The sequence below is a fragment of the Streptomyces sp. NPDC002536 genome, from assembly GCF_053594995.1.
Window position 1 is genome coordinate 1 of sequence record NZ_JBSFWU010000059.1, and the last position, 48,214, is coordinate 48,214.

At 68.8% G+C, this 48,214-nt stretch carries 42 protein-coding genes and 3 pseudogenes; 24 read left to right on the top strand and 21 right to left on the bottom strand.

All coding sequences use genetic code 11. From position 1 onward, the window contains the following. Nucleotides 1-190: 190 nt before the first annotated feature. Nucleotides 191-1,486, bottom strand: a complete 1,296-nt coding sequence (locus tag ACWD4B_RS21630) for an LGFP repeat-containing protein (RefSeq protein ID WP_451422254.1) — start codon at nucleotides 1,484-1,486, stop codon at nucleotides 191-193. A gap of 620 nt (nucleotides 1,487-2,106) precedes the next feature. On the opposite strand from ACWD4B_RS21630, the gene ACWD4B_RS21635 reads away from it, so the two are divergent. The 6 genes from ACWD4B_RS21635 to ACWD4B_RS21660 all read left to right on the top strand — a co-directional run bounded on the left by ACWD4B_RS21635 (nucleotide 2,107) and on the right by ACWD4B_RS21660 (nucleotide 8,400). Beyond that, complete coding sequence (locus tag ACWD4B_RS21635) at nucleotides 2,107-2,778, top strand: hypothetical protein (RefSeq protein ID WP_451422255.1); 672 nt, start codon at nucleotides 2,107-2,109, stop codon at nucleotides 2,776-2,778. A gap of 291 nt (nucleotides 2,779-3,069) precedes the next feature. Beyond that, nucleotides 3,070-5,457 (top strand): helix-turn-helix domain-containing protein, encoded by a 2,388-nt coding sequence (locus ACWD4B_RS21640; protein WP_451422256.1) that lies wholly within the window; start codon nucleotides 3,070-3,072, stop codon nucleotides 5,455-5,457. 159 nt (nucleotides 5,458-5,616) lie between these two features. Beyond that, nucleotides 5,617-5,754: a lasso RiPP family leader peptide-containing protein gene (locus tag ACWD4B_RS21645; RefSeq protein ID WP_451422257.1), complete on the top strand. Its 138-nt coding sequence runs from the start codon at nucleotides 5,617-5,619 to the stop codon at nucleotides 5,752-5,754. Then, the gene (locus tag ACWD4B_RS21650; RefSeq protein ID WP_451422258.1) at nucleotides 5,751-7,592 is read left to right on the top strand and encodes an asparagine synthase-related protein; all 1,842 of its coding nucleotides are present in this window, start codon (nucleotides 5,751-5,753) and stop codon (nucleotides 7,590-7,592) included. Before ACWD4B_RS21645 ends, ACWD4B_RS21650 begins: the two co-directional genes overlap by 4 nt. An 8-nt stretch (nucleotides 7,593-7,600) precedes the next feature. Continuing rightward, complete coding sequence (locus ACWD4B_RS21655; protein WP_451422259.1) at nucleotides 7,601-8,035, top strand: lasso peptide biosynthesis B2 protein; 435 nt, start codon at nucleotides 7,601-7,603, stop codon at nucleotides 8,033-8,035. 104 nt (nucleotides 8,036-8,139) lie between these two features. Further along, the gene (locus ACWD4B_RS21660; RefSeq protein ID WP_451422260.1) at nucleotides 8,140-8,400 is read left to right on the top strand and encodes a lasso peptide biosynthesis PqqD family chaperone; all 261 of its coding nucleotides are present in this window, start codon (nucleotides 8,140-8,142) and stop codon (nucleotides 8,398-8,400) included. A 261-nt stretch (nucleotides 8,401-8,661) separates the two neighbouring features. Here the strand turns inward: ACWD4B_RS21660 and ACWD4B_RS21665 are convergent, their stop codons facing one another. Next, complete coding sequence (locus tag ACWD4B_RS21665) at nucleotides 8,662-9,402, bottom strand: hypothetical protein (RefSeq protein WP_451422261.1); 741 nt, start codon at nucleotides 9,400-9,402, stop codon at nucleotides 8,662-8,664. A gap of 296 nt (nucleotides 9,403-9,698) precedes the next feature. Between ACWD4B_RS21665 and ACWD4B_RS21670 the strand changes: the two genes are divergently transcribed. Next, nucleotides 9,699-9,887 carry a hypothetical protein gene (locus tag ACWD4B_RS21670; protein ID WP_451422262.1) on the top strand — a complete coding sequence of 63 codons (189 nt, stop codon included), beginning with the start codon at nucleotides 9,699-9,701 and terminating at the stop codon, nucleotides 9,885-9,887. 211 nt (nucleotides 9,888-10,098) lie between these two features. Here ACWD4B_RS21670 and srmL read toward each other — a convergent pair whose 3' ends face one another. After that, entirely contained in the window at nucleotides 10,099-11,223 is a 1,125-nt protein-coding gene (gene srmL / locus ACWD4B_RS21675) for a PheS-related mystery ligase SrmL (RefSeq protein WP_451422263.1), read from the bottom strand. A 349-nt stretch (nucleotides 11,224-11,572) separates the two neighbouring features. Here srmL and ACWD4B_RS21680 point away from each other — a divergent pair, with 349 nt between their 5' ends. Beyond that, complete coding sequence (locus ACWD4B_RS21680; protein WP_451422264.1) at nucleotides 11,573-12,334, top strand: metallophosphoesterase family protein; 762 nt, start codon at nucleotides 11,573-11,575, stop codon at nucleotides 12,332-12,334. Nucleotides 12,335-12,828: 494 nt separating this feature from the next. Further along, on the top strand, nucleotides 12,829-13,716 hold the full coding sequence (locus tag ACWD4B_RS21685; protein WP_451422265.1) for a barstar family protein: 888 nt from the start codon (nucleotides 12,829-12,831) through the stop codon (nucleotides 13,714-13,716). Between the two features lie 162 nt (nucleotides 13,717-13,878). Here ACWD4B_RS21685 and ACWD4B_RS21690 read toward each other — a convergent pair whose 3' ends face one another. Together ACWD4B_RS21690 and ACWD4B_RS21695 are read right to left on the bottom strand one after the other, a co-directional pair. Beyond that, entirely contained in the window at nucleotides 13,879-14,943 is a 1,065-nt protein-coding gene (locus ACWD4B_RS21690; RefSeq protein ID WP_451422266.1) for a serine hydrolase domain-containing protein, read from the bottom strand. Between the two features lie 508 nt (nucleotides 14,944-15,451). Beyond that, on the bottom strand, nucleotides 15,452-15,943 hold the full coding sequence (locus tag ACWD4B_RS21695; protein WP_451422267.1) for an SRPBCC family protein: 492 nt from the start codon (nucleotides 15,941-15,943) through the stop codon (nucleotides 15,452-15,454). A gap of 76 nt (nucleotides 15,944-16,019) precedes the next feature. Here ACWD4B_RS21695 and ACWD4B_RS21700 point away from each other — a divergent pair, with 76 nt between their 5' ends. Beyond that, nucleotides 16,020-16,601 (top strand): TetR/AcrR family transcriptional regulator, encoded by a 582-nt coding sequence (locus ACWD4B_RS21700; RefSeq protein WP_451422268.1) that lies wholly within the window; start codon nucleotides 16,020-16,022, stop codon nucleotides 16,599-16,601. A 22-nt stretch (nucleotides 16,602-16,623) separates the two neighbouring features. Here the strand turns inward: ACWD4B_RS21700 and ACWD4B_RS21705 are convergent, their stop codons facing one another. From ACWD4B_RS21705 to ACWD4B_RS21725, 5 genes are all read right to left on the bottom strand, one after another. Further along, nucleotides 16,624-18,045, bottom strand: a complete 1,422-nt coding sequence (locus ACWD4B_RS21705) for an N-acetylmuramoyl-L-alanine amidase (protein ID WP_451422269.1) — start codon at nucleotides 18,043-18,045, stop codon at nucleotides 16,624-16,626. Between the two features lie 551 nt (nucleotides 18,046-18,596). Beyond that, nucleotides 18,597-19,055 carry a spore-associated protein A gene (locus tag ACWD4B_RS21710; RefSeq protein WP_451422270.1) on the bottom strand — a complete coding sequence of 153 codons (459 nt, stop codon included), beginning with the start codon at nucleotides 19,053-19,055 and terminating at the stop codon, nucleotides 18,597-18,599. A gap of 298 nt (nucleotides 19,056-19,353) precedes the next feature. After that, a complete protein-coding gene (locus ACWD4B_RS21715; RefSeq protein WP_451422271.1) occupies nucleotides 19,354-19,785 on the bottom strand; it encodes a hypothetical protein in 432 nt (143 codons plus the stop codon). Nucleotides 19,786-20,289: 504 nt separating this feature from the next. Continuing rightward, on the bottom strand, nucleotides 20,290-21,666 hold the full coding sequence (locus tag ACWD4B_RS21720) for a hypothetical protein (RefSeq protein WP_451422272.1): 1,377 nt from the start codon (nucleotides 21,664-21,666) through the stop codon (nucleotides 20,290-20,292). 257 nt (nucleotides 21,667-21,923) lie between these two features. Continuing rightward, nucleotides 21,924-23,363 (bottom strand): hypothetical protein, encoded by a 1,440-nt coding sequence (locus ACWD4B_RS21725; RefSeq protein WP_451422273.1) that lies wholly within the window; start codon nucleotides 23,361-23,363, stop codon nucleotides 21,924-21,926. 960 nt (nucleotides 23,364-24,323) lie between these two features. Here ACWD4B_RS21725 and ACWD4B_RS21730 point away from each other — a divergent pair. Then, complete coding sequence (locus ACWD4B_RS21730) at nucleotides 24,324-24,842, top strand: DUF1203 domain-containing protein (protein WP_451422274.1); 519 nt, start codon at nucleotides 24,324-24,326, stop codon at nucleotides 24,840-24,842. Nucleotides 24,843-24,938: 96 nt separating this feature from the next. Further along, nucleotides 24,939-25,226 (top strand): annotated as a pseudogene (locus ACWD4B_RS21735) (transposase); the annotation flags it as partial. Between the two features lie 55 nt (nucleotides 25,227-25,281). On the opposite strand, the gene ACWD4B_RS21740 reads toward ACWD4B_RS21735, so the two are convergent. Together ACWD4B_RS21740 and ACWD4B_RS21745 are read right to left on the bottom strand one after the other, a co-directional pair. Further along, entirely contained in the window at nucleotides 25,282-26,133 is an 852-nt protein-coding gene (locus tag ACWD4B_RS21740) for an NAD(P)H-binding protein (protein WP_451422275.1), read from the bottom strand. A gap of 276 nt (nucleotides 26,134-26,409) precedes the next feature. Then, nucleotides 26,410-27,291, bottom strand: a complete 882-nt coding sequence (locus ACWD4B_RS21745) for an SDR family oxidoreductase (protein ID WP_451422276.1) — start codon at nucleotides 27,289-27,291, stop codon at nucleotides 26,410-26,412. Nucleotides 27,292-27,376: 85 nt separating this feature from the next. Between ACWD4B_RS21745 and ACWD4B_RS21750 the strand changes: the two genes are divergently transcribed. Both ACWD4B_RS21750 and ACWD4B_RS21755 read left to right on the top strand, forming a co-directional pair. Beyond that, nucleotides 27,377-27,955: a TetR/AcrR family transcriptional regulator gene (locus ACWD4B_RS21750; RefSeq protein WP_451422277.1), complete on the top strand. Its 579-nt coding sequence runs from the start codon at nucleotides 27,377-27,379 to the stop codon at nucleotides 27,953-27,955. 12 nt (nucleotides 27,956-27,967) lie between these two features. Next, a pseudogene (locus tag ACWD4B_RS21755) lies at nucleotides 27,968-28,326 on the top strand (Tn3 family transposase); the annotation flags it as partial. Nucleotides 28,327-28,369: 43 nt separating this feature from the next. Here ACWD4B_RS21755 and ACWD4B_RS21760 read toward each other — a convergent pair. Beyond that, nucleotides 28,370-28,978: a helix-turn-helix domain-containing protein gene (locus ACWD4B_RS21760; RefSeq protein WP_451422278.1), complete on the bottom strand. Its 609-nt coding sequence runs from the start codon at nucleotides 28,976-28,978 to the stop codon at nucleotides 28,370-28,372. A gap of 143 nt (nucleotides 28,979-29,121) precedes the next feature. Here ACWD4B_RS21760 and ACWD4B_RS21765 point away from each other — a divergent pair, with 143 nt between their 5' ends. Beyond that, the gene (locus ACWD4B_RS21765; protein ID WP_451422279.1) at nucleotides 29,122-30,111 is read left to right on the top strand and encodes an alpha/beta fold hydrolase; all 990 of its coding nucleotides are present in this window, start codon (nucleotides 29,122-29,124) and stop codon (nucleotides 30,109-30,111) included. A 1-nt stretch (nucleotide 30,112) separates the two neighbouring features. On the opposite strand, the gene coaD is transcribed toward ACWD4B_RS21765, so the two are convergent. Next, complete coding sequence (coaD, locus tag ACWD4B_RS21770; protein WP_451422280.1) at nucleotides 30,113-30,628, bottom strand: pantetheine-phosphate adenylyltransferase; 516 nt, start codon at nucleotides 30,626-30,628, stop codon at nucleotides 30,113-30,115. A gap of 163 nt (nucleotides 30,629-30,791) precedes the next feature. Between coaD and ACWD4B_RS21775 the strand changes: the two genes are divergently transcribed. Together ACWD4B_RS21775 and ACWD4B_RS21780 are read left to right on the top strand one after the other, a co-directional pair. Continuing rightward, nucleotides 30,792-31,316: a hypothetical protein gene (locus ACWD4B_RS21775; RefSeq protein ID WP_451422281.1), complete on the top strand. Its 525-nt coding sequence runs from the start codon at nucleotides 30,792-30,794 to the stop codon at nucleotides 31,314-31,316. A gap of 731 nt (nucleotides 31,317-32,047) precedes the next feature. After that, entirely contained in the window at nucleotides 32,048-32,893 is an 846-nt protein-coding gene (locus tag ACWD4B_RS21780) for a hypothetical protein (protein WP_451422282.1), read from the top strand. A gap of 87 nt (nucleotides 32,894-32,980) precedes the next feature. On the opposite strand, the pseudogene ACWD4B_RS21785 reads toward ACWD4B_RS21780, so the two are convergent. Further along, nucleotides 32,981-33,917 (bottom strand): annotated as a pseudogene (locus ACWD4B_RS21785) (oxidoreductase). Nucleotides 33,918-34,021: 104 nt separating this feature from the next. Here ACWD4B_RS21785 and ACWD4B_RS21790 point away from each other — a divergent pair. Further along, complete coding sequence (locus ACWD4B_RS21790) at nucleotides 34,022-34,609, top strand: acyl-CoA-like ligand-binding transcription factor (RefSeq protein ID WP_451422294.1); 588 nt, start codon at nucleotides 34,022-34,024, stop codon at nucleotides 34,607-34,609. A gap of 170 nt (nucleotides 34,610-34,779) precedes the next feature. Then, nucleotides 34,780-35,205: a DUF3592 domain-containing protein gene (locus ACWD4B_RS21795; RefSeq protein WP_451422283.1), complete on the top strand. Its 426-nt coding sequence runs from the start codon at nucleotides 34,780-34,782 to the stop codon at nucleotides 35,203-35,205. A 166-nt stretch (nucleotides 35,206-35,371) separates the two neighbouring features. Here ACWD4B_RS21795 and ACWD4B_RS21800 read toward each other — a convergent pair whose 3' ends face one another. Beyond that, nucleotides 35,372-36,103 carry a dienelactone hydrolase family protein gene (locus tag ACWD4B_RS21800; RefSeq protein WP_451422284.1) on the bottom strand — a complete coding sequence of 244 codons (732 nt, stop codon included), beginning with the start codon at nucleotides 36,101-36,103 and terminating at the stop codon, nucleotides 35,372-35,374. Nucleotides 36,104-36,484: 381 nt separating this feature from the next. Here ACWD4B_RS21800 and ACWD4B_RS21805 point away from each other — a divergent pair, with 381 nt between their 5' ends. Further along, nucleotides 36,485-38,137 carry an FAD-binding protein gene (locus ACWD4B_RS21805; RefSeq protein ID WP_451422285.1) on the top strand — a complete coding sequence of 551 codons (1,653 nt, stop codon included), beginning with the start codon at nucleotides 36,485-36,487 and terminating at the stop codon, nucleotides 38,135-38,137. Between the two features lie 607 nt (nucleotides 38,138-38,744). Here the strand turns inward: ACWD4B_RS21805 and ACWD4B_RS21810 are convergent. Continuing rightward, nucleotides 38,745-39,131 (bottom strand): VOC family protein, encoded by a 387-nt coding sequence (locus tag ACWD4B_RS21810; protein ID WP_451422286.1) that lies wholly within the window; start codon nucleotides 39,129-39,131, stop codon nucleotides 38,745-38,747. A 149-nt stretch (nucleotides 39,132-39,280) separates the two neighbouring features. After that, entirely contained in the window at nucleotides 39,281-39,865 is a 585-nt protein-coding gene (locus tag ACWD4B_RS21815; RefSeq protein ID WP_451422287.1) for a DinB family protein, read from the bottom strand. A 248-nt stretch (nucleotides 39,866-40,113) separates the two neighbouring features. Between ACWD4B_RS21815 and ACWD4B_RS21820 the strand changes: the two genes are divergently transcribed. Next, the gene (locus ACWD4B_RS21820; protein WP_451422288.1) at nucleotides 40,114-41,202 is read left to right on the top strand and encodes a TolB family protein; all 1,089 of its coding nucleotides are present in this window, start codon (nucleotides 40,114-40,116) and stop codon (nucleotides 41,200-41,202) included. Between the two features lie 87 nt (nucleotides 41,203-41,289). Here the strand turns inward: ACWD4B_RS21820 and ACWD4B_RS21825 are convergent, their stop codons facing one another. After that, nucleotides 41,290-42,285 carry an alpha/beta hydrolase family protein gene (locus ACWD4B_RS21825; RefSeq protein WP_451422295.1) on the bottom strand — a complete coding sequence of 332 codons (996 nt, stop codon included), beginning with the start codon at nucleotides 42,283-42,285 and terminating at the stop codon, nucleotides 41,290-41,292. A 14-nt stretch (nucleotides 42,286-42,299) separates the two neighbouring features. Continuing rightward, nucleotides 42,300-43,211: a zinc-binding dehydrogenase gene (locus ACWD4B_RS21830; protein ID WP_451422289.1), complete on the bottom strand. Its 912-nt coding sequence runs from the start codon at nucleotides 43,209-43,211 to the stop codon at nucleotides 42,300-42,302. An 89-nt stretch (nucleotides 43,212-43,300) separates the two neighbouring features. Between ACWD4B_RS21830 and ACWD4B_RS21835 the strand changes: the two genes are divergently transcribed. From ACWD4B_RS21835 to gap, 3 genes are all read left to right on the top strand, one after another. Further along, complete coding sequence (locus ACWD4B_RS21835; RefSeq protein WP_451422290.1) at nucleotides 43,301-44,242, top strand: LysR family transcriptional regulator; 942 nt, start codon at nucleotides 43,301-43,303, stop codon at nucleotides 44,240-44,242. Between the two features lie 48 nt (nucleotides 44,243-44,290). Then, entirely contained in the window at nucleotides 44,291-45,247 is a 957-nt protein-coding gene (locus tag ACWD4B_RS21840) for a GlxA family transcriptional regulator (protein ID WP_451422291.1), read from the top strand. Between the two features lie 103 nt (nucleotides 45,248-45,350). Next, nucleotides 45,351-46,349 (top strand): type I glyceraldehyde-3-phosphate dehydrogenase, encoded by a 999-nt coding sequence (gene gap, locus ACWD4B_RS21845; RefSeq protein ID WP_451422292.1) that lies wholly within the window; start codon nucleotides 45,351-45,353, stop codon nucleotides 46,347-46,349. Nucleotides 46,350-46,436: 87 nt separating this feature from the next. Here gap and ACWD4B_RS21850 read toward each other — a convergent pair whose 3' ends face one another. Further along, nucleotides 46,437-47,984: an RICIN domain-containing protein gene (locus ACWD4B_RS21850; RefSeq protein ID WP_451422293.1), complete on the bottom strand. Its 1,548-nt coding sequence runs from the start codon at nucleotides 47,982-47,984 to the stop codon at nucleotides 46,437-46,439. Nucleotides 47,985-48,214: the final 230 nt, after the last annotated feature.

Consider the following 48,214-nt stretch of genomic DNA (forward strand, 5'->3'; position numbering starts at 1 on the left):
GTGTGCTCTTCCGCTCTGGGGGGACAAGTTGTCCCCCCAGCCGGAACTTCACGAGTACAGGGCCTCCAAAGCGACCAGTCCCTCGCCCAGCCACCTCCGCAGCGCCGGAATCGGCACCCACGTCGCCAGGGCGTACATCGTGCCGGTGGACTGAGCGGGAGGACCGGACGGACCGGCCCTCCCGCGTTGATCAGTTGCAGGTCATGTCGACGGGTGCGTGGTCCGGGTCGTTCCGGTGGCACAGGTGCTGCGGGGCCTTCAGGTCCGTGATGGAACCCTGCCACACGGTGCCCTGCCACAGAGCCTGCGGGGAACCGGAGTTCTCCAGCAGGCGCGGGTAGCGCAGAACCTCCCAGGACGGGTACTTGTCCTTGTTCGTGTCGACGTCGAAGCCGGTGAAGTTCTTGTTCTTGTCGTCGTAGCCGTGCGGGTAAATGTGGAACGTCGCGTTGATCCGGCCGAGATCCGCCCACTGCGAGCCCGGGACGTCCACGAACGCGTTGACCGCTGACACGTCCACCCGGATGCCGCCGTCACCGTAGGGCTCCACCCAGTACTCGTTCTGCGGGGTCCGGTCGTCCTGGACCACCTTGGCGTGCTCGGTGCGCACCAGAGGCTTGGCATTACGGCACGTCAGATCCCCGACACAGGACCGGTCGACGTAGATCCCGACCTGGCCCGTGGCGGTGTCCCAGGCGATGGCCACCTTGGAGCTGGCTTCGGGTTCGGTGCTCCACAGGCGGTGGTTGCCCAGGGAATGGTTGACCGGGTTGCCGTCGTCGCCGATGTAGCCGCGCACCACGACGATGCCCCGGTCGGGGCCTTTGGGCAGCAGCGTGGCGCTCTCCTTCAGATCACCCGGGGCCGGGCTGCCCTGGAAGAACTGGGCGTTCGCGCGGGGGATCAGCGGGTTCGCGGTCTCGTTCGGCGACCACCGGATGGGGCCGTGCTCGAACATCTGGGTGACGCCCTCCTGCTGGAGTTCGTCGGTAATGGGGTAGCCGTACACCCCGCCTTCCCAGCCCGCCTGTCCCCAACGCTGGCCGATGACGCCCCACACGGGGTGGACGCCGTTGGAGCGCGTGGGATGCCAGTAGAGCGAGCCGCCCTGGAACACCTGACGCTTCCCAGCCCCGTCAGGGAGGGACAGCTCGTCGCTGGCGGGGTAGCCGAGGGAGCCCTTCTCCCAGCCCATGGCAGCCCACTTGTCGCGGATGAGGCCCCAGATGACGTGGGCGTCGGTGGAGGGGCTCCAGTAGATCGAGCCGCCGTCGAAGACACTGAACCGGCCCACCCCGTCGGGAGCGGTCTGCTCGTCGGTCCGGGGGCAGCCGAGCGTGTCCCGGTACTCCCGGTACTTTTCCAGGATGCGGCCCTGGACCGTGTGGCCACAGATCTGTTCCGGGTCCTGCCCGGCGGCGGAGGCCGTCGCCGGGAAGAGGGCGGAGCCGGCGAGAAGGGCGGTGAGCAGGAGCGAGATTTTCACTCCCCGTCCGCGGGGCGTTGAATGTTCTCTGATGATGTTCACCCGAGCGATTTTCGTGCACATGCCAACGGTAGGGACAGCGTCCAAAGAGCCAAGGAATGGGCAGGTCCGCGACAGAAGTACACAGGTAAGCCCAGTCGCGAGAACTACTGAAACCCCCACTGGCACCCCAGAATTGGACCCCTCAGCCACAAAACCGCTGGTCAGGTGATCGTCTGCGCATGGCTGGCCAACTGGGAATCGACATGGCCAACTATCTGTCGCTGTCGCCCCGCAGTGAACCTTGAGCAGTCCGAGTGATGTCTGAGCACAGGCAACGCTGCAGGTCGGACCGGCAACGGCTTGCGTCCCGTCCGGACACTTCGACTTCGTGTCGATCGCGTCCACGGCTGACAAGCGAAGTCTCGGAGCGCAGCCGCAACGCCCTGACCTGTGCACTTAACCTTCGCTGAGACGAACTGCGATCCGTCAAAGTATCGGTGAGACGCGCTCAAGGTTCGCTGCAACGGGACAGCAGCACAGCGCCCTGCTCGCGCCAGGCCCGAGGCACAAGCGACGAGCCGCGGGCAATGCCGTATTCGGTGTGCTTTACGGCGGATCTTGACGTACGGTCCTTTCCCGTGAAGCACAGCATGAGGATCCACCGCGTACGGCTCGGCGCGGACGAGTACCGCGTCCTCCGCCCGGACCGACCCGCGCGCGGCGGCTACCTCCACGACCGCTGGTCGGCCGACATGTATGTCGACCGCGAGGCGTCGCAGCAGCTCGTCGCGGCGTGGGGCCTCGCGGCCCGCTCACCGCGGTCGCTGGTGTACGTGCCGATGCGGCAGAACCCGGTCCCCCAGGGCCTGTTGGAGGCTCCGGCCCACCCGGCAGCACCGTTGGACCTCGTCCTGGTGCACCACCGCCTGCAGTTCCCGACGTCCCGCTGGAAAGCCGTGCGAGCTCGGCTCGGTGCCGGGCAGCTGCACACGGCGAAACTCCCCGAAGCCGATTTCGGTGACGAGGCAGGACAGCTCCACCCCCTTCACGGGACGGACGCCTACCGCGACCACCTCCTCTTCGACCGGGCCGCCGACACACTCTTCGTCATCGGCAGCACCACGGCCTTTCGCGCGGCGGCGGCCACGGTCCACGGCCTCGTCGCCAACGGGACCGCTTCCCTGCGCGACGACGAAGACCGCCACTTCTGCGTCGAACTGAGCTCGGGCCCCTGGCACCAGCGCCGTACACGCGGGCCAGTGTCCGCGCGCCTGCACATCCAGTACTGTCCCGGACAAGCGGCGTCGTAGCCCGACACGGAATCGTTCTTCCGCTCGTCCACGCCCGCTCCATCGCGGCCCGCAGAGCGACCCGGGCCAGGTCGACGCCGGACACCTCGCCGCCGCTCGTTCCGGCGCCTGTGCAGACGCCGCCCCGAATGAAGTTCGGGTGCCCGCATTTACTGCGGTGCCTGTTCCCACCGCATTCCGGCCGACCCCCTATCCGGCCATCCGGCCATCCGGCTGTCCGGCTTGGTGGCCGCGCTAGAGTCCCTCGCCTCGCCAAACACATGTCCGAGGGGGAGGTCGTGGCCTGTGTCCATGGAGTTCAGCACGCTGTTGCGGCAGTTGCGGCGCAGTGCGGGATTGACTCAGGAGGCTTTGGCGGAGCGTGCGGGGGTGGGCGTGCGTACCGTGCGGGGGCTGGAGACGGGAGAGCGTGCCGACCCGAGGGTGACCACGGTGGGACTGCTTGCCGATGCGCTGGGGCTGGGGCCGGCGGAACGTGAGGAGTTGCTGGCGGCTGCCGTCCGCCGGACCGAGCCCGGGGACGGGGGCCGACCCGATGGCTCGGCCGACCGCGTCGAACCCGCTGCCGGGCAGCCGGGGTCGGCCGTGTACGAGTCCCTGGCCGGGGTTGCCGATCTGCTGGCGCAGGCGGTGGCTGCCCGTTGGCAGCGCGAGGAGGAGCAGCGGCAGGTCCACGACCCGTATCCGTTGCCGGTGCGCTGGCGGCCGGTTGCTGAGGAACTGATCGACCACTGGGCCAACATCCGTCGTCTGCCTGCCGGGGGCACGCACGGCCCGCTCGACCTGAGCGGCCGGCTGGACGAGATCGTGGGGGTGTACCGGCGGATCCCGTCCGGGCGGCTGGTGGTGCTGGGCCGGTCCGGCTCGGGGAAGACGGTCCTCACCGTGCGGTTCGTCCTCGACCGCCTCAAATCGAGGACCCGTACCGAGACCGTCCCGGTGATCTTCAGCATCGGTTCGTGGGACCCCTCCGTCATCACCTTCCGAGACTGGCTCGCCGCGCAACTGACGCGCGATCACCCGGGTCTGGCCGCCCCGGCCCCCGGCGGATCCACCCTGGCCGCCACGCTGGTGGAGTCCGGATGGATCCTCCCCGTCCTCGACGGATTCGACGAAATCGCCGACGGACTGCGCCGCCCCGCACTGGAAGCCCTCAACACCACCACCCTCCCCCTCCTCCTCACCAGCCGGCCCGCACAGTACGCGGCCGCCGTGGCGGAAACCGACGTCCTCACCTCCGCCGCCGCAGTGGAACTCACCGACCTCACCCTCAACGACCTGACCGACTACCTGCCCCGCACCACACGCAAAACCCGAAACACACACCCCACGGCAACCGCCTGGGACCCCGTCCTGACCGCACTACGCGAACAGCCGCACAACCGCGCCTGCGCCAACCTCACCACCGTCCTCACCACCCCGCTCATGGTCACACTCGCCCGCACCATCTACAGCGACACCCCCGACCACGACCCGGCCACACTCCTGGACACCCAACGGTTCAACAGCCCCGAGCAGTTGGAGGAGCATTTCCTCGACAAGTTCGTCACCGCTGCCTACCGTCCGCGGCCGGAGCACCTGCCCGGCAGCGAGCCGCGTGCGGACGTCGACCCGGAACGCGCCCGGTACTGGCTCGGCTACCTCGCCGTTCACCTGACCCGGCTCGGCACCCCCAACCTGGAGTGGTGGCGCCTCGGTTCGGGGCTTCGGCGCCGCACACGCACACTGGTGACCGCGCTGGTGGCCGCGACGGCGGTCTGCCTGACCATGGGGATTCTCATCGGCACGGCCGGCACCCTTGCCTTTGCCTCCTGGTATGTCGGTTCCTGGCACAACGTCGCGATCCAGTTCGTGAACGCAGCGGCCGCAGGGCTCTTCACCGGGCTCGCTCTGGGGACCACGTACTGGTTCATGTTCGCGGCCAAGGACATCGCCATGCCGCCCTCCGGCTCGCGCGTGAAGGTGTTCGGCGGGGCCCGGCGGGCCGGGCGAAGCGTCTCCTCCCGGCTCGTGATCGGGCTGGCGTGCGGGGTCTTCTACGGCTTCGGCTACGGCTTCGTCTGGGGAATGCTCAACTGCGTCCTCTTCCGTATCGGCTTCCAGGAATCCCTGAACGTCAGCCTCAAGGACGGCATCCTCTTCGGAGTCGTCTTCGCCCTGGGGACCGGCCCCGCCTTTGCCTTCCAGGCCTTCCTCGAATCCCCGCTCGACATCCGGTCGGCCGTCAATCCGGTGGGTCTGCTGCGCACGAACCGCCGGACGATCACCGCCCAGTTCCTCCTCTGGGTCCCCGCCTTCGGGCTCCTGGTCGGTACCGGGGCCTCGGTGATGATGCGCCCCATGTCGGCGATCCTCGGACCGATCAACTGGAACCTCTCGACCTCGGTCCAGGTCGGTGTCACCAGCGGTCTCGGCGGCGTCCTCAGCTATGGGTTCGCCTTCACCGCCTACGGCCAGTGGGTGGTCTTCTCCCGGATCTGGCTGCCGCTGACCGGCCGACTGCCCTGGCCCGTCGTCGCCTTCCTCGAAGACGCCTACCAGCGAGGCGTGCTCCGCCAGGCCGGAGCGGTCTACCAGTTCCGCCACGCCCGCCTCCAGGACCACCTCGCCCGCACCCATCGGGCACTCCGCGCCACGGCCCTGCCCTTGGACCCGCATGAACGGAGTCCCCACGGCTGAGGACAGCCACGACACCGCCGAAGCCCCGCTCGTCCTGGACGGCCGGCTTCCAGGGGCCAGCTCGAATATTGCCCCTCGCCGCCCTCGCTGCCACGCTGGGCCGAGGCGTGCGGGCGGAACCGCGCGGACGGCGAGAGGAGAGCCGTAATGGATATGGATATGGATACCGATAGGCCCGCGGACGGGATTCCCGAGGTCTATCTCCCCCCGGCCCTGCTCGACTTGGGCGATTTCGCGGACGTGACGCTGGGTCGCGGATACGTCGAGGAGGACTCGCGGGACAGCGAAGCCTGGTGACGGCCGGCGCAGCCCGATTCCCGGACGACGGCACGTGGTTCGCAGTCCTGCCCGACACGGATGCGGGCGGGACCGCGGCACGTCTGCTGCGCGACTGCGGGACCCTGGAAGAGATCCCTCATGCCTCCGGGCGCCCCTGGCTCCTGGGCCGGTGGGCGCCCGGCGAGATGAGCGTCGTGCACGCGGGTGCGGTACGGGTTGCGGCCGCCGGACCGACCGGGACCGCCCTCGGCAGCCTCGTCGCCCCGCTCACCGGGCTGCGTACCACCGACGATCTGGACCGGCTCGCGGCCCGCCTGCCCGGCGCCCACCACCTGCTCTGCTCGGCGGCGGGCCGGGTCCGGGCACAGGGCACCCTGGCGCACACCCGCCGGGTCTTCCACTGCCGCGTCGCCGGGTGCGCGGTCGCGGCCGACCGCGCCGACGTGCTGGCCGCGGCCTGCGGTGCCCCGGTCGACGAAGGCTCCCTGGCGTTGCGGCTGTTGTCCCCGTCCGTGCCCTACCCGCTCGGCGACCTTCCCCTGTGGCAGGGGGTGCACGCCGTCCCCGGCGACCATTGCCTGCTCCTCGACGCGCATGGCGGCGCGACGACCGTACGCCGCTGGCAACCACCGCCTGCGGAACTGCCGTTGGACAAGGCTGCCGACGCCGTACGCGACGCGCTGACCGCCGCGGTCGCCGCGCGCACCCACGACGGCGGCACCATCGGCGCCGACCTCTCCGGCGGCATGGACTCCACCAGCCTGTGCTTCCTCGCCGCCAGTGGCCCGGCCCGCCTGCTGACCTATCGTCACGGCTCCGTCGACCCGGCCCACGACGACGCAACCTGGGCCCGAATCGCCATCGACGCACTGCCGGCCACCGAGCATGTGGACGCCGGGACCGACGGGCTCCCGGCCGTGTTCGCGGGACTGACCACGCTGGAGGCCGACCCCGAGGAGCCGTTCCGCTGGGTGCGTTCCCACGCGCGCCTGGCCCACTTGGCACAGCGCATGGCAGCGGCGGGGGCGCGGCTGCACATGACGGGCGACGGCGGCGACGAGCTCTTCGGCTCCACCCCCTCCGCCCTGCACGCCCTGGCCCGGGTCCGCCCCGTGGCGGCCCTGCGTCAGCTGCGGGGGCACCGCGCATTGCGCCGCTGGCCCCTGGCGGCCTCCATACGGGCGCTGGCCGACACCTCGGACTATCCCCACTGGCTCGCCGCCCGCCGCGGACCGCTTTTCGATGCTCTGCCGCCGCTCACCGTCCCATCCGTGTGGTGGGGGCCGCCTCCGCGGCTGCCCCGGTGGGCGACACCGGAGGCCTCTGCCCTCGTCCGAGAACGGTTCACCCGCGCCGCCAGGGAACTGCCTGAGCCGCTCGGGCCGCTGCGCGTGCAGCACGAGCGCCTGCACTACGCACAGGTCTGCGGGCGGGCGGTCCGGCTGGCCGCCCGGCTCATGGCACCGTACGGGGTACGACTCACCGCCCCGTTCCTGGACGACCACGTCATCGAGGCGGCCTTGGCCGCCCATCTCGAACTCCACGCACCGCCGGACCGCTACAAGCCCGTCCTCGCCCGCGCGATGCGCGACATCGTCCCAGCCCCACTGCTCAGCCGTACGACCAAGGCGATGTTCGGCGCCGACACCTACGCGGGACTGGACCGCCACCGGGCCGAGCTGCTGACCCTGTGCACCGAGGACGCACTGCTGGCGCGGCGGGGGCTGATCGACGCGGGCGCGCTGCGCGCCACCCTGGTCGCGCCGCACCGCGATACCGGCACGATCTGGCCCCTCGACCCGACGCTGGCCACCGAGCGGTGGCTGCGCACCACGACCGCCGGAGCACCCCGATGAGCCAGTCCGTGACGCTTCATCGACCCGGCGGCGTGCCGTGGCGCCGCCGGTTCCGGGCAAGGCTGGCCGTCGCCGCCGCCCGTCCGCTCCTGCGACTCGCCCCCGGCCGGCTCCGCGGGCTGTGCGCCTTCCTGCGCCGGGGCGCCGCGCCCGCCGATTACGAGCAGGCGCTGGCCGCCCGGACCGCGGTCGTCGCCGTCAGCACCCGCTGCGCGGGCCAAGGCTGCCTCCAACGCTCCCTCGCCACCGCGCTCCTGTGCCGTCTCGAAGGCACCTGGCCCACGTGGTGCGCGGGCGTCCGGACACGTCCCTTCCGCGGGCACGCGTGGGTCGAGGCCGGCGGCCGTCCGGTCGACGAGCCCTACCCGCCGGGCTACTTCACCCCCACGGTCAGCGTTGCGCCTCTCGAACGCAAGCGGCAAGGAAGCCGAGGATCACAGTGACGCCCGCTGTGAGGCGAGGCGGCTGCTCCACGGGCCCATCGGCTCCATCGCACCCGGGTCCTGCCCGGCCTCGGCCCGTCCACCACGCGAACCAGGAGTGCGCGATGACCGTCAGCCTGCGTTCCAGGATCAGCACGACATCTGTCGACGACGGAATGATCCTGCTCGATGAACGCACCGGACATTACTGGCAGTTGAACGTGACCGGCACGCTGGTCCTGAACGCGCTGCTCGGGGGCGCCTCACCGGCCGAAGCGGCGCGGCATCTGCGGGAGCGATATCCGCAAGTGCCCATGGAGCAGGCACAAGCGGATGTGTCGACTCTGCTCGCATCACTGCGGAGCGCCCAGCTGTTGACCGGATGAACCCGGTGCTATCCCCGTCGTTCGGGGTGGGGATAGCCGGAACGGCCTGCAGGGCGAAGCTACAGTGGACGACGTTGCTGGCGGACGGCGTTGCTGTTCGATGTACTGCTGCACCATCCCCCACCGCGCCCTCGGCGTCCCTGCTCTCCCCCGCCAATTGTACGGCCGCGGATCCTTCCAACTCCCCTGCATCTATGTCCTGTTGGGATTGCGACGAAGAAGTCTCGTGACAAAGACGTTATGTCTGGGTCTCGCGAGTGTTCAGGCCTGATCATCGCCCTCGGCTTGTCGACGGCTCTCGATCGAGTGACCACCACCGACACATCCATCGAGGAATTCCGACAGCTGAGCCAGCGCGATGAGCAGGCGCTGCGTACGCTCGCGCTTGTCGCGATGAGCAGTTTCCATATGGAATTTGATCAGCCGATCGATCCAGACCCGCCAGCTGGGGTCCTGCAGTCGCCCGCAGAACTCCCTGTAGGTCAGCAGACGTTCCTCGTCACGCACCCACATTGACTCACCGATGCTGGGCTGGGTCACGTAGTAGACGCCATGGTCGATCAGAAAGCCCCGCTGAACGCGTAGCAACAGTGCCGCGAGCTGGGTGTCATCAGCAGCGGAGAGCCGCAGGTGAGGGAAGTCCTCGCGGACCTTCTTGAGCTGGGCGAACAGGCAGGCCGTGAGGTAGACCGAGGAGATCAGAGCGCAGCCCGTCCCATTGAACCAAGCCGCGTCCTTTTCCGACACCTCAGCCGGATCGTCGATGACCAACATCGCTTCAGCCGTCCCACCCGCCGAACCAGTGCGTTCCAGCGTGCCGGACAACCGGAAGTGGTTCTCCACCAAGTGCAGCCGGAGCGGATTCAGGTATTTCGCATTGAGGTCCTGACGCTGAATGCGCTCCTCCTTGCGACGCTGCTGACGATCACCCAGCAGCAGCGATAGCACCGTCACCGTCACCGAGGTGACTGCTGCGACTGCCGCTGCCAGCGCGGCGCTCACCGCACAGCCCTCATGCTCGGCCTCCCAGAACGCGACGCCCCTCGCCGTCGAACCACAAGCATGCCGCACCCAGGTTCTGCTGCGATCGTGACCGTCCCGAAATTTCGGCCAGAGCCAAATTTACAAATCCTCATCACCATGAGCAGCCGCGGCCTGCCAACGGCCCACCGTCACGCCGCATGACCCGCCACCTCGCCCTCGAGCGCCTTCTCCATCGCCGAAAATCTCCCCGGAGGCCCCGCATCTAGAACATCGGGGCCCTGGACGCCGCCGTTGAGCACACCCACCCGCATCACATGTCCCAGGACGCCTACGGGTCGAACTGGCTCAAGGCCGCCGTCCTCCTCCAGGCACTCGCGCTCCTCGCGCCCCTTGAGCAACACAACCGCCTCCTCGCCTGGGGCTGCGCGCAGATGTTCCTCGACGTCAACGGGCACCAGCTGAAGTACAAGCCGGACGACGCCCTGGGCCGACGGCCGTCGTGAGCCAACAGGAAGTCGGCATCCGGGCCATCGCAGCCCGTCTGCGGTCCTGGGCCCGCAGCGCCTGAGCTCAGCCCCTGCAGTCACCGGCCGCAAGCACCCGTGGAACTTCTCCTCGATCGCGCGACGAGACGTGACAACTACTCATTCCCGCGAGCTCCGAGACTGCCGACGACGAGTGACTCGCTGATGGGCCGACAGCCGACCTCGACTCTCATCGGCTGATCGTCGTCCACTGGTGGACGCTGCCCTGTTGGACAGCGGCGTAGATGCGGTCACGCAGCAGGTTGGCGTCGTGGTCGGTGAGGGTGCGGGTCAAATGCCGCAGGACCACCTTGAGGAGGACGTTTTTGTGGTCCGAGCCGGCTCCGAGTCTCTGCAGGGCCTGCGGCGGGAGTTCCGCGCACGGCGTCTGGGTGAGGATCTCGACCGTCTCCACGCAGTCGGCGTCCGCACCCAGGGCGTCGCGGACCCGGTCGCCGAGGTCTTCGGCCAGGTCGTCGCGGTCGACGGCGACGGACAGGTCCCGGCGGATCGCGGGCATGGCGGACACGGGTCTGTAGGGGGCCAGGTCGGTCATCTGGGCGGCCACGGACGGTTCGGCCGAGCGCAGGGTGCGGATGTCCGGGATGCCCTTGAGCAGCATCAGCATCCGGTCGAGCCCCATGCCGAGTGCGAGGCCGCTCCACGCGGTGTCGAGGCCGACCCGCTCCAGCACCTCCGGGTGCGCCAGACCGCATTCCGCCACCTCGATCCACTCGCCTCCGCGATCCACGTCCACCTGGCGGCCGGAGAGGGTGTAGGGGTGGACGCGGGCCTCGTGTCGGTGCTTCGCCCCGGGGAGGAGCCCTTCGACGACAGTCGTGACCATCTCGTCCAGGTCGACCGTGGCCATGGGAACCGGGCGGCGGGTGATGCGCCACAGGTCGAGCTGGTGGGGCGTACCGGTGTGCAGACGGTCGATGCTGTCGCGGCGGTAGACCAGCCCTGGGCAGACCAGGAGGACGTCATCGGCCGGTTCCGCGGCCAGTGCGCGCAGCGCGGCCGGGATGAGCGCGCTGGAGTGGCTGCGCAGCATGCTCCGGTCGTCGACGTAGCGGGTGTATCGGATGTCGCGGGTGATGTCGTCGGGTCGGTAGCCGAGGTTGTCGTAGTTGTCCTCGACGGTGACGGCGCGCTCGCCGCGGCACCAGCGGACTTCACAGCCCCAGCGGTTCGCCAGTGCGTCGACGGCGTGGTTGATGACGAGTTGGAGAGCGTGCGGTCCAGCGGCAGGGTCGGTGAGGTCCCGGATGGACAGGTCGCGGGCGAGCTGGTCGGCGGAGAGGTGAGCGGGCATGTCGGCCTCCTGGCCAAGAGCAGTGACGGGGTTTCACCCCCAGCCCCTGGGTCAGACCGCTCGATGGGGTCAGCCGGCTCAGCTCTGCGGACATGGCGAGGTCCGACCCCTGCGGCGCCCTTCGGGAGCCAGGGGGCCGGTAAATCGGCAAGCGATCGCTGCGACGGCCACACCAAGACCATAGCTGGCCCCCGGCATCGGGGTTCGCTGTTTTGTCAGACAGGTGCCCGGTCACCGGCGAGCATTGCCGTCGACACCCTGTCAGTCACGTATCAGGGCTGGCGATGGCTTAGCGCACGGACTGACACGGATGCTCCAAGTGGCCGGGCTTCGCCCCACAGTGGTGGCCATGTTGAACCGAGTAGCCGTCCTGTCCGACATTCACGGAGTCTTGCCGGCCCTAGAAGCAGTGCTCGCCGAACCAGACATCGGCACCGCCGATCGCATCGTGCTCACCGGCGACATCGCCGCGGGCCCGCAACCGACCCAGGTTCTCGACATGCTGACCAGCCTCGGCGACCGCGTCCTCTGGATCAGCGGCAACGCCGACCGCGAACTCCTTGAATACCGCCAAGGGCAACGCGGCACACTCCCCGATCCGATCGCTCCTTGGGCGGCCGCACAGCTCCGCGAGGAACATCTCAACCTTCTCAGCTCGCTACCACGATCGCTCTCCCTGCCCGTGAATGGCCTGGGAAGGGTGCTGTTCTGTCATGCCACCCCTCGCGACGACGAGGAGGTCGTCCTGGTCGACTCCCGCCTCGACCGCTGGAAGGAAGTCTTCAACGGACTCGATACCGACATCCGCACCGTGGTCTGCGGCCACACCCACATGCCGTTCGTCCGCCTTGCTCACGGCCGACTCGTCATCAACCCTGGCAGCATCGGCATGCCCTACGGACGAACCGGAGCACACTGGGCCCTCCTGGGCCCGGGAGTCGAACTCCGTACCACTCACTTCGACCTCCGGGCCGCAGCCACCCGGCTCAGCCAGGACTCGGCCTACCCCGACATCGCCGAGTGGGCCGATTACTTCCTGCACGCTCACGCAACCGACGCCGACGCCCTCGCAGCCTTCGCCCCACAGGACGGACGCGACCACAGCCCGTGACACTCTCTCCATCCACGACAGCGGGCAGCCGGACACCGACTACACGGTCAAGGAGACCAGCACCCCGCGCCGTGACCGACCTCGGCCGTGTCCCGCGACGTGCAATATCAGCGATCTTGGCCAGAGGTGACCTCGGCACCTGCCCGCCGAAGGATGCCGGCGAAGATCCGCAGTGAAGAACTGACGGATCGTCAAGTAGCCCGAGTATCTGGGGAATTACTGTCGGTGGCGATGTCCACGTGCACCCGACGACCGGCTGGTGGCTGCGCCCCACTGAGAAGTCCCGCTGGCGCCACCAGCACCGGGCCACTGCCATGCACTGCTGTTACCACCGGCGCACCCGGTGTCACGAACTCCGGCAACATGACGGAACGTCAGCTCGCTACACCCGGAAACAGGGTCCTGCCCAGCAGGACTAGCGGACTGCAACTGGAGTACCAGGCCCGATGCCCGCCACAGATAGATCGTTCCCGTGTGCAACGTAGGCTGGCTTCATGCCGCGCAACGACGGACCTCGGGGTGAATCCAAGCATTGGGAGGAGTGCACTGACGTGCACGACTTCCTGGAGCAAGTGCGTCTGAGGCCGGGGATGTGGCTGCCTGACGGTTCCCTGCGTCACCTGCAAGCGATGCTGGTCGGCTACCGGGTCGCCCTGGACGTGCACTCGGTCGATGAGCCCTTCGACTTCTGGAGCGATGGGCCGTTCAGCCAGTGGCTCTGGCAGCAGCTCGGGCATTCCAGCTCTCTCGGCTGGGCCGCCGAGATTGAACGAGAGACGCCCGAAGGGTCCACACCCGTCGACGAGTTCTTCCGGCTGCTGGACCGATACCGGCGCGAGACCGTGCGGGAGTCGGCTCACGGTGCCGGGATGAACGAAGATCTGGCCCTCCGCCTCATGTCGGACACCTTCGTCACGCTCTTCTGGCGTCGCAGCCTGCTGGAAGAGACCACCGAGTGGCTGCGCGACCACGGCTACCGGATCGTGGCCCTGGCAGCCGGTAACTGGTCAGCGGAAGACAGCCTGCACCATGACGTCGCCGCTGCCCTGGACTTCCCCGACTACTACGGCCACAACCTCGACGCGTTCAACGACTGCCTCCGCGACGTGTCCTGTCATGGCGGGTACACGGACACTTCGGAAGGTGCCGGACTGGTCCTGGTCTTCAACGACTACGACCAGTTCGCCGCCAAGCACCCTGGAACCGCACAGACCGTCCTGGACATCATCGCCGACCAGGCCCGCCAGGCCGCCGTACTCGGACGCCGCGTGATCTGCCTGGTCCACAGCAACGACCCCGGCATCCGCTTTGAGCCCGTCGGCGCCATGCCCGTCATGTGGAACACCGCGGAATGGCTGGACTCCAGCCGCCGGCCTGCCTGAAGCAGGGCCCGTGGGAAACGATCGCCACGGGCCTGGGAAGCAACCCTCATCACACCTCATCGCTGCACGTCACGGCCACTTGTGAACGCCCCGCCCCTCCTACCCGCCCTCTCGGAACAGGGCGCGCGCAGGCATCGATGAGCACCGGCCACAGGCCACGGTTCAGTGGCCCGTCCCGCACAGCGCGTCGTCCACCAGCTTCCGGGTCGCCTTGTTGAGCGCGACCAGGTCCGGGCGGCTGCCCGAGCTCGTCACCGAGACGGCCACCGCCCGCCGCCCGTCCGGCGTGACGCCGGTGCGCGTGTACGAGCCGAAGCCGTCCCCCTCGTGGTGCCAGTACCCGCCGCCGCACGACAGCGGATACCAGCGCAGACCCAGCCCGTACCCACCTTCCGGCCACTCGGCCAGGTCCTCCGTGGCACCCGTGCGGGCCACCGTCCGCTGCATCTCGGCGAGTTGGTCCTTCGGCAGCAGCCGACCCGTGACCAGCGCGCGGAAGAAGGTGTTCAAGTCGGCCGTCGTGCTCACGACACCGGAGTCCGCAGTGTGCTGCAGACTGTGCTCCGTCACGTCCAGCCGCCCGCCGTCCGGAGTGCGCAGGTACACCTGCGCGTGCGGGCCGGGCAGGAACGGGTTCACGCCGGGAACGAAGGTGTGCCGCAGACCGAGCGGCGCGATGATGCGGCTCTCCACCTGCTCCCGCCAGCCTGCCCCTCCGGCCTTCTCGGCGATCATCCCTGCGAGCAGGTAGTTGGTGTTGGAGTAGGCCCAGCGCGGGTGCGCGTGGTCCGGTACGAACAGCGGCCGGTGCCGCATGGCCACCGTCACCCACTGCGTGGCGGGCGTCGTGTCGAAACGGTGTCCTTCGAAGTCCTCGGTGATGGCACGGACGACTTCGGGGTCCTGAACATAGTCGAACAGGCCGCTGGTCTGCTGGAGCAGATCCCGCACGGTGATCTTCGTGCCGTCGTTGCCGTTGCCGGACACCACACCGGGCAGCCACTTCTCCACGGTGTCGTCCAGCGACAGCCTGCCGTCGGCCACCAGCCGCAGGACCAGCGCCGCCGTGAACGTCTTGCTTGTGCTGGCCGTTCGGAACTGCACGTCCCACGGCACCTGCGTCCCCGTCCGTGCACGGACGGTCTCCCGGCCTGCAGCACTCGCCTCCGCCAGCACGGCGACGTCCCCGCCCGCCGCCTGCACACTGCGGACGTCCGCCTGCAGCACACCATCTCCATAGCGACCGCCCCCATGGGCCGCGCCCGCAGGCCCCGCACCCACGACACCGGCCGAGACGGCTGTGACAGCAGCCATCGCCGCAGCGATTCGGCGTGCTTTTGCGAACGTGCGCATTGCTCTGGTTCCCCCTTGTTCCACTGCAGCGGGAAGGTACCCCGCCATAGAGAAGAGCCAAGCAGCGAACACCGCACGGCCACCATGGGGACAGCCCCCGTACCGGGGTGGGGCGGGCGCTACCGCAGGTGCTCCAGCACTGACCGCACCGCGTGCCGCACAGCGGCCCGACGCGTCTGCCGCGGTGTGGTCGAGGGTCTCGAACCCGTGGTAGCCGAGGGCACGTTGATCACCATGACCCGGGCGGCGCAGTCCTCCGCGGGAATCAGGACTTTGATCGGACGACAGTTCCCTGCGGCCGACCCCTGAGGGGCTTGCAGGACTTCGCAGTTGGCGGGTGGATGGGGGCGCCGGTACCCCCGTTTAAACCGGCGCCCCCTGCTCAGTGCGTGCTATGGACGCGAGTCCGCAGCAGTCGTACGTACGGACTCCAGCGCGCCGGCCGCTTCACCGTCCCTGTACAGGCCAGTTCGGCCCGGTCGAGGCTGTCCTCGAGGCAGGCATCGTGCAGTGGCCGCCAGGCGACTGGCCACGTGAGGCAAGCCGTGCCCCGGGCATCCATGGCGAGGGTGTGGCGCAGCACGGTCCGCTCCTTGTCCAGCGGGAGCACGGTGAACTCGTGGAATCCGTCGAAGCCGTGTGGCGCGCGGAAGGTGAAGCGCACCCAGGTGGAGGGGATGTAGGTGGTGACGGTGTAGCGCACTGGGCCGTGTCCGCCCGTGGCGCCCGGGGACAGGGGCTGGTCGAAGGTCATCGGAGGCCAGCCGTGGCGCGGCCACAGCAGGTCGTCGCGGCTTCCCAGGGTGTCGATCAGTGCGCCGACCTGGCTCGTGCTCGCTGTCAGGACACGCTCATGCACGTTGAAGACGCTCATGGGGAAATACCTGCCCTCTCGTCAGATCTCGTTATAGAGACCTCTCTCTAATGTTGTAGAGGGTACTCTCTAGAACATGCCTAGACCAGTCCGCTTCGACACTTCGCTTCTCCTCGATGCCGCTGTAGGACTGGCCGCCACAGTCGGCCCCCTCGGCGTGACCATGTCTGCCGTGGCCAAGGAGACCGGCGCCCCGAGCGGTTCGGTCTACCACCGTTTTCCGAACCGGACAGCCCTGTTGGCCGAGGTGTGGCTGCGGACAGTCGAACGCTTCCAGGAGGGGTACCGCACCGCCCTCACCACCGACAGCGACCCACGCCGGGCGGGCCGGGCAGCCGCCCGACACATCGTCACCTGGTGCCGGGCACACCCGGACGAGGCCACGTTGCTGCTCTACGGCGCCGGGCAATTCGGCCGCGCCGACTGGTCCGAAGAGCACGCCGCCCGGGCCGCCGAGGGCAACCGCCGCACGCTCGGCGCTGTCACCGCCCTCGCCGAGACGCTCGGCGCCACAAGCCCCCAAGCCGCTGAACGAGTCACGCTCGCCCTCATCGACCTTCCACTCTCCCTGATCCGCCGCCACTTCCAGGCCCATGAGCCGCTGCCGACGCATGCCGAGGACCTGGCGGAGGAATGCGCGGCAGCACTGCTCGGATGAACAGCGGGCGGGTAAAAGGGTGTTACTGGCATTGTCGACGTGATCTCGTCAGGGCGAGTCCGGTTGTGGTGAAGCATCCGTCGAGGAGACGGCTGCCATTGCATGCCGGCTGAGCCCTGACCAGGTCGACATCATCGGTGTTCACCAAGGCGAGGCGATGGTTGAGCTGGATGGCCAGGTATCGCCCAGTACCTGGGACGACGGTGTCCGGGGGGCTGATGAAGAAGTCGTCGGCCTGCTTGACAAGCCCGGTGGCCACGTACGCCTGCCCCTGCGGAATCGTGTAGAGCCCCAAGGGGGCCTGCGGGGACGGCCGGAGCCCCGGCGGGTATTCACCGGGCTGGGGAAAGGCGGTTCCGTAGACGGGGACGGCACCGGCGCCGATCTTCGGGCGGACGATGCGCAGGCAAGGGCCGACCGGCCGTGTGTGCACTCCGTCCGGGTTGAAGAACCACGCCTTCCGGCCGGAGAACCAGATCGCGGTCCAGGCTCCCTGGTTGTCGGCGACGACGAACTGCTGTCCTGCGACGATGGTGTCGCCCCAGTCCTCGATGAGGTGGGTTCCGGCAGGGGCGGCGGGGGCCGTAGCCGGGTCCGGGAACAGCGGCGCGTCGTGGCCGGGGCCGGTGCGCACGGGCAGGAAGTTCGACGGCTGGGTCTGGGCAGAGCACGCTCCGGCCGGGACGTGGCCGCTGGCCTGCCCGGTGGCGTGCTGCTCGCAGACCTGCACAGTCTGGTTGTTGCGGGAGAAGTGCGGGGCGATGGTGACGGCCGCGCCCACCTTGGGCATGCCTCTGCTGCCCATACCTGCGCTCGTGGCGTCAGGTTTCTCACCGTGCAGCAGTCGCAGGTACCGCTGCCAGTCCCAGTAGGGGCCGGGGTCCCAGTGCATCCCCGCGACGTCGCCACGGGAGGGGCCGGGAACGTTGTCGTGGCCGATGATGTGCCGGCGGTCGAGCGGGATGTGGAACCGGGCCGCCAGGTAGCGCACCAGCGTGGCCGAGGCGTGGTACATGGCCGGGGTGTACCAGGCCGCGCCCTGGGTGGCGAGCCCCTCGTGCTCGATGCCGATGGCGTGCAGGTTGGTCCAGTAGTTGCCGGCGTGGAAGGCGACCGCACCGGTGGGGACCATCTGGGTGATCTGCCCGTCGGCGGAGCGGATGACGTAGTGTGCGGAGAGTCCGCTGTCGGGATCCTGGAACGTGGCGATGGCCGAGTTGTAGGACGCGTCGACATCGTGGATCACGATGGTGTCAATCTTGATGCCGTTCCCCGGCCGGGTGGCGTTCTGGTAGTTGCGTGCGGCAGCCGGTACGAACCGGCAGTCGAGCGTGGCCGGGCACTCGGGCCCCTGCACCTCCTGCCCGACCCACCCGGCCCTTTCCGCGCCGGCAGCAGCAGCCAGGCAGAGCAGGATCGCGGCCGCACCCGTGGCAGATGCCAACGCCTTTGCCATCGTGTTCCGCGACGCCTTGTATCGCAGGCCCGGCGCCCGTCCCGACACCGTCGAGTCCAGTCGGCTGTCCCGCCGGATCCGCTCACACGACCTGTACATCCACGGGCTCCTGCCACAACCGTGATCAACGACGCACAGACTGGCCCGTCCACCGGGCGAAGGAAACCATTACGCCACCAGCGGCATGTCACAGGCGATCAGACCAAGTGGCCCTTTCCCGTTGCCGGAACAGTGGATCCCGATTCCGATACCGATCCCGTTGCCCCGTTGGATCCACTTCACCTTGCCAAGGCCTGCGCCGCGCCTTCACGGGGGCATCCGAGCACCCCGGAACTCCTGCGAGACCATCGGCCGCCGCTTGACGCGCCGAGGGACTGCGGCCGCGGGTCAACTGGTCGTCAGCGACGCGGGCAAGCACCTGGTACCGGTTGCATGACGGCCCCTCCCCCAAGCTCAGGCGGCGGTGAGCGGAGCAACAGGCCCGGCCGTACGGCCCACCGCCCGCTGCCGCTCACCGCCTCGGTCCCGAGTCAGCGGGCCTACTGCCCGGTGGAGGCCAGGGTGGCGCAGTTGGTCTTGTAGCGGGCCACGACGTAGCCGTCGATCTCGCCGCCCCAGTCGACGCACTTGCCCTTGGCGTCCAGGTAGACCGGCCCCGCGTACGAGGTGTAGAAGCCGTACTGCTCCTGCTTCGACTTCAGGTCGTTGTCGCGCTGGAGCCAGGAGCCCACCCACAGCCGTGAGCCGGTCGAGCTGTTCCGCTTGGTGACCACACAGTTCTTCCCGGTGGCGGCGTTGTAGGTCAGGATGACCGTTCCGCGGTCCGGGATCGGGATCTGGTTGACCTGCTTGTATCCGGTGCCGCACTCCTGGTTGTACGCGGCGGCGGGGGCCGGAGCGGCGACGGCCGTCCCGGTGCCGGCCACCAGTCCGGTGACGGTCGTGGCGGCGGCGAGCAGCGCCGCTCCCGCAACGCGAGTACGTACAGCACGCTTCACTGTGTCCTCCGTGGAAGTCGCAAGTCGCATGGTGCCGGTTGATGGATGTACGCGGGACGGCCGTCTCCGTGCCCACCCAGACACTCCACACCCCCAAGTGGTTGCACGCCACCCCACCCCCACGATGCAGATCCGGCCACCATGCGGCACGGCGCGCGCCCTGCTGTTCCCGTTTCCATGGGAAGCGGGAACAGCGTGACTCGAACCAGGGCAGGAACCGTGCCGCACGGGTGTGGTGCAGTCGCTGATCCGGTGCCTTCCCCGGGATGCTCCCGGTCAGGTCCTGCAGGGTGGTGGGTCAGGGGGCGCCCGCGTCGATCCACTCCTGATTGGTGGCCCAGGCAGTCAGGGTGTTCCCGTTGTTGTAGGCGTAGTAGAGACCGCACTTGGCGGTTGCCTTGTCCTTGACGCCCTTGGGGAACCAGTCCGTCGCAAGTTCGGCATCAGGGGAAGAGCCGGTGAGGGGCTTGCACTGTGAGGGAAGCTTGCCGTCGGCGAGCGAGGCGACCAGGACTCTCTGGCCGCCGGTGGTCTTCATCGAGTACTTCACGGAGGTGACCTCGTCCGGCAGCCATCGCGGCACCGACGTACGCTCCCGCTTGGCCTCGGCGCCGGTGGAGTAGGTGGACGTCTGCTGGTGACGGGTGTCGTACCAGTCCTTGGCGGCGGGGACGGTGAAGGCCGCGGCGACGCCGCCGATGGTGAGGGCGAGTACGGACGAACGGCTCACGGGAGGCTCACTTTCACAAAAGGGACGGGATGGGCTACTCCTCCATCGTTCCGCCGGATCTCGCGCCGACCGTCCCTCTGGGGTGCCGATCCCGTCTACCTCCCCGGTCGCACACCCCGGACCGAGCCCTGACCAGGCCCGGACCGCGGGCGCCCGGTCCCCGCCTGTGAGGAGCACCGGACCGCCGGGGAACCAGGGAAACCGGCCAGGGGCGGCGGAGGCCGACCCCTAGGGGTCGGCCCACACGGATGAGGGTGCACCGGCCGGTCCCGGGCCGTACCACGCCTCCCGCACTCTCCGCCCGTCAGCACGGGCCGTGCTCCGCGCGGCGGCCTGCTGGCTGTCCCGAGCGCGGTCGCCCGGTCGGAGCGCGCCGGGGAAACCGGCCGGGGCCAGGGCGAGGGTCCGCACGGAGCACACGCCCGTCCGATCCGCCTCACCCAGCGGGACTTCGGGGGCCCGTCGCCAACGACTCGAAGTAACACCGGCCAGTCTCACCGACCGCTAGCCGGTGATGTACTCGCTGAAGATCACGCCGGCCTCGGCACCCGCTGCCCGTGCCTCAACCATGAACCTGCCGACTATCGAGCCCGCAATGAGGGACTGCGAGGTGGTGGCCACGCCGTCCGTGCCGCTGATGACCTCTGTGACATCGGAGCCGTCCTCGAAGGAGGCCGAATCATCCCTGACCCTGAAGACGACCTTCGTCTTCCTCACGGGCGCGCCGTGCTTGTCCTGTACGACGATGCTGAGTGGCATGGGGAACTTTCCGCCCACTGCAGCGTGTTGCCCCGCGCCTGAGCGGTACGCCAGATGATCCGGTGAGCCGACGGTTTCCTTGACCACAATGCCTTCGAACGGCGTGAAGACGTCCTCTTCCAGCCACTCGGCCGAGGCGTCCACCTGCCCGGGCTGCTTCGCCTCCAGCAGCGCGCTCTCGGCGATGCCCATGTCTTCACCGGATTCTTGTACCGGTTTGATGTCGGTTGTCTTGCCCCCGACGAAACGTGCTTGATCGCCCTTGAGGACGAACTTGATGGTCGCCTTTCCGACCGGGGTTCCGTCGAGATTGCCGGCCTTGACTCGAAGGGGGTATTTGAAGCGGGTGCCGGCTTCCGTCTCCTGTCCCTGGCCTTCCTGCGGGGTGAGCCGGAACTTCGAGATGTGGAACATCTCCCCGGTTCCTTCAAGTCCGACCCACAGCTGGGAGTTCGGATCCGTCGCGATGCCCGACGGCTTCGAGCCCTTGCCGGTGTTGATGCTGCCGGTTGTGTGCGTGGCACCGGGGGGAACGCAGTCGACTGCGTCGGCGGAGGGCATGGTGAACCAGAGCGAGCCGTCCGGCATCGCGAACAGGCGGTCGGGAACGGCGTCGGTGCGGACCTTCTGCTGGGACTTGCGGTCGAGGTCGTACTTGATGAGGTACGTGTCGTCGGTCGCCACCCATAGGACTCGCTCCTGGGCGGTCTCGGTGATGGCGAGATGTCCGGGTGTCGCGCTGCCGTCGAGGCGGACGGGGTTCTTGGAGAATTCGCCGCTCTTGGCGTCGAAGAGGACCACGCAGCCCGCGCCGGGAGAGCTCAGCCAGTATTCCTGGGAAGTGTGCTTCGCGATGGCGAGTCCATGTACCGGACTGGTGGGCCCGCCGTTCTGGGAGAATGCGTCGGACGTGTGGATGTTGCCGTCCGCATCGATGAACGTCAGCGAAGGCATGCCCGAGAGGGTTGCGACGATCCTTTCGGCGCCTGTCGAGTCGGAGCCGATCGCCATGGCGGGGCATGATGCCGCCGTGCCCCGCCCGAAGTTGTCGTAGCGGCCGTCGCCGCTGTCGGTGAGCGTGCACTTGACCACGCAGCCTTGACCGGGTGCCAGCGCGTACATCCACACGGCCTGGTTCCAGGCGACGAGGGCCTGTGCGCTCCTGCCCGGGTCCGGCGAGGTGAAGACCTTGTTCTCGTGGGGTTCCTCGGTGGCGAACCTGCCGAACTGGGCATCCCTGGTGACGAACCAGATCTGCCGATCATGCGGGTTGCAGACGAGGTACGCGGGCTTGGCCGAGCCGGCCAGTGGATAGCGAGGATCGGTGGGTTCGTTCCCGGCCGTGGAGGGCATCGCTGGGCTCGCCTTCTCCGGAGAGTTCATGATTCATCCGCTTCAGCACTCTTGCCCGGCTCGGACCGCACGCAGAGGGAGATCGTGGTGGGAGGCTCCGAGTCCCCGTGGCCGACCTTCAGCACCACCTGGTCCTCTTCCTGGCCTGCCCGCAGGGCGGGAAGCGCGGCCCGGCCTCGGGCGTCCGTGGTCAGCAGAGTTTCTGTCGTTCCGTCACCGAACGTCGTGCCGCCGTCGGAGACCACGCGACAGGTGAGCGGCACGCCGGGGATGGGGATGCCATTGCTGACGTACTGAACCACGCCCGACACTCCGGTGAGCCGTCCCGGTGCGGTTTCCCCCACCAGTTGGGCCACGAACTGAGTTTTCCCGCTGACACTTTTAGGGTCAGCGGGAATCGGATATTTGCCGATCGCCATGTTGGTTGGATTGGTGTACCAGAGCCATTCACTACCGCTTTTGTCCAGGCACAGCCCCATGGCGTCGCCGCCGCTCGGCAGGGACGGGCCCGGCAGCTCAGTAATGCCCTCATCCGTCCGGAAATGCGAGATCCCGTTGCTGCACGCCACCCAGAGATTTCCATCCGTACCCAGCATCATCTGGCGAGGCGCGCCACCTCCGGAGATGTCTCGCTGCGTCCAGTTGCGGAGCTCCGTGTCGTACCGGCAGACCTGGTTCGGATTTTCCGTGCCCACCCACACCGCGTCCCCGTTGGGGCTGGCGACGATGTGAACCGGTTTCTGGCCACTCCCCCCAGGGAGCGCAATGGGCTTCGGCTGGTCATCTTTGGTCGGGGCATACCTGTACAGGCTGTTTGTTTTCCGCTCGTAGTTTCCTGTGGTGCTGACTTGCCCCGTCGCCCAATAGACGCATTCCTTGAGCGATTTCGCGCCCTTGGGAGTGGTGACGGCCACGGACCAGAGCCAGGTGTCGTAGACGGGGTTCTGCTTCGGGTCCGGAAATGGATACATACGTGGGGTACTGGACTCGTCTTCCGGATCACAGTAGCCCACCTGTGTGTGCACGGGCTCGGCGAACATGACCCAATAGGCCCATACAGGAGTCTGGTCGGTTCCCTTATTGACCAGGAGCGACGCGATGGTCTGAGCCCTGGCGTCATCGGCCAACTTGAACTCATTGAGTCGCTTGTGGTTCACGATGTCGTATTCGATGACCGGGTCGTAGTCCTGCTCATGCGCGGGAGAGGCGAACCATACGACCTTCCTCCCGTCCGGCCGGTTCGGATGCGGATCCGGAATGATCCCGGCAGAGAGGGGACGGACATCGTTGGTGACCTTGAGTTGATTGGCAATGCTCGTCGGATGCACCTGGACGAGCGCACTGTCATGAGTTGTCACCCAGAGGTAGCCATCCGGTCCGACCGTTATGGAGTGCGGCGTGACGGTACCCTTTCCGCTACCGTCTTTAAGGAGAGGGTATTCTTCGGGACTGCCGGCGTCCTGCATTTCACAACCACCCCTTCGACACGCTGCCCTCTTTTGCCATTCCTGAGGTGCTAGTGCGAGCGACCTGCCTTCCGGCCGAAACGAGTCGACAATCGGATGCTATCGGTCCAGCGTAGGTGCCGGGCAACCGGCCGTTGGGGATTGGCTTGAACGGGTGATGGTAGGCGTGCATTCAGGTATTCCCCTGATGGCTGATACTCGATGACAGCAAAACGATTCTGCCGCACCTTCCCGGCTTCTGCGAAGATATCCATTACACGCACTGCTGTGAATTCTGCGTCACGGCGATGGCCGCTGAGATTCATGGGTCGACATGTTTCACAACCCGACCTGAGGCGATGATCAGGCATCACAGCAGCTGCACAGGCACGGACACCGACCCGTCACTGCTCAGCCGCCTCAGCCGCTACGTGGATGCACGGCGAGGCCGGGGCGGACTCGGACTCCTGCCGTTGCGTCACGTTCCGGCCAGTGGTGGCGAGTGAGTGATGACTGGTTCGGCAAGTGGTTCAGCGTGATTCGGGCTGCAGCCGTTCGAAGGCCCCACCATGCCAGATTGAAGACCGAGCCACCGCTGCTTGGCAGTGCAGGTCGCAGGGCTGGAGGTCGGGGGCCGATCCTCGTGGCCGGTCCCAACCTCCGGCGCAGACCACGCAGTTGCGCCGCCTCAAGAAGCTGGCGGGGCAGCACGCCGGTACCGCCCGTACCGCTGACGGCTGGTCGACGGTTGGGGCAGGATGACTGCGCTAGGAGGATCGGGATACGGGAGCATGGTGTGCAGTGGTGCGGGAACTTCCCGTCACCGCCTCTCCCTCCAGGTGAGATTCCAAAAGGTGGCGATCGCAGGGAGCCTGCATTCAGTGGGCGTGACGTTTCCGGTCAGCCTTCTGCGTGGACATGCGGCAACGCAACGTCCGTTTCCCGCCAGCAAACACACGTGCGTCGAGCCAGCATCGGCACATGACCAGATACACCGTGCTCCCCATCGACACAGCCGCCCTCAAGGAACTGCGGGTTGCCGACGACGCAGGCCGTCCGTGCGCCCCGTACATCGCGACCAGCGACGACGAGGGCTCCCCGCTGCGCTGCTGCCTGCGCCCCGTCACACTCGGCGAGCGTATTGCCCTTGTTTCGTACGCCCCATTGCGCCGCTGGGCCGCCACGAGGGGTGCACGTCCGGGCGCGTACGACGAACAAGGCCCCGTCTTCATCCACGCCGATGACTGCGGCGGGTTCACCCCAGGCAAGAACTACCCTCTCGACCGGCCGGGCGCCCTGCGTACCGTGCGCCGCTATGACGCCCGGGGCCATATCGCCGGTGGACGCCTGCTGGAGATTCCGGCCAATGCCACGGCTGGCTTCAATGCAGCATTCGACGAGGCGTTCAGTGACCCGGATGTAGTGCTCGTGCATGTCAGGGCACTGGAATACGGATGCTTCCACTTCGAGGTGCGACGGCCCTCCACCGAGGAGCAGTAGCCGCCTCCCGCCCGAATGATCGATTTCAAGGGATCGGCCGCCAGCGGGGAACGGAGGAGCCCAAGGTGCGGTTACGACAGCAGACTTGGACTCTTCTACGACCCTCGCCGGCGTCAGGCGATCGACCGCAGCCTCACCCAACGGCTGCGGTCAGGCAGGCCCATGCGTCGTCCGAAGATCGCCCGCCGGTCCACCGGGCGAGGCATCATCCGCGGCATGGTGTCCATCACCGCCCGCCCCGCCGAGGCCGAGAACCGCAAGGTTCCCGGCCATTGGGAGGGCGACCTCGTGACGGGCACCCGGCCCTCAACCGTCGCCACGCTCGTCGAGCGCACCAGCCGCTGCACGGCCATCGTTGCGCTGCCCGACGGCAGTCAGGGCGAGGGAAACCGGAGTGCCGAGCAGACCGGGTCCCGTACAGCCGGTCAGCACGACAAGCTCAGCGGAAGTCGTCGGCGTGATCGACGGCCCACTGGGCGTAGGTGTGTGCCGAAGTGCCGGTGATCTTTTCGGCGATGGCGGAGGTCATGGCCACGACGCCGTCGGCGGCTGCCCACTGACTCACGATCGCCTCGGCCACGACCGGATGCATTGTTCTGGCGATTTCCGCGCGAGCCTGCTCGTCGGAGATGTGTTCAACCCGGATATGACGGCCGATGGCCTCGCCGATGTGCTCGACCTGGCGTTGCAAGGTCAGGGACTCGGCCCCGTAGATGGTGTAGGCCTGGTGCGAGTGGCCCGGTTCGGTCAGGGCGGTCACCGCCAGCGCCGCGATGTCCTTCTCGTGCACCGGTGCCGACTGTGCGAGCGGATGGGGAAGGCGGACGACGTTGTCAGTGCGGATCGATTCGGCCCACCAGGTGCGCGTGTTGATCGCGAATGTCCCCGGCCTGAGGAACGTCCAGTCCATGCCGGACCGTTGGACGGCCTGCTCGATCGTGCGGTTGAGGCGGGCGACCGGGTGGTCGGCGTCGGGGTCCAGGACGACCGACACCGACGAGAGCAGGACCACCTGCCGGATTCCCGCAGCTGCGGCCGCCGCAGCGAACTTCTCGATGTCGTAGGGCTTCTGGGGGTCGAGCATTCCGTACAGGAACACCTTGTCGGCACCGTCGAGCGCTGCGGGCAGCGTCTCGGGACGCTCCAGGTCGGCGACGACTGCTTCGTACCCAGGCGTCAAGCCCGCGGCTGGGGTCCTGTTGACTGCTCTGACCTGCTCACCGGCGACCAGCAGGCCATCGGCCACATGACGACCGACGTTACCGCGGGCGCCGAAGACAACTGTCACCATGATGGAACCTCCTGCTTGTTGTGGACATGAATTTCCGCATTGGCGCGGGTGGTGCGAGATGTTTCGCCGCCACGCGGGTGGCGGACCGGCCCCGGCGGGCCCCGTTGTTGGCGACGGTGTGGGGAACGAGTCGGGAGCCGGAGCGCGTTGACCGCGGGATGTGCGGGTACGAGATGTCGCTGCGGCGAGACGGTCGGTCGCGAGTGACGTAGGTGAGGGATTTCCGCTGTCAACGTGAGCGCCGGCAGCGAGTCCGCCCCGATCGTCGGTCGCCGATCAGGGCTGGATGTTCTCCAGGTCCTCCAGGAGGCCGGGGTGCTTCGGCTCCCAGCCGAGCGCCTGCCGGGTACGGGTGCTGGACGAGGGCTGGTCGGCCTGGAAGATCGGGCCGAGCGGGCCGTAGGTCTCCTCCGGCACCGACTCGACCGGCAGGCCCAGCCGTCGGCCGATGACGGCCGCGATGTCCCGTACCTTGTCCCCCTCGTCGGCCACGGCGTGCCAGGCGGTACCGGCCTCCGCCTGCTCCAGGGCGAGCCGGAAGAGAACGGCTGCGTCGAGCGCGTGGACGGCGGGCCAGCGTTGTGTGCCGTCGCCGGGGTAGCCGGAGATCCTGCTCTGGCGTGCGATGTTGGTCAGCAGACCGGCGAACCCGCCCGCGCCCTCGTTGTGAACCGTGCGCGGCATGCGTACGGACGTGCTCCGGACCCCGCGCGAGGCCAGGCCCAGGATCGCCGTGACCGTGCGGCTGCGGCCGCCGACCGGCCCGTCGGTCGGCACCGGGTCGGCCTCGGTGGAGGCACGGCCCGGCACCCGGGGCGTACCCGAGACGGTGACCAAGGGACGGTCGCTGCCGACGAGTTCCTCGCCGAGGGTGGTGAGAGCGGCGGTCTCCTCGGCGACGTTCCGGGCGAGGGCCTCGGGGCTGCTGAAGTCGTTGCCGAAGGCCAGGTGGATCACCCCGTCGGCCTGGGCGGCGCCGGAGCGCAGGACGTCCAGATCGGCGAGGCCTCCCCGCAGCGGCTCGGCGCCGGCTGCCTCGGCGGCCTGCGCGGAGGCGTCGGAGCGGGCGAGCGCGAGGACGGTGTGGCCGTTGCCGAGGAGTTCGGCGACGACGGCGGAACCGATCAGACCGGTGCCGCCGGTGACAAAGACGCGCATGGAACCCTCCCAGAAGTGATGGGACTCTTGTCCCATCACTCTAGCAGGGTGACGGGACAAGGGTCCCATCACATATGCTGACCCCATGGGACGATGGGAACCAGGTGCGCGTGAACGCCTTGTCGTGGCTGCGGTCGACCTGTTCACGGAGCAGGGGTATGACGCCACGACGGTCGCGCAGATCGCCGAGCGTGCCGGGGTCACCAAGAGCACCTTCTTCCGGCACTTCCCCGACAAGCGCGAGCTGCTGGTCGCCGGGCAGGAGACGCTGAGCCGGCTGCTGACCGAGGGGATCGCCGACGCGCCCGGTGACGCCAGCCCGCTTGAGGCAGTCGCTGCCGGTCTCGAGCGCGCCGCGACCGCGATGGGCCCCGGGAGTCGCGAGCTCGCCCCCCGCCTGAAGGCGGCCATCGCCGCCAGCGCCGAGCTTCAAGAACGTGACACCCTCAAGACCGTCAGTCTCGCGGCCGCGATGACAACCGCTCTGGTCGCCCGCGGCGTACCCGATCCGACTGCGGCTCTCGCGGGCGAGCTGGGCGTCCTCGCTTTCAAACGGGGGTACGCCGCATGGGCCGAGGACGACCGTGGCGCCGAGGACGAGCTCGCCGGGTACACCCTGGCGGCCCTGGACGAACTGCGTGCGGCGAGCGCATCACTGGGCTGACGGACGAGCATCGGCTACCGGCGGCAGATCAAGAACCAGGCCAACCTCCGGGAGGGCGGCCACTCCCTCGCCTGGAAGATCTTCCACGGCAGACACGGGAGCTCCACCAGCGCTACCGGGACGGCATGGAGGACCGGATCGGGGCACTGGGGCTGGTCCCCAACGCCCTCGTACTGTTCAGCACGCGGTACATGGACGCTGCGGTGAAGCAGCTGCTGATGGACGGTTTCGACGTCCGTGACGAGGACGTGGCTCGCCTCTCACCATTCGTGCGGCACCACCTCAACATGCCCGGCCGGTACTCCTTCCAACTCCCTGACCTGCCCGGCGGCCTGCGACCACTGCGTGATCCGGACGCCGCCGAGGCGTGAAGCCGCAGGCACCGTCGCGGGGGCCCGGACGCTGTGCTCCGCACTACCGGGCCCAGCGGTCGGGAGCCGGGGTGCGCGATCGTAGGCGCTCCCCCTGCGGCCCGAACATGATCAGGTATTCGACCGGTCCGCCGGGTCCGGCGTTCGCGACTCCGTGGGCGGTGCGGGTGTCGAACTCGGCCACGTCCCCGGCGCTCAGCACGAGGTCCTGCTCGCCGAGCGCCAGCCACAGCCGCCCGTACAGGACGCACAGCCATTCGTACCCGTCATGGGAGACCTGCCGCGGCCGCGCCGGCGGCGCGTCGATGGCGGGCAGGACGTGCTTGTGGGCATGCAGGCCCCCGACGTACCGGGTCAGCGGTAGCACCGCCTTGTCGTTGCCGGAACGCTGCGGCACCGGGGTGCGCGGTCGGGCCGCAGCGGCGGGTGCGGTGCCGGCCAGTTCGTCCAGGGAGACGTCGTACGCCTTCGCGAGCTGCAGCAGCACCTCCAGGGTCGGCTTGCGCCGGCCGGTCTCGATCCGCGACAGCGTGCTCAGCGAGATGCCGGTCGCGCGGCTGACGCCGGTGAGTGTGGCGCCGTGCTGCTCGCGCGCGGTCCGCAGCCGGGGGCCCATGGCCGCCAGCGTGTCGGCTGTGCCGTCGTCCGTCACCGTCGCCCCGCTCCCTCCGGCCGTGCCGCCTCCACCGCCCTGTCCTGCCAGTTTGCCAGGATGGCAAGGGTGCTCGCGTCGCGCGGCCGCCGCGCCGCATGATCGGTGGGTAACCACGGCCGCCCGTGAACCGAGGAGAAGCGATGCACCAGCCCGCGCCGTCCGCCGACCTGCGCCACCGCACCGTCAAGGCACCCGCTGGGCGCCTGCACCTGGTCGAGCAGGGCACCGGACCGCTGGTCCTGCTCGTCCACGGCTTCCCCGAGTCCTGGTACTCCTGGCGCCGCCAACTCCCGGCCCTCGCGGCGGCGGGGTACCGGGCCGTGGCGCTCGATGTGCGCGGCTACGGCCGCTCCTCCAAGCCGGCCGCGACGGACGCCTACCGGATGCTCGACCTGGTGGAGGACAACGTCGCCCTGGTGCGCGCCCTGGGCGAGGAGAAGGCGGTGGTCGTCGGGCACGACTGGGGCTCCAGCATCGCGGCGGCCTCCGCCCTGCTCCACCCCAAGGTCTTCCGCGCCGTCGGACTGCTGAGCGTCCCCTACGCACCGCCCGGCGGCCCCCGCCCCACCGACGTCTTCGCGCAGATGGGCGGTGACCAGGAGTTCTACGTCTCGTACTTCCAGGAACCAGGCCGGGCCGAAGCAGAGATGGAGCCCGACCTCCGGGGCTGGCTCGCGGGCTTCTACGCGGCCATGTCCGCCGACACCATGCCCGCCCAGGGCGAGCCCGACCCGCACTTTGTGGCCCGCACCGGCGGCCGGCTGCGCGACCGCTTCCCCGACGGCAAGCTGCCCGCCTGGCTGACCGAGGACGACCTCGACGTGTACGCCGGGGAGTTCGAGCGCACCGGCATGACCGGGGCCCTCAACCGCTACCGCAACATGGACCGCGACTGGGAGGACCTCACCCAGTACGGCGGAGCCCCGATCAAGCAGCCGTCCCTGTTCATCGGCGGCGCCCTGGACGCTTCCACGACCTGGATGGCCGACGCGATCGACGCCTACCCGGCCACCCTCCCCGCCCTGTCCTCCACCCACATCCTGGACGGCTGCGGGCACTGGATCCAGCAGGAGCGTCCCGAGGAGGTCAACCGCCTGCTGACCGCCTGGCTCGCCTCCCTCCAGGGCTGAATCAGCGGGTGTGCCGGCCGGCCTCCGTCGCAGGAGAACCCCGGTCGGCACACCCGAGGGCACCCCCACCTGCTGGAAGCTCGCTCAAGTCGTCATTCGGGACACGGCCCTGTTGACTCATCGTCGTGACGAGGGTGGAGGAGATGTGGGCCAGGGCGGGGTCTGCAGCGATGAAGACCGTTTCGACTCCCGCCAGTTCGTGGTTCATGCGGGCCATCGGCATTTCGTAGTCCAGGTCGGCAACGCCGCGGACTCCGCGGATGACGACGTCGATTCCGGCTCGGCGGCAGTAGTCGACCAGCAGGCCGCCGGTGTGGGAGTCGACCGTGACGTTGCTCAAGTCAGCTGCTGCCGCGCGGAGCCGGTCCACCCGCTCCGTGACGGGGAAGCGGCCGGTCTTGTTCGCATTGAACATCACGCACACGACGACCTCGTCGAACAGGAGGGCAGCGCGCCGGAGTACGTCCTGGTGCCCTTGAGTGACCGGGTCGAAGGATCCTGGGAAGAGGGCTCGCATGATCGAAAAGAGTAACAAGCGGCCGCCACCCCCCGGTAGTGAAGTGCCAGGGCAGCCAAACCATCAAGATCAAGCGTGACAGGGTGAACGTCCAGCGGGACGGGACAACCGCAACGTCACACGCAGATCACGGCCACGTGGGGCACGCTCTAAGATGCGGCGCATGCAATCGCTGATCGCTGCCATCGTCGAACACCAAGAGACCGCCGACTTCCTGGCCTGGCCTGGTGACTTCGACCTCGGCCGAGGGGACCACGTCGAGGAGGTCCACCTCGCGTCGGGCGCGGCGTTGGAAGGCTTCGCGGGTGATGGGGCCGGAGGCACGTACTTCTTCTGTGGCGATGGTGGCGAGGAACGTCCGGTTCTGTACGCAGACTCCGAAGGTCGTGCGGCTCTGGTCGCGTTCGGCCTGCGGGAGCTGTTGCAGCTCCTTCTGGTGGCACCCTGGTGGCGCGACTGCCGCGAATTCACTGAGGAGGAGAGCGGCGAGCTGGCTGCCGAGTTCCTGGAGGACGTGCCCGACGCGGTAAATCGGCGGGACCGTGCGGCCGCAGTTCTCGGCATCCTGCTTCCCACAGAGATCGAAGCCCTGGCTCGTCTTCGCGAGGTCGCCGTCGAGGCGAGCAAGGACTTCGCCCTGATCTTCACTCCGGAGAATGAGCCCTACGAGCCACTGCTCCAGGGCTGAGCGGCGAGCCCCGTCGCTTTTCCAGTGCTACCGGCCGTAGACGAGTGTGAAGCCATGGGCACCGTTGCATCTCCGGTCGGCCGACTGCGGAATGAGGCCGCCGCCGGCGGGACCCGAAGCTCCAGGCACCGACCGCCGCGGGCACGCGACGGTTGACCGTGAGCTGCATCTCCCGCACTCGTGGACGGGCGACCCGGACCACTGCCGGGCCGCCGGACTGGCCGAGGGTACCGCCTTCACGACCTAGCCGGAGCCGGCAACCCGCATGAGCAGCCGGTTCCTTGAAGCGATGCGGTCCACCGGCTTGGCCGGCCCGCCTGGCGACGCCGTCATCAGGCCCGAGCCCGCGCCGGCCGTTGCCGGAGGCACGTCACACATCAGGCATGAAGATCACGATCTACGGCTGGAGTGCCGGGACCCGTTGGGCAGCAATCTCGCCCGACTGCTGTTCAGCCCTACCGCGCGCACGACACCCACTCTTGTGAGTGATTACGGCCACGCAAACCTTGACGTACATTTCAATTCCAGAGCAAAAGTTTACAAAAGGGCGAACACGCCCGAGGCGTCTCGTCCTTGGTGCCCGGCTATGCCCTTGTGCCCGGAGCGGTCTCGCACACGGCCTGCTTGTGGCCCCACGACCCCGGGAGGCAACAATGACCCGATTTTCTCTGTCCCCAGAATTCACGGACAAGGTTGTGCTGGGTGATACCAGCGATGAAGCGCCTGCACTGGTGTCCCATGACGGCCGGCTGTTCCTGGCCTGGAAGGGGTCGGGGAACCCGCAGCTGAACCTGATGTTCTCGGACGACAACGGAGCAACGTTCCAGGGCAAGACGGTCTTCAGCGACACCAGCCCGCACGGTCCGGCTCTCGCCTCTCAGGATGAGCTGTTCCTGGCGTGGACGGGTGAAGGGGACGGGAACCTCAACGTCGCCCAGGTCGCCCTGTTCGCCGACTCTCAGGGAGGGTTCGGTATCGAGGGTCTCGAGAACAAGGTCGTGCTCGGGGACACCAGCGACGACGGACCTGCACTGGCGTCCCTCAACGGCACGTTGTTCCTGGCCTGGAGGGGATCGGGGAACACCCAGCTGAACCTGATGTTCTCGCAGGACAACGGGGCAACGTTCCAGGGCAAGACGGTCCTCAGCGACACCAGTCCGCACACCCCGGCCCTCGCCGCGCACGGGGATGAGCTGTTCCTGGCGTGGACGGGCGAGGGGGACGGGAACCTCAACGTCGCCCAGGTCGCCTTCTTCGCCGACACCCAGGGAGGGTTCGGCATCCAGGGTCTCGAGAACAAGGTCGTGCTCGGGGACACCAGCGACGACGGACCTGCACTGGCCTCCTTTGACGGCGCGTTGTGGCTGGCCTGGAGGGGGTCGGGGAATCCGCAGCTGAACCTGATGTTCTCGGTCGACAACGGAGCGACGTTCGAGGGCAAGACGGTCTTCAATGACACCAGTCCGCATGCCCCGGCCCTCGCCCCGCAGGCGGATCAACTGTTCCTGGCGTGGACCGGTGAAGGGGACGGGAACCTCAACGTCGCTGTCGTTGCCCAGAGCGGCGGCCTGCGATAGCGGCTGCTCCCTTCCGCCTGAACACTCAGCCGCCGGTTCATCCGCTGACACGTCCCGTCGGCGCCGGAACCCGGCTCACGCGGACGCTCACACGGACGCGGCCAACGCGAACCGCACGCCCGTCAGCCGTTCCGACAACTCCCACAGTCTGCGACCGGTCTCCGGATCGGCTGCCGCAGGGGACAGCTGCACTCGCGTCGGTGCGCCGCGCAGCTCGGCCGGACCGTCGGGGCCGATGAACTGCCCGCTCTCCACGCCCGGATCGGTCGCGGCGTACAACTGCGGCAGCGCGCCGTGGGCAGGAGACTGGGCGAACAGCGGGTTGCCGATGCGGCCGAACACCACCCGCCACAGCCCGACGGCACGCATCTGCAGGTTGGTGGCCGTATAGCCGGGGTGCGCGAGCACGCTGCGCACGGGGCTGCCGGCGCCGGTGAGCCGCCGGTGGAGTTCGTGTCCGAAGACGGCGTTGGCGAACTTCGACTGGTTGTAGAAGCCCATGGGCGAGTAACGGTGCTCACCGGCCAGGTCCTCGAAGTACAGGCGCCCCTTGCGGTGGTTGACCGAGCTCACCGTGACCACGCGGGGGGGCGTCCCCGGCGGTCAGCAGGTCGAGGAGCAGTCCGGTGAGGGCGAAGTGGCCGAGGTGATTGCAGGCGAACTGCAGCTCGTGGCCCTGGGCGCTCAGGGTCCGGGGAGGTGCCATCACACCGGCGTTGTTGACGAGGACGTCGAGTTTCGGGTGGTCGGCGTGCATGCGACCGGCGAAGGTCCGCACGGAGTCGAGGTCGGACAGGTCGAGTCGGCGCACCTCGAGGCTGGCGTCGGGCTGTTCGGCGCTGATGTCCGCGGCCGCGCGGCGGCCTTTCGCCTCGTCGCGTACGGCGAGGACGACGTGCGCGCCCCGGCGGGCGAGTGCCCGGGTGGTGGCCAGGCCGAGGCCGCTGTTGGCCCCGGTGACGACGCACACCCGGGTGGTCTGGTCCGGCATCTGTTCGGTGGTCCAGTGCTGTAGCCGTGTCATGGGCACACACTGCCTCGCGTGTCACCGAGTGTCAATAACGCTCTTCCGTGTCACGTATGGCATGACGCTACGATGGCCTGGTGAGTTCCCGACCAGGCGTCAGCATGGCCCAGCGCAAACGTCAGCTCGTGTCCGACGAGCTGACCGAAGCAGCGCTGCAGCTCCTCGCGCTCAACGGCTTCGACGCAGTCACCATCGACGAGATCGCGGCCGCCGCCGGCGTGTCCAAACGAACCTTCTTCCGGTACTTCGCATCCAAAGAAGACGTCGTCGTCCAGTTCCTCGCCGACATGGGCACCGGCATGCACGAGCAACTCGCCGCACGCCCCACCGACGAGCGCCCCTCCGCGGCACTGCGGCACGCCGTCTGGGTCGCCATGGCATCCTGTGCCGACCATTCCGACCGGGCGCTGCGCGTGGTCCAGTTGATCCTGCGCACCCCCGCCCTGCACGCCCGCTTCCTGGAACGCCAGGCGCAATGGCGCGACGACCTGGCGGCAGAACTGGCACACCGCCACGGGCTCGACCCCGAGACCGATCTGTACCCGCGACTGGCCGCGGGGATGGCGCTCACCGCCTTCGACGCCGTACTGCACCGATGGAGCGGCAGCGACGGCAGCGAAGACCCCGCCGAACTCATCGACCAGGCCTTCGCCGTCATCGGCCCGGCCCTGGACGCCACTGGCGCCTGAGCCTGCCGAACCGCTGCCGCTACGCGTCGGATGCAGGCGAGTCCGGGAGCCCGCAGGCCAATCTCGTGACGGGGCTCGTACAACCGGAAGTCACCACGGCCCGGCAGCCACAGCGTGGTCAGCAGTGCTCGCCGCGCAACCGACAGCCGAGCACACGCATCACCTAACACGTGGAACGCGAATGGCTCTTCTCCCTCATCCCCCTGACGATCGGTGTGGTCTTCCTCTGCTTCGGTGGGTACGGCCTCCGCCGTGCCGGCGTGCTGCGCCGCACAGGTATCACTGCCGCGGCCCGGATCGTCCGCCACGAAGTCATACGGCAGGACGACGGTGCGACGTACTACCACCCGGTCGCGGCCTGGACAGCCCAGGACGGGCGCGCGTGCGAGCACTCCTCCAGGTTCGGCCGCGGAACCGTCGGAAACGGCTTCGGCGTGGGGACGCACGTCGTGGTCCGGTACGACCCGCAAGCCCCACACCGGTTTGCGATCGAGGGATGGGACATGAAATGGGTCGACCAGCTGTTCACGGCGCTGGGGGCGGTCTTCACACTGGGCACGGTGGCCGTTCTGCTCGTCCGACTGCTCACCCTCTGACCGTGGCCGGCCGACTGCCCAGTGTGACGTCGGCCAGGGCCGGGCGCTGGTGGCCGAGCGCCGCCCCGACCGGCCGGTACCGCCGATGGCCGGTACCGACGCGATCGGGGCGGTTGTGCATCTGTTGGCACCAACTACCGTCTGCTGCCTACCTGATGGCCCGGCCTCACTTCAGGTGCCGGCCGAAGAACCGGTCCCCGTCCTCCCTCTCGAACCACGGGGTACCGAGGTGCCCGCCCATATTGGCGTGCAGCGTTTTCTCCTTGGTGCCGAAGGCGTCGAACAGGTCCAGGGCCCGCTGCCGGGGATTCCCTTCGTCGTCCCACTGCAGCAGGAACAACAGGGGAATGGTGACCTGCCGGGCCTCCTCGCGCTGGGCGCGGGGCACGTACCCCCCGGCGAAGAAACCGGCGGCCGCGATGCGCGGCTCGGCCACCGCCAGCCGGATGCCGAGGGCGGTCCACCCCGAGTACCCGACCGGGCCGCCGATTTCGGGCAGCGCAAGGAGGGCATCCAGGGTGGTCCGCCAGTCCGGGACCGCCTTTTCGACCAGCGGACCGACGAAGGACTCGAAGATCTCGTCGACCGGCTCGCCGGCCTGCATCGCCCGGCGGAGGTCGGCGCGGGCCTGCTCGTCGGCGGCGGAACGGGGCCGGTCGCCACATCCGGCGGCGTCGATGGAGGCCACCGCGTAGCCGTACGCCGCGGAGAGCCGGGCCCGGGCCACCAGCCGGGGTTCCCCCTTGGGCAGGCCGTTGTTGTGGGCCATCAGGATCAGCGGAACCGGTGCGGATACGGATGCGGATCCAGGCATCCACAGAGTGCCGGGAATCTCGCCGAGGGTGAATTCGCGCTCGAGGACGCCGTCGTCGAGGCGCTGCTCGGAAGTGAATTGCATGGTCGTGCCTTTCGGGAGAGCTCTTTGACGGCGCTCCCGGACGACCTATCGCCCGACCGTGACCCCGGAGGGGAGCACCCATGTCGATACTGCGTTCACGGGTACCACCTCCTTGTTCTCTCGCACGGCCTCCGGAAAGGTAGCAGCGGTCGCCGTGGTCCGCCAACAGGTTTTCTCCTCCGAGGGCTGCCGAGGACCACCGGCACCGTGCCCCGCGGCCCGTCCCGCGCCCCTGGCGGCGGCCGAAGCACCGGACGCAGGCTGCCGCCACCCCTAGGGAAGGGACGGCCGTAAGCCCTCCACGCGGACGATCCGCCCAGCAGAGCACGGCTCTAGCGTATGAGAGCCGCAGGGCTGCCGAAGCGAGGGAGACGGACGTAGATGAAGCGACAGACGAGACACGACGATGCGCTGGGACGACGCCAACTCTTAGCGGGAGCCGGTGCGATGACCGTCGGCGGGGCGGTGGCCGGGCTGGCAGGGCCGACGGGGGTCGCGGCCGCAGCCGAACCGGAGACGTCGGCATCCCCGGCCTTCGGCCCGGTGACCGTACGGCCCGGCGACCGCCGCTACGACGGCCTCCTCCGCGGCAACAACTTCCGCTTCGTCGGCCACCCGGACGAGATCCGCGTCTGCGGATCGACGGATCAGGTCGTACGTGCCGTGCAGGACGCGGTCCGGTCCGGGCGCCGCATCGCCGCCCGCAGCGGCGGCCACTGCTTCGAGAACTTCACGGCCGACTCCGCCGTGCGGACTCTGCTCGACCTCTCCCCCATGGACGCGGTCGACTACGACGCCCGGCGCCGCGCTTTCTCCGTCCAGCCGGGCGCGACCCTCGGGCACGTCTACCGCACCCTCTTCAAGGGCTGGGGCGTGACGATCCCGGCGGGCGGCTGCCCGGAGGTGGGCGCGGGCGGCCACTTCGCGGGCGGCGGCTACGGGCCCCTCTCGCGCCGTTACGGCTCCGTGGTCGACCACCTCCACGGCATCGAGGCCGTGGTCGTCGACCGCGACGGCACCGCCCGTGCCGTCGTCGCCACCCGCGAGTCCGACGACCCCCACCGCGACCTCTGGTGGGCTCACACCGGCGGGGGCGGCGGCAACTTCGGCGTCGTCACCCGCTACTGGCTCCGCTCACCGGACGCCTCCGGCACCGACCCGTCCCGACTGCTGCCGTCCTCGCCGCAGCAGATGCTCAGATATCTGGTCGGCTGGGCCTGGGACGACAAGATGACCGAGCGGGCCTTCACCACACTGCTGCGCAACTTCGGCACCTGGCACGAGCGCAACAGCGCCCCCGGCTCGCCCTCCGCCGGCCTCTACGCGATCCTGCTGCCCATGCACCGCAGCTCGGGCAGCGTGTACATGGCCGTGCAGATCGACGCGGGCATCCCCGGCGCCGACCGCCTCCTCACCGACTTCATCGCCGCGGTGACCTCCGGCACCGGCCTCACACCCATCCTCGACGACCGCCGCACGCTGCCCTGGCTCCACGCCACGACCTGGCCGGGCACCGGCGAGCCGGGCGACGTCACCAGCCGCCGCTACAAGATCAAGGCCTCATACCTGCGCCGCTCCTTCACCGACGCCCAACTCGCGGCCGTCCACCGCCACCTCACCGACTCCGCCAAGGAGCCCCGCGGCGGCATGCTCCTCATCGGCTACGGCGGCGCGGTGCGGTCCGTACGCCCCGACGCGACGGCCGTCGCCCAGCGCGACGTCGTCATGAAGGCCGTCTTCCAGACCATCTGGACCGAGCCGTCCGAGGACGCCGTCCACCTCGCCTGGATCCGCGCCTTCTACCGGGACGTCTACGGGGAAACGGGCGGCGTCCCGGTGCCGGGCGAGGTCAACGACGGCTCGTACATCAACTACCCGGACGCCGATCTCGCCGATCCGGAGTGGAACACCTCCGGTGTGCCGTGGCACGAGCTCTACTACAAGGGCAACTACGCCAAACTCCAGCGCATCAAGTCCCTTTGGGATCCCCGCAACGTCTTCCGGCACGCGCTGGCGATCGAGCCCGCCGGGTAAGCGGCCCTCACCGGTGCCGACGCCCCCTGACGAACATCCACAGGAGCTGTTGGCGAACTGGCCGCCGGCAGACGGCAACTGGGCCCTGTCGGTGCGCTTGGCCGCCGTTACTTGATGGCGGTGTCGCCGAGGGCCTCCAGTACCGGCCGGAGGCCTTCGGCGGCTTTCCGGAGGACACCATGGGCGCCTTGAGGAAGGTCCCGGCGGTGAGGGCGTAGGGCGGCCCGGAGCGCTGCAGCGTGCGGTGGCGGGCGACGTGCCGAACGTCGGCGGCAGATGCCGCCAGGTACAGCCGCTGGTCAGCGCGTACACCACTCCGTGAACACGGCCCGCTCGCCACACGGAGCGGTCCCACCACCTTTGTAGGCGGACCGCGGAGATTCCCCACTCGCGGACATCCATAGCGTCCCGGGGTCGGCCTGTTGCCGTTTACGGAGTGTTACCGGTGACGCGTCTTCACTAGGCGTCCGCCGTCAGTGCTGGCATTGACGCGAAGGGTCTGGCAGCTGCCCGGCATCTCGCCGAGCGAGGGACGCTGTCTCGGGCGGCGGCGAGTTCGCCGCCCCGTCCGGGTGCGCGGTGCGTGGCCATCGATGGCAGGTTGTGCTCACACCAGGGTGGAGATGCAGAACGGGTGGCCTGCGGGGTCCAGCAGGACCCGCCACCGGTCAGGGTCAGGCTGGGAATCGGGCTCGACGGCTCCCAGGGAGAGCAGACGGGCTTGGGCGGCATCCAAGTCGTCGACGCCCAGTTCTATGTGGGCCTGCTTTTCCTGGGACGGGTCTGGCCAGGTGGGACGGCGGTAGTCGGTGAGCCGGTTGAATCCCAGGCCAGCCGCGCCGTTCTGGCCGAGAAGGACGAAATCGTCTGTGGCGAAAACGACTGGCATGCCGAGGACTCCGCTGTAGAAGCGGGCCAGCTCGGCAGGGTCGGGACAGTCGAAAGTGACCGCAGAATAGCGGAACGTGGGTTCTGACGTTTCTTCATGACTCATGGGCAGAACGGTATTGAGGGAGTAGGTCAGATCTAGCCCTACTTACAGGATCTGATCGGCATGTTCGCCTACCTGTTGCGATTGGTCTGCTTGCTGTCCGCTTCGCGGGTCCTCATGCCGCACGAACATCACGTCACGTAAGACAACCTCTACGCCGTGATTGGTGCGGCCGGCCTGGCGGCCTGCTCGATCTTCGCGCAGTAGGCTGCGCGGGCTTCCTCGTCGATCTGCTTCTCGTGTTCGGGGCGCACCCCGGTCCGGCCGTCGAGGCCCTCGCGCAGGATGTCGGCGTGCCCGGCATGCCGGTTGGACTCGCCGAGGACATGGACCATGACGGCGAACAGGTTCGTGTTGGGATGAGGCTCCGGCCACCACGGCACGTGGCCGGGGGCATCGAGGGGAAGCTCGTTGATTGTCGCGTCCGAGTGTTCCCACGTGCGCCGGTAGAACTCGATGATCTGATCGCGGGTCTCGTCCTCGGTCGCCCACAGATCGCTGCCGTTGTAGTCCTGCCACCGGGGCAGCGGTTCCGGGGAAGGGCGGTCGAAGACCTCGCCGAAGTACCTGGCCTCGACGGTGGCCACGTGTTTGACCAGGCCGAGGAGGTTGGTCCCGGTCGCTGTCAAAGGCCGGCGGGCGTCGTATTCGGACAAGCCGTCGAGTTTCCAGAGCAGCGCCATGCGGTCCCGCCGCAGTCTCCCGTGCAGGTTGTCCTTCGCGAAATCATCGATCATGCGGCGTGAGCCTGCCATGGGCCGCTCGTGGTCTCAAGATCCCGTACGTGGTCCGCAACGACCGGCAGAGCCGGGGCCTGGCCATGGCCGCCGCCCTGACCTACAACCCTGCATGACCGAAACCCCGCCTCCCACAGCGCCGTTGCGGTTGCATGCTTGTGGTTCTCCAGCGGAGAACTGGAGAAGGGGCCATATCCTTCCTGGGGGGAAAAATGAGAGGAAACACGAACCGGAGCACCATCAGACGTGTGCGGGCCGCTCTGAGCGCGGCGGTCGTGGTCTGCGCGGTCACGGCGGTGCTGCCCGGGTCCGCCTCGGCCGGGCCCACCGCCATGGCGGGGCTCGCGGGCAACCGCGCAGCCGGCGTCGAGAGGGTCAGTGTTGCGGCCGACGGTACCCAGGCCGACGACAACTCCGCCGGCGCCTCGATCACGTCCGACGGCCGCCGCGTCGTCTTCTCGTCGTCGGCGAAGAACCTCACGCCCGGCGGCACGACGGGGGGCGACAGGGTGTACGTCCGCGACCAGGGGACGGGACAGATCAAGCGGATGGGGGACTGGCCCCCGCTCCAGCCCCCGGTGATCAGTGGTGACGGGGAATACGTCGCCTATTCGCTGCGGTGGATGAAGAACGTACGGACTCGCCAGTATCAGGTGAGCACGGGAAGGACGGCTTCCCCCGACTGCTCGGCCTACAGCTGCAACCAGCCGTCGCTGAGCGCGGACGGCCGCTACCTCGCCCTGGCCATCCTCATCAAGCAACTGTCGTCCGAGCACCAGCGCATCGAGGTTCAGGACTGGAACACCGGCGGCACCAGGGCGACCGTCGCCGACCTCGGCCACACCTCCCCGTCCCGGCCGTCCATCAGTGGCGACGGCCGCCACGTCGCCTACCAGGACAGCGAGGCGGGGGACGTCTTCGTATGGGACCGGACCAGCGGCACCGCCTCCGGCCCGATCGAGGACTCGTCCGCGGGGGCGTCACTGGTCCAGCTCAGCAACGACGGCAGCAAGGTCGTCTACCTCTCGGGCTCCGACACCTACGTCTACGACGTGCAATCGGGCACCGCCCAACTGGTGCCGAATGTGCGGGGCGTGGCCATCGATCCCACCGGCCGCTGTCTGCTGTACGCCCCGAACGGCACGAATGGACCGTCGCTCACGCTGCGCGACCTGCAAACAGGCACCGACCAGATCGTCTCGAACCAGCCCGCCTCGGCCGAGACCAACGCGGTCAGCGCCGGCGGGCATGACGTGGTCTTCCAGTCCACGGCCGGCGACATCGTGCCCGGCGACACCAACGGCAAGTCGCACATCTACGTCCGCCACTTCGGCTGATCGCACTCCGGTGAATCCCACTCCTCGTGTACGGAGCCTCCCCCACCGCTCCTCCACCAGGGCGGACGGTCTTCCCGGTGGATCAGCTCATGCCGGTGCTCCCGTCAGCGTGTGCGTGATGTGGTCGGCAAGGCGGGGCAGCCAGTCGGCCCGGGCGTTGCCGAGGAGGTGATCGCCGTGGGGGACGGACAGGTAGGTGCCGTGCGGTGCCAGAGCGGCCAGGGACTCGCCGTTCGTCACGCCGGGTATGACGTCCTGGCCTCCGTCCACGACCAGCAGCGGGGCTGCGATGCGCGGTGCCAGGGCGGAGAGGTCCACGTGACGGGCGAAGTCCCGGGCGGCGTCGGTCCCTCCGGCGCGGCGGGCCATGATGTCCCGCACCGGCGGGGGCAGTTCCTCCCAGTCGAGGCGGAAGGGGCCGCTGACGGTTGCGACCGCTGCCACACGCGGCTCCAGTGCCGCGGTCCGGGCCGCGAAATAGCCGCCCAGGCTCAGGCCGACGAGCCCGATGCGTGCGACGCCGAGGGCGTCGACGACTCGGCCGACGACCTGCTCGTAGTCCGGTTCGAGGGTGGTCGTGGCCGTGAGCACGCCCTGCCCGGGGCCGTCCATCGCGAACACCGCCAGGCCTCTGGCCAGCAACGAGGATGCCAGATCGAGGAATTCCTCCTTGGCCGAGTCCAGGCCGGGGACGATGACCACGGTGCCGGGGGCGTTGGAGGGGCCGCGCAGCCAGCCGGTGAATCCCTCGCCGCTCACGCGCCGTACACCGGGCTCCAGTACGGAGAATGCCCGGCTCAGGGCGTGGTCCGCCTCGGCGGCGGCGCGCGGCGCCTCCGCGTCCTGCGCGAGCGTGGCGAGGTGGAACCACCGGGCCGCCATCAGGAGATGCTCCCCGGCCGCAAGGGGCGATCCCGCCGCCTGTTCCGCGCGCTCCAGGTGGGCGTTTCCGGTGTGCAGGAAGGACGGGGCCCAGTCGGCGACGGAGGCGAGGCTGTCGGTGACGCGGCGGTATTCGTGCGGGTCGATTCCCGCGCCGGTGGCGCGGGTCCACTGGGCGGCGGCGAACTCGGGGGCGTTCATGGTGTTCATCGCGTTCATCCCGTCGTCAGGACGGCCTTGCCCCGGATCCGGCGGTCCCGCAGGTCGACCAGCGTGTCCGCGGTCTCCGTCCAGTGGGCGATCCGGCCGATCTCGGGGTGCAGCCGCTCCTGTTCCACGAGGCGCACCAGTGTCGCGAGATCGGAGTCGTAGGGAGCACCTGCGTAGTGGAAGTGCTGGATCGTCACGCGCTCCGGCCCGCTCAGCAGGTCGAAGAAGTCGAGGGTCACCGGGGTGCGGCTCGCCTGGCCGAACCAGACGAGCATGCCGCCGGGGCGCATCTTCGAGAGGGCGAGCGGGAGGTTCGGCCCGCCCGTGGACTCCAGGACGACGTCGAACGGCCCTTGAGCCGCCGCCACTTCGTGCACCACCTCCGCGCCCAGCTCCGCGAGCCGCTCGCCGCGCACCGGCGTGGCCGTCACCACGGTCAGCTCGGCTCCGGCCGCGACGGCCAGCTCGGTGACGTAATGGCCGACGCCGCCCGAGGCACCGGTCAGCAGCACCCGCTTGCCGACCAGGGAACCGGCCGTACGCAGCAGCCGCAGGGCGGTGATCCCGGCCAGCGGCAGGGCTGCCGCCCGTACGCTGTCGATGCTGTCCGGGAGCACCGCGAGGGAGTGGGTGGGCACGGCCGCGTACTCGGCCCAGCCGCCTTGCGCCGGATGCCCGACCACGCGGGTGCCGACGCCGGGACCGGAGCCGTCGGCCGCCGCCTGCACGACGAGGCCGGCAATGTCCTTGCCGGGCAGCAGCCCCGGCCGGGGGTGTTCGAGGAGGAACGTCTCGCCCCGGTTCGGGGCGAACGCCTCGACCTTGATCAGCGCCTCACCGGGCTCCAGGGCGGGCTGGGCGACCTCGGCGAAGGCGACGGGATGTGCCATGTCCCCCGTGGGAATCAGTCTTTGCATGCCGGGAATACAACCTCCGCGGCCGCTCCGTGATCCAACAACGTACACACAAGGCTGACAGCTTTTGGTTGTCACCTATGGTGGGAGCCATGGATCTCGACATGGCGCAGGTACGTGCCTTCGTACGCGCCGCCGAGGAACTGCACTTCGGACGGGCGGCAGGAACGCTCGCCATCTCCCAGCAGGCGTTGTCCAAAAGGGTCGCGCGCCTGGAAGCCCTGCTCGGCACCGAGCTGTTCCAGCGCGGCGGCCACGGGGTACGCCTCACCGAAGCCGGAGAACGCTTCCTCCCGCCGGCCCGGCAGACCCTGGCCACAGCCGACGCCGCCGTCGCGGCGGCAGTGGGGAAGAAGGACCGTCCGCTGCGCGTCGACGTCTGGGGCCACCTCTACGCACCGATGCGGACACTGGCCCAGGTCGCCGGGCGGGACGGGGAGCTCGTACTGGGACACGGGCGTGATCTGCCATCAGTGACGGCGGCGTTGCTGCACGGCGACATCGACGCGGCCTTCGGCCGGGTCCACCCCCCGCTGCACGCCGGGCTGGCGCACCGCCTCGTCCGCCTCGAACCGGTGGACGCCGTACTGAGCGCAGACCATCCGCTCGCAGCCGAACCGGCCCTGAGGCCCGACCAGTTGAGCGACAGTGTGCTCTGGGCGCCCAGTGCACTGGACCGGCTCGACTTCCTCCACCAGTTCGCCGACCGATTCGGCATCCGCAGCACTGCCACGGGCGTCAATCTGGGGCTCACCCACTTCCTCGAAGACGTGGTCGGCAACCCGCATCTTTTCTCGCTGCTGCCCGCCGACGTGCCCCTGCCGCACATCCCCGGACTGCGCTCCGTCCCGCTGGTCAACCCCACGCCGCTGTACGCCTGGTCGCTGCTGTGGCGCACCGGCAACGGGCACGCAGGGCTGGACAGACTCACCGCCGACTGCGCCGCGCAGGCAAGGCAAAGCCGATGGCTGGAGTACGACCCGGCGCACGACTGGCTGCCTGAACCGCCCGCGACCACTCCCCCGCCCCGGTGAGCAGCAGCACTGCCTGACGTGCACCTTCTCCCCACGTAACCTCTTCCTGTGTCAGCCTCCCGCCTGCATCGCGTCGCCGTCCTTGTGCTCGAGGGCGCGAAGCCGCTCGATGTCGGCATTCCCGCGCAGGTCTTCACGACCCGCGCGAGCATGCCGTACGAGGTGCGGGTGTGCGGGGCGACGCCCGGTCCTGTGGCCGGCGGCGACGGCCTCGCGTACCACGTCGCCCACGGCCTCGACGCCCTTGCGTGGGCCGACATCGTCTTCGTCCCCGGCTACCGGTTCCCGGACCGCGACGACCCGCCGCAGGCCGTCGTCGACGCGCTGATCGCCGCCCACGACCGGGGAGCGCGGCTCGCCGCCATCTCGACGGGCGCCTTCGCACTCGCCGCCACGGGCCTGCTCGACGGCAGGCGCGCCACGACGCACTGGCACTACACGCGGGCACTCGCGGCCAGGCATCCGCTCGTCCAGGTCGACGAGAACGTGCTGTTCGTCGACGAGGGCAGCGTGCTCACCTCCGCCGGCGCCGCCTCCGGCATCGACCTGTGCCTGCACATCCTGCGCGGCGACCTCGGAGTGGCCGCGTCCAACCACGCGGCCCGGCGTCTGGTTGCGGCCCCCTACCGCAGCGGCGGTCAGGCCCAGTACGTGCCGCGCAGCGTCCCCGAGCCGCTCGGCGAGCGGTTCGCCACCACCCGCGAGTGGGCACTGCACCGGCTCGGCGAGCCCCTCACCCTCGACATACTGGCGCGGCAGGCGGGGGTCTCGCCGCGCACGTTCTCCCGGCGCTTCGTCGAGGAGACCGGCTGCACGCCGATGCAGTGGGTGATGCGCGCCCGCATCGATGTGGCCCGCGAACTGCTGGAGCGGTCGCAGCGGAGCGTCGAGCAGATCGCCGCCGATGTCGGGCTCGGCACCGGCGCGAATCTGCGGCTGCACTTCCAGCGCATCCTCGGCACCACCCCGAGCGAGTACCGGCGCACCTTCACCCTCGGCGAGTAGCCGGCCACCGCGTGGCGGGATCCTTTTGAACAGTGGCGGTCCCGCCACTGTCCGCGGCGCCGGCCGCGGGCGAGTCTGGTGGCGAAGGGAAGGGACATCACTCATGACTCGCATCGCCATCAACGGATTCGGCCGCATCGGGCGCAATGTGCTGCGCGCACTGCTGGAGCGCGACAGCGCCCTGGAGGTCGTCGCCGTCAACGACCTGACGGAGCCCGCCACTCTCGCCCGGCTGCTCGCCTACGACAGCACGGCCGGCCGGCTCGGGCGCCCGGTGACCGTCGACGGGGACGCCCTCGTCGTCGACGGCCGCCGGATCACGGTGCTGGCCGAGCGCGAACCGGCGCAGTTGCCGTGGGCCGAACTCGGCGTCGACATCGTCCTGGAGGCCACCGGCCGCTTCACCTCGGCGAAGGCGGCGCGTGCCCACCTCGACGCGGGCGCGAAGAAGGTACTCGTCAGCGCGCCGTCGGACGGCGCCGACGTCACGCTGGCGTTCGGGGTCAATACCGACGCCTACGACCCGGCCGTGCACACGATCGTCTCGAACGCCTCCTGCACCACCAACGCGCTCGCGCCGCTGGCCAAGGTGCTCGACGAACTCGCCGGTATCGAGCACGGGTTCATGACGACGGTGCACGCCTACACGCAGGAGCAGAACCTGCAGGACGGTCCGCACCGCGACGCCCGCCGTGCCCGGGCCGCCGGCGTCAACATCGTGCCGACCACGACCGGCGCCGCCAAGGCGATCGGTCTGGTGCTGCCGAGCCTCGACGGCAAGCTGTCGGGCGACTCGATCCGCGTACCGGTGCCGGTGGGTTCGATCGTCGAACTCAACACGACCGTGGCCCGCGACGTGACGCGCGAGGATGTGCTGGCGGCGTACCGCGCCGCGGCGGAGGGGCCGCTCGCCGGCGTCCTGGAGTACTCGGACGACCCGCTCGTGTCGTCGGACATCACGGGAAATCCCGCCTCTTCCATCTTCGACTCGGCCCTCACCCGCGTCGACGGACGCCACGTCAAGGTGGTCGCCTGGTACGACAACGAGTGGGGCTTCTCGAACCGCGTGATCGACACGCTCGAGTTCCTCGCCACCCACTGAGCTGACCTGATCCGTCGCCTTTCCCCGACAACACAGCGCCCCCGCCCGGTCACAGGCAGGGGGCGCTTCGCTCAGCAGTGGGTCAGGTCACCTGGTGCATTCGGCGAGGCCGATGATGAGGCCGCCGAAGACTCCGCCCAGGACGGCTTCGGGCTGTCCCAGGGCGGCACCGAGGAGGCCGAAGGTGGCTCCCTCGCCCATCTTGTCTCCGATGCAGTTCATGCGGCCCCTCTTGTCGCCGGCCGCTGCGGGCCGCATCATGGCGGCCGTCTTCATCAGGGTCTTCCTCGTGGCGGCCGGTGCGGCTGCTGCTGCTTTCACCGAGAAGACCGGCGGGCTCATGGTGCCGGTGATCGTGTCGCCGGTGGCGCCTTCGATGGTCTGGGTCACCGTGTTGCCGGAGACGGTCAGGCCGACCTTGTGGGTCGTCCCGTCGGTGTCCTTCAGCGTGGTGGGGAGGATGGTGGCAACAGTGCCGTCGGTGTCCGTCGCGGTGACGGTGCCGTTGGACGACGTCACCCGGCTTCCCGCAGGAAGGATGAAGGTCTTCGTCGTAGTCGTGGCGAAGGTCTGCGGCTTCACATCAGGGCTGGTCGTACTGCCACTGCTGCCGGACGGGTCGGTGCTGGTGCGGGCGACGTACATGGTGGATCCGGCCGTCGAGTTGACGACGGGGACGGTGACGGTCGCGTCCATGGTCCACGGCTGGTTGTCGGTGTTGAACGTCCACGTTCCGGTGACCTTCTTGCCGACGGCCGCGAAGTCGACCCAGGCGTAGTTCTTCGGCGGGACCTCCACGGCGATGCCGTTGATCGTCGTCTCGTCGGAGGTGTACACCGTCGTGGCGGTCAGCTGGCTGGAGATCATCGCCTGGACCGGGGTGGAGACACCGAGGGAGGACGACAGGCCCGCGGAGAACGCCTGCGACCATCCGGAGTGGTAGATGGTGGTGAAGACCTGCTTCATGGACGAAGCAGTGTCGTTGTACCAGACCGACGAAGCGGGCTGGCGGGGCAGGACTTCGGGCTGCCCTTCGGACTTCTGCGTCCACGAACACGTGGAGGTCTTCTTGGAGCACAGGTCGGCGTAGTAGTCGAGGGCGAGCTGCTTCGCCTCGGCCGCCTTCGACGCGGGCACCGTCCACTCCTGGGCCGCGCTGCCGTTGCAGGCGTTGGGCTGGGCGAGGATCCCCCACAGGTGCAGGCCGCCCCGGTTGTCCATGCACCACTCGGTGCCGCTGCGGTCGTCACGGCGGACGATGCCGAAGGTGTTGGGCTTCCCGTCGACAGGGCGGAAGTGCCACTGCTCGCCGTCCTTGCCGCAGGACTGCTGTACGGCGGGCTGGGTGGCGTAGATGCACTTGCCGGAGGAGGTGCTGGCGATGTTGAACGTGCCGGGGTCGCCGAGCTTGATCAGGCGCCAGTTCGTGTAGTTGGTGCCGTCGGGGGTGACGGAGATCTGGTTTCCGTCACCGTTGCCGGTCGCATTGAGGGTGCCGTTGGCATTGGTGAAGGTATAGGCGTCGGTCGCGGCGGCTGCGGGAGTCGCGGTCACGGCGAGGACGGGTACGAGGAGAGTAAGGGCCGAGGCCGGCGCGATGAGGAGTTTCGCGGCTCTTTTTATCTGTCTGTTCATGATCACTCTCGATAATTCCTGTCAACTTCCACAACAAGCCGGTGAAATCAGCCTTCTGGCTACCGAGCGGGAAACGTAGTGCGGCGCGATGAAGCCTCGATAGGAAGGGGCGCACATATTTATGGCGCGCAGCCTGCCAGGAAGCGATGAAATCCCGATGAGATCGAGGGCCGACCGCCGGCCGCTATCGCCCTGCGATCAACGGCAACAGCAGCGCAGCGGACCAGCTG

Excerpts from the sequence above, each read along its gene's own strand:
- ACWD4B_RS21740 (WP_451422275.1), bottom strand. The coding sequence starts at position 26,133 with ATGGTGACAGTTGTCTTCGGCGCCCGCGGTAACGTCGGTCGTCATGTG.
- coaD (WP_451422280.1), bottom strand. The coding sequence starts at position 30,628 with ATGCGAGCCCTCTTCCCAGGATCCTTCGACCCGGTCACTCAAGGGCAC.
- ACWD4B_RS21800 (WP_451422284.1), bottom strand. The coding sequence starts at position 36,103 with ATGCAATTCACTTCCGAGCAGCGCCTCGACGACGGCGTCCTCGAGCGC.
- ACWD4B_RS21805 (WP_451422285.1), top strand. The coding sequence starts at position 36,485 with ATGAAGCGACAGACGAGACACGACGATGCGCTGGGACGACGCCAACTC.
- ACWD4B_RS21745 (WP_451422276.1), bottom strand. The coding sequence starts at position 27,291 with ATGCGCGTCTTTGTCACCGGCGGCACCGGTCTGATCGGTTCCGCCGTC.
- ACWD4B_RS21685 (WP_451422265.1), top strand. The coding sequence starts at position 12,829 with ATGCCGCGCAACGACGGACCTCGGGGTGAATCCAAGCATTGGGAGGAG.
- ACWD4B_RS21850 (WP_451422293.1), bottom strand. The coding sequence starts at position 47,984 with ATGAACAGACAGATAAAAAGAGCCGCGAAACTCCTCATCGCGCCGGCC.
- ACWD4B_RS21680 (WP_451422264.1), top strand. The coding sequence starts at position 11,573 with ATGTTGAACCGAGTAGCCGTCCTGTCCGACATTCACGGAGTCTTGCCG.
- ACWD4B_RS21640 (WP_451422256.1), top strand. The coding sequence starts at position 3,070 with ATGGAGTTCAGCACGCTGTTGCGGCAGTTGCGGCGCAGTGCGGGATTG.
- ACWD4B_RS21670 (WP_451422262.1), top strand. The coding sequence starts at position 9,699 with ATGTCCCAGGACGCCTACGGGTCGAACTGGCTCAAGGCCGCCGTCCTC.
- srmL (WP_451422263.1), bottom strand. The coding sequence starts at position 11,223 with ATGCCCGCTCACCTCTCCGCCGACCAGCTCGCCCGCGACCTGTCCATC.
- ACWD4B_RS21825 (WP_451422295.1), bottom strand. The coding sequence starts at position 42,285 with ATGAACGCCCCCGAGTTCGCCGCCGCCCAGTGGACCCGCGCCACCGGC.
- ACWD4B_RS21775 (WP_451422281.1), top strand. The coding sequence starts at position 30,792 with ATGCAATCGCTGATCGCTGCCATCGTCGAACACCAAGAGACCGCCGAC.
- ACWD4B_RS21815 (WP_451422287.1), bottom strand. The coding sequence starts at position 39,865 with ATGATCGATGATTTCGCGAAGGACAACCTGCACGGGAGACTGCGGCGG.
- ACWD4B_RS21700 (WP_451422268.1), top strand. The coding sequence starts at position 16,020 with ATGCCTAGACCAGTCCGCTTCGACACTTCGCTTCTCCTCGATGCCGCT.
- ACWD4B_RS21750 (WP_451422277.1), top strand. The coding sequence starts at position 27,377 with ATGGGACGATGGGAACCAGGTGCGCGTGAACGCCTTGTCGTGGCTGCG.
- ACWD4B_RS21765 (WP_451422279.1), top strand. The coding sequence starts at position 29,122 with ATGCACCAGCCCGCGCCGTCCGCCGACCTGCGCCACCGCACCGTCAAG.
- ACWD4B_RS21830 (WP_451422289.1), bottom strand. The coding sequence starts at position 43,211 with ATGCAAAGACTGATTCCCACGGGGGACATGGCACATCCCGTCGCCTTC.
- ACWD4B_RS21810 (WP_451422286.1), bottom strand. The coding sequence starts at position 39,131 with ATGAGTCATGAAGAAACGTCAGAACCCACGTTCCGCTATTCTGCGGTC.
- gap (WP_451422292.1), top strand. The coding sequence starts at position 45,351 with ATGACTCGCATCGCCATCAACGGATTCGGCCGCATCGGGCGCAATGTG.
- ACWD4B_RS21720 (WP_451422272.1), bottom strand. The coding sequence starts at position 21,666 with ATGTACGCGCTGGCACCCGGTCAAGGCTGCGTGGTCAAGTGCACGCTC.
- ACWD4B_RS21660 (WP_451422260.1), top strand. The coding sequence starts at position 8,140 with ATGACCGTCAGCCTGCGTTCCAGGATCAGCACGACATCTGTCGACGAC.
- ACWD4B_RS21695 (WP_451422267.1), bottom strand. The coding sequence starts at position 15,943 with ATGAGCGTCTTCAACGTGCATGAGCGTGTCCTGACAGCGAGCACGAGC.
- ACWD4B_RS21730 (WP_451422274.1), top strand. The coding sequence starts at position 24,324 with ATGACCAGATACACCGTGCTCCCCATCGACACAGCCGCCCTCAAGGAA.
- ACWD4B_RS21835 (WP_451422290.1), top strand. The coding sequence starts at position 43,301 with ATGGATCTCGACATGGCGCAGGTACGTGCCTTCGTACGCGCCGCCGAG.
- ACWD4B_RS21725 (WP_451422273.1), bottom strand. The coding sequence starts at position 23,363 with ATGCAGGACGCCGGCAGTCCCGAAGAATACCCTCTCCTTAAAGACGGT.
- ACWD4B_RS21790 (WP_451422294.1), top strand. The coding sequence starts at position 34,022 with ATGGCCCAGCGCAAACGTCAGCTCGTGTCCGACGAGCTGACCGAAGCA.
- ACWD4B_RS21645 (WP_451422257.1), top strand. The coding sequence starts at position 5,617 with ATGGATACCGATAGGCCCGCGGACGGGATTCCCGAGGTCTATCTCCCC.